Raw genomic sequence first — 57671 nt, 5'->3', positions numbered from 1 at the left:
TGGCGGAGGCGAGCGCCGGCGGCACCCTGTTCGGCTCGATGGCCCACGGCCATGCGGCGCCGGCCGCGGTCAAGAACGCTGTCTACGACGTCGTCACCAAGGCCTTCAACGGTGGCTACAAGGACGGTGCGGAAGCGGCAAAGGCGCTCGCCGACGCGGTTGCGGCGACCAAGTAACCGCAGATGCCGGGCGGCTGCTGCCGCCGCCCGGTCATTCGCCGGCGACGCAGAGAGGGCTCGCCCGGCATGATCGACAGGGACAGGGAGGAGACCCATGACAAGCTCAACGCGGGCCGATATGCGCACGCGCCTACAGGACTGGCTGCCGAAGGTGGTGCTCGCACCCTCCCTCGCGGTGACGCTGGTCTTCGTTTACGGCTTCATCCTGTTCACCATCTTCCTCTCCTTCACCGGATCGAAGATGCTGCCGCTCTATACCTTCGTGGGTCTCAGCAACTACACGCGGCTCTGGGCGCTCGAAAACTGGCACATCGCGATCGTCAACATTGCGATCTTCGCGAGCCTCTACATCGTCATCTGCACGGTGCTCGGCCTCGGTCTTGCAATCTTCCTCGACCAGAAGATCCGCGGCGAGGGGTTCCTGCGTCCGATCTACCTCTACCCGATGGCGCTCTCCTTCATCGTCACCGGCACGGCATGGAAATGGTTTCTCGATCCCGGCATCGGGCTCGAGCGGATCATGCGGCTCTGGGGCTGGGAGAGCTTCACCTTCACCTGGATCAAGGACAATGACATGGCGATCTACACGATCGTGATCGCGGCGGTCTGGCAGACCAGCGGCTTCGTCATGGCCATGTTCCTCGCCGGGCTTCGCGGGATCGACAACGAAATCCTGAAGGCCGCCCAGATCGACGGCGCCTCCAGTCTGCAGCTCTATCGCCGCATCGTGATCCCGCTCCTGAGGCCCGCCTTCCTTTCGGCCTTCGTCATCCTCAGCCATCTGGCGATCAAGTCTTACGACCTCGTGATCGCGCTGACCGGCGGCGGTCCCGGCCGGGCGACCGAAATGCCCGCGACCTTCATGTATTCCTACACGTTCACCCGCAACCAGATGGGCGTCGGTGCGGCCTCCGCGGTCATCATGCTGATGACGATTGCCGCGATCATGGTCCCCTATCTCTATGCCGAGCTGAAGGAGAAGCACTGATGTCTGCCGTCAGCCAGGACACTGCGGTCAGGACCGGCCGCGTCGCCCGTACCTTCATCTACCTCGTGCTGCTTCTCTTTGCGCTCTTCTACCTGTTGCCGCTCTATGTCATGGGCATCAACTCGCTGAAGCCGCTCCCGGAGATCACCGGCGGCAACATGATGGCGCTGCCTCGGACCTGGACGCTGGAGGCCTGGAAATCCGCCTGGTCGACCGCGCAGATCGGCGTCTCTCCGACCGGCCTCAAGCCCTATTTCCTGAATTCCATCCTGATGGTGGTCCCCGCCGTCGCGATCTCCACCATCGTCGGTGCGGTGAACGGCTACGTGCTCACCAAGTGGCGCTTCAGATACGACACGATCATCTTCGGGCTGATGCTGTTTTCCTGCTTTATCCCGTTCCAGATCGTGCTGATTCCGATGGCGCTCGTGCTCGGCAAGCTGGGGCTCGCCGGCTCGGTGCCGGGCCTCATTCTCGTCCATGTGGTCTACGGCATCGGGTTCACGACGCTCTACTACCGCAACTACTACGCCACCTTCCCGACGGAACTCGTCAAGGCGGCCCAGATCGACGGCGCGGGCTTCTTCCGTATCTTCTGGCGCATCCTGCTTCCGGTTTCCGGGCCGATCACCGTGGTTTCCGTGATCTGGCAGTTCACCAACATCTGGAACGACTTCCTGTTCGGCGTTTCCTTCGGCGGCACCAGCCAGCCGATGACGGCGGCGCTCAACAATTTGGTGCAGTCGTCGACCGGCGTGAAGGAATACAACGTCCACTTCGCCGGTGCGATCCTCGCCGCTCTCCCCACCCTCTTCGTCTACATCGTCGCCGGCCGCTATTTCGTGCGCGGGCTGATGGCGGGCTCAGTCAAAGGATAAGAACATGGGCTTTCTCGACATCAAGAACGTCACCAAGTCCTACGGACAGCTCGAGGTGCTCCATCGCGTCGACATCTCCGTCGAAGAAGGCGAATTCCTCGTGCTGGTCGGACCGTCCGGCTGCGGCAAGTCCACGCTTCTCGGCATGATCGCCGGCCTCGAGAACATCTCCTCGGGCGAGATCGCCATCAGGGGCCGGGTGGTCAACGGCGTGCATCCTTCGAAGCGCAACATCGCGATGGTGTTCCAGTCCTACGCGCTCTATCCCAACATGACGGTAGGCCAGAACATCACCTTCGGGCTGGAAATGCACGGCGTGCCGAAGCCCGAGCGGGAGAAGGCGCTCACCGAGGTCGCCAGGCTCCTGCAGATCGACCATCTGGTTGACCGCAAGCCGGGCCAGCTCTCCGGCGGGCAGAGGCAGCGCGTCGCCATGGGACGTGCGCTGGTGCGCGACCCCGACGTCTTCCTGTTCGACGAGCCGCTTTCCAACCTCGACGCCAAGCTGCGCGTCGACATGCGTACCGAGATCAAGAAGCTGCACGAGAAGCTGAAGACGACGATTGTCTACGTCACCCACGACCAGATCGAGGCGATGACGCTTTCGACCCGGATCGCGGTGATGAACAAGGGCTATATCCAGCAGCTCGGAACGCCGAAGGAGATCTACGACACGCCGGCCAACGTCTTCGTCGCGACCTTCATGGGCAGCCCGGCGATGAACGTGATGCCGGCCCGCGTCGTCGTCCGTGACGGCGTGCCCCACGCAGCCGTGAGGGACGGTGAGGGCGGCGAACAGCTCCTGCGCTTCAGCCAGCAGAACCTCGTCTCCTGGGACGGCAGGGAAATCCTTCTCGGCATCCGGCCGGAAGCAATTACCGATCCGGAGGGGGCAGACCGCAAGTCGAAGAATATCGTCGGGCTCAAAAACCGGGTCGTCGTCACCGAGCCGGCCGGCTCCGACACCTTCGTCACCATGACGCTCGGGGCCAAGGACGTGATTGGCCGCATGCGCGCCGATACCGACGTCCATGCCGGCCAGGTCTTCGACTTCGCCGTCAACATGGAAAAGGCCGTCGCCTTCGATCCGAAGACGGAAGAACGCATCCGGCCATGAACGCTCGCAACACCATCCCCGACATCGCCCCGGATATCGTCATCGTCGGCTCGGGCATGGGCGGCGCGACACTTGCCGCCGCCCTGGCGCCGAGCGGCCGGCGGATCCTCATCATCGAGAAGGGGGAACGGCTGACGCCGTCTGCGGCCGATCGCGACCCGGAGGAAATCTTCGCGAGGGCGCGGTTCCGGCCGAAGGAAGAGTGGCTGGACGGGGAGGGGCGTCCCTTCAATCCGGGCAACTACTATTACGTTGGCGGCAATTCCAAGTTCTACGGCGCCGTTCTCATCCGATATCGTCGCGAGGATTTCTCGCCCCTGCGCCACATGGGTGGAACGACGCCGGGCTGGCCGATCGGCTACGACGAACTCGAACCCTTCTACCAGCAGGCGGAGACGATCTTTCAGGTGCGGGGCACGCTCGGTGAGGATCCGACGGAACCTACACATTCCGGCGGCTACGCCTATCCGCCGGTTCCCGACGAACCGGTGATTGCCGACCTTCGCCGGCGGCTCGGCCGGGTCGGCCTGCATCCGGCCTCGCTGCCGCTCGGGGTCGACATCGAGCGCTGGCTTGCCGGCGGGCGCACGACCTGGGATGCCTTCCCCGACACCTGCGGTGGCAAGATGGACGCCGAGACGGCCTGCCTCTCGGCGGCGTTGCAGCACCCGAACGTCACGCTTCTGACAGGTTGCGAGGCAAGACGCCTGCTCGCGTCCGAAGACGGCCGCATCACCGGCGTCGAGGTCGAGACGCGCGGCGAACGCAGGGTGATTACGGCGCCGCTCGTGGTTCTTTCGGCCGGCGCGGTCCGCTCGGCGGCGCTGCTGCTGGCATCCGCCGACAGCCGCCATCCGAACGGGCTTGCGAACTCTTCCGATCAGGTCGGGCGCAACTTCATGAACCATAATTGCTCGGCGGTGCTGGCGCTCAATCCCCTCCGCCGCAACCCCTCGGTCTACCAGAAGACGCTGCTGGTCAACGATTTCTATCTCACGGGAGGCCCGCAGGGCGAGCCGCTCGGCAACATCCAGTTGCTCGGCAAGATCACCGGTCCGATCCTTACCGCGAGTTCGCCCCTGCCACGGCCGCTCGCACACTGGATCGCCGGCCGGTCGATCGATCTCTATGCGATGTCGGAGGATCTGCCCAATCCCGAAAGCCGGGTGAGCCTGAGGGACGGGCAAATCGTGCTCGACTGGAAGCGCTCGAACTGGGAGGCGCATCTGGCGCTCGTCGCCCGGCTCAAGGCGCTGCTGCGAAAGGCCGGCTATCCGGTGGTGCTGTCGCGCGCCTTCGACCGGCGCACGCCGTCCCACCAGTGCGGCACGGCGCGGATGGGGATAAACCCGCGCAACAGCGTCGTCGACAGCTACGGTCGCAGCCACGATCACAGGAACCTCTTCGTCGTTGATGCCTCGATCCTGCCGACCTCGGCCGCCGTCAATCCGGCGCTCACCATCGCCGCCCTTGCGCTGAGGGCTGCAAGGCACATCACCGAAACGGAGTTCCACCAGTGACACGGCTCGCACTCATCACCGGCGGACAGCAGGGCATCGGCTTCGGCATTGCCGAGGCCCTGGTCGGCGTCGGCTTTCGCGTGGCCCTCGTCGCCCGCTCGAAGACCGACACGCCCGAGGTCGGTGCCGCGCTCGAGAAGCTCGGGGCCAGGGCGCGCTATTTCCGGCACGACCTGCAGGAGATCGACAGGGTCGGCACCGTGCTCGACGCGATCGAAAGCGAGATGGGGCCGGTGACGACGCTCGTCTCGAATGCCGGTGTGCCGGCGAAGGTGCGCGGCGACATGCTCAATCTCTCCCCGGAGAGCTTCGATTTCGTTCTCGGCGTCAATCTGCGCGGCGCCTTCTTCTTCGCCCAGGAAGTGGCCCGCCGCATGGTCGACAGGCCCTCCGACGTTTACCGGTCGCTGATCTTCGTCACCTCGGTCAGTGCCACCATGGCGTCGATCGAGCGGGCCGAATACTGCATCTCGAAGGCCGGCGCGGCGATGATGGCGGAACTCTTCGCCGTTCGCCTGGCGCCGCACGGCATCGGCGTGTTCGAGCTTCGGCCCGGCATCATCGCAACCGAGATGACCGCCGGCGTGAAGGACAAGTACACCGCCCGGATCGAAGGGGGCCTTGTGCCGGCGCAGCGCTGGGGACAGCCCGAGGATATCGGCCGGGTGGTGGTTCCGATGGCCGAGGGAAACCTCGCCTTCGCCAGCGGTGCCGTCGTTCCCGTCGACGGCGGCCTCTCGATCCCGCGCCTGTAGGAGCATCGCATGAAGACGTCCTATGATTTCATCGTCGTCGGGGGAGGCTCGGCCGGTTCGGTGCTCGCGGCGCGGCTCTCGGAGAACCCGGACACGCGCGTCCTCTTGCTTGAGGCCGGCGGGCGTGACTGGCATCCCTTCTATCACCTGCCCGCAGGCTTTGCCAAAATGACCAAGGGCATCGGCAGCTGGGGCTGGCAGACGGTGCCGCAGCGGCACATGAAGGACATGGTGATCCGCTATACGCAGGCGAAGGTGCTCGGCGGCGGGTCGACCATCAACGCCCAGATCTACACCCGCGGCAATGCGCTCGACTATGACGGCTGGCGGCAGGCGGGTTGCGAGGGGTGGGCCTACGAGGACGTGCTTCCCTATTTCCGCAAGGCCGAGGACAACGACACCTACGACAACCGCTATCACGGCAAGGGCGGGCCATTGGGCGTGAGCAAACCGGCGGCGCCGTTGCCGATCTGCGAGGCCTATTTCAAGGCAGCCGGCGAACTCGGCATTCCCTTCAACCCCGACATGACCGGGGAAAAGCAGGACGGCGTCGGCTACTATCAACTCACCCAGCGAAACGTCCGCCGTTCGTCCGCATCGATCGCCTACCTCAATCCGGCGCGCGGCCGCAAGAACCTGACGATCCGGACCGGCGCACAGGTTCTGAAGATTGTCGTCGAGAGGGGGCGTGCCGTCGGTGTAGAACTCGCAGGCGAGGGCGTCGTTCGCGCCGAGCGCGAACTCATCCTCTCCTCCGGTGCGATCGGCAGTCCGCGGCTGCTGATGCTGTCCGGAATCGGGCCGGCGGATCACCTCAAATCCGCGGGCGTAGCCGTCGTCTTCGACCAGCCCGGCGTCGGGTCCAATCTCCAGGATCACCTCGATCTCTTCGTAATCGCCGAATGCACCGGGCCGCACACATACGACCGTTACGCCAAGCCGCATCTCTCGGTGCTGGCCGGGCTTCAGTATATCCTTTCGAAGACCGGGCCGGTGGCGTCCAGCCTCTTCGAGACCGGCGGTTTCTGGTATGCCGATCCCGAGGCACGATCGCCGGACATTCAATTCCATCTCGGCCTCGGCTCCGGCATCGAGGCGGGGGTGGCGGCGATGGAGAACGGCGGAGTCACGCTCAACTCCGCCTATCTGCGGCCGCGCTCCCGCGGGACGGTGCGGCTTGCCTCGGCCGATCCGCTCGCTGCACCGCTCATCGATCCGAACTATTGGGAAGACCCTTACGACCGCGAGATGTCGATCCGCGGCCTGAAGCTCGCGCGCGAAATCATGCGGCAGGACGCCCTGAAGCCTTTCGTCAAGGCGGAGCGGCTGCCGGGCCCGGGGGTTTCGACCGACGAGGATTATTTCAACTACGCCTGCGCCCACGCCAAGACCGACCATCATCCGGCGGGCACCTGCCGCATGGGCTCCGATCCTGCCGCCGTCGTCGATCCGCGCCTCAGGTTCAACGGCATCGAGGGCCTGCGTGTCGTCGACGCCTCGATCATGCCGACAGTCGTCTCTTCGAACACCAACGCGCCGACGATCATGATCGCCGAGAAGGCCGCCGACATGATCCGCGCCGACCATGGAGCGTAAGATGATCCGCCATATCGTGCTCGTGCGGTTCCGCGCGGATGTCGACGAACCAACGATCGACGCCCTCTTCGAGGAGCTTCACGCCATCGAAGGCAAGATTGACGGCCTGCTCTCCATCACCTCCGGACGCAGCGAAAGCCCGGAGAAGATCGAGCGGGGTTACATGCACGGCTTTGTCGCCGATTTTGCCGACTGGCAGGCGCTCGAAGCCTATCAGGCCCATCCCGATCATCAGCGCTTCGGCGCCCGGCTGGTTGCCCATGCGGAGGGCGGTCTCGACGGGATTCTCGTCTTCGACCTGCCGGTTCAAAACTGAAGGACATCGCCATGATACGTTTGCCCACCGAGGATTGCCGGATAGAGGACTACACGCTCACCGGCACGCCGCTCACGCCACGCGCGCCTTCCCGCCCGTTGACTCGCACCGCCTTCGCCGCGGCGCATGTCGTGTCGGACCCGCTTCGCGAGCGCAATCCATGGGACACGAGGCCCGCGGTCGATTGGGAGGCGACGCTCGCCTTTCGTCAGGGGCTCTGGAACCAGGGGCTCGGCCTTGCCGAGGCGATGGATACCGCCCAGCGCGGCATGGGCGTTGACTGGCAGACGGCGCGCGAACTGATCGAGCGCACCATGGCCTCGGCACGCTCGCATCCCATGAAGCCGCGGGTCGCCTGCGGCGCGGGCACTGATCACGCGGCGCCACAGGATCTGCGCGACGCGGGCGCGATCCTCGCAGCCTACGAACATCAGTCGGAGGCAATCGAAGCCGTCGGGGGACAGCTGATCCTGATGGCCTCGCGCGCCTTCCCGGCAATGGGGGCCGGACCGGAGGTCTACCGCTCGGTCTATCGCGAGCTGATCGACGGGGCGGCGAAACCCGTCATTCTGCACTGGCTGGGCGACATGTTCGACCCGGCGCTCAAGGGATACTGGGGCAGCGAGGATGTCGCGGTTGCGAGCGATTTCGTCCTGGCGCTGATCGCCGAAAACCCGGCCAAGGTCGACGGCATCAAGATCTCCTTGCTCGACCAGGCGCACGAGGAGGCCTTCCGCGCCCGCCTGCCCGAGGGTGTGCGGCTCTATACCGGCGACGACTTCAACTATGCCGACCTGATTGCCGGCGACGGCAAGCATTACTCCCATGCGCTGCTCGGCATTTTTGCGGCGATCGCGCCGGCGGCCTCGCAGGCCCTCGATGCGCTGGCCGGTGGCGATCTTCAAACCTACCATCGCCTGCTCGCGCCGACCGTGCCTCTGAGCCGCGAGATCTTTCGCGCGCCGACGCGCTTCTACAAGGCCGGCATCGCCTTCCTCGCCTGGCTCAACGGCTACCAGAAGCACTTCGTCATGCCGGCCGGCTTCCAGTCGAGCCGCGACATTGTCCACTACAGCGCGGTCTTCCGGTTGGCTGATCAGGCAAACCTGCTTGCCGACCCCGAGCTTGCCGTGAGAAGGATGCGTCTCCTGCTGGAAATCAACGGAGTCGAATGAGCGGCAATGGAGCGTAGGCCGACAATCGTGGATGTGGCGCGCGTTGCGGGCGTGTCGAAGTCGACCGTCAGCCTCGTGCTGCAGAACAGCCCGCTGGTCAAGGAGGAAACGCGCCTCGCGGTGCGCGAGGCCATGGACCGGATCGGCTATGTCTATAATCGCGCCGCCGCCAACCTGCGCACCTCGAATGTCGGCCTGATCGGTGTCGTCATCAACGATCTCCGCAACCCCTTCTTCACCGAGTTCGCGACCTCGCTGCAGATGGCGCTATCGGCCCGCGGTTATGCAACCGTGCTCGCCAATACGGACGAGGACCCGCGCATCCAGGCGCAGGTGGTCGCGGCGATGATCGAGCACGGCGTGTCGGCTCTCGTCGTCTCGCCGGCCTATGACGACGACGCCTCGACCTTCGAGGCGATCGCGCGGGCGGGTATCCCGACCATGCAGGTGCTGCGCAAGGTCAATCCGCAGGTCGACCGCTTTCCGTTCGCAGCGCCGGACTACCGGAACGGAAGCCTGCTCGCGACGCGGCACCTGCTCGGCTTTGCTCCGCACCAAATCGCCTTCGTCGGCGGTCTTTCCGACCGGACGGTGACACAGGAGCGCATGGCCGGCTATTTGCAGGCGCTGGATGAAGCCGGCATGGAACCCTTCGTCGTCTCGGGACGCGCGAGCCGCGCCTTCGGGCGCGAGGCCGCCGGCACGCTGACGCGCGACCACCCGGAAGTCGACGCGGCGATCTGCTTCAACGACCTCGTCGCGCTCGGCATGCTGTCGGGCTTCGCCCAGATCGGCAGGGACGTCGGGCGTTCGTTTCGTATCGTCGGCTTCGACGATATCGAGGAAGCCAGCCAGGTTTACCCGACGCTGTCGACTGTCCGTTGCGGGATCGCCGATTTCGGCCGGCAGATCGCCGAAACGGTCCTCGCATGGCTGGAGGAGAACCGTGCCCCTCAGCCGGAGCGCCTGACCGCAGTCGAGCTCGTCATCCGCGAAACCAGCGGAAGGGAATGACGCCCTTTCGGTCTACTGGTTGATTTCGGGCTCGACGAGTTTGGCGAGCTTGCGCAGGCATTCCTGCCAGCCGAGATAGCAGGCTTCGGGCGGGATCAGATCCGGAATGCCCCGTTGCTCGATACGCATTTCCGTTCCGACGGAAACGCCCCTGAAGACGATGGTGGTGGTCATCTCGCCCGGCAGGTTGGGATCGTCGAAGCTGTCCGTATAGACGAGACGTTCGCTGGGCACGACCTCCTTGTAGGTGCCGCCGAAGGAATGGCTGCCGCCGGTCGTGAAATTGCGGAACGACATCCGATGCTTGCCACCTTCCCTCGCGTCGAGTTCATGGACGGTGCAGGTGAAACCGTTGGGCGGGAGCCAGCTTGCCACTGCATCGGGTTCGACGAAGGCCCTGAAGACCTTCTCTGGCGAGGCGGTGAGCACTCGGTGCAGATTGATGGTGGCAGGCATGATCGTTTCCTTTCTGGTCAAACGGATGGAGACGGTTCGGGCTCGCGAGCGCGCGGCCGGCGAGCGAGTGCATTTGGGGCTGCGCTTCAGGCTCGCAGCGGGCCGACCGGGCGATAGGTGTTGATCAGCACGCCCGAGGAGGCGGGTTTCGAGCTGACGAGCGCAAGCGAGCGCGGGTCCGCCCCGGCAGGGGCGATGCGCTTGCCGCGGCCGAGCAGGATCGGAAAGACGAACAACAGGACTTCGTCGACCAGGTCGTTCTCGAGCAGCACGGACGGCAGCGTCGAGCTCCCCCAGAGGATCAGGTCCGGGCCGTCTCTCGTCTTGGCTCGCCGAACGCCCTCGGCGATATCCGCACCGAGATCCTCGACCGGTCCCCATGTGAGGCTGTCCGGCCTGTGGGTCGCGACGTACTTGGTCGCAGCGTTCAGGCCGTCTGCCAATGGTCCTGTCTGCTTCGGCCAAAAGGGGGCCCAGATGTCATAGGTCCGGCGTCCGAGAAGCAGATCGAAGGGCCGCCCGTGGAGGGCGGAAATGGTTTCCCTGACTTCCGGAGAGGAATAGAGCATCGCCCATCCGCCATGCTCGAAATCGCCATCCCGGTCTTCGTCGGGTCCACCGGGGGCCTGAACGACCCCGTCGATCGATATCTGTTCGAGGATTCTCAGCTTTCTCATGGACTTCCCTCCCTTGCTTTTCGCCTTGGTTGCTTGAGGGCGAGTTTCTCGGGGGCGTTTGCGAACGGCAAAGCCCGTCGATCAGGAATGCCGGAGGCGAAGACGCCTGCCGTCGAGACGCCAGCCCAGAACGAGCCGCGTCCCTGGGCCGTGAACGGCGGCAACCAGCAGGCCGGCGATGAACGTGAAGTGGTTGACGAAGAAGCCGAACTCCATCGGATTGCCGTCCCAACGCGACGGCCCATGAAAGGCAAACGTCAGGAACAGCACGTAGATCACCGCCAGCGTGGCGGCTTCGGAATAGAAAGCGCCGGTGAAGAAGGCCAGCGCGAGCCCCAGTTCGAAGAATGCAGCCACCCATGCGAAGACGAGCGGGAGCGGAAAACTGATCGAGGCGATATAGCCTGCCGTTGCGCCCATGTCGGCGAACTTCATGAAGGCCGCGAGGAGGAAGGCGCCGCCGAAGAGCAGGCGCGCGACGAGAATTGCGATTGTCTTTGTCATCTCATCCGATCCCTCTGTTGTTTGCAGGAATGCGTTGTAGACGTCAGTGTGGTCGTGGATATTCGAGCTGCATCGCCACCACGTCGGTAGTGGGTTCGCCATAGCGCGTCGCGATGGCCTCCAGCGTCCGGTCCAGCACGACGGCAGGCCGCTGGTCGGGGAAGGTCGTGACGGAACGCCCGTCCGGCCAATTGGTCATCGCACGGTCCGGCACGATGCGAATGCCGTTGGTCGTCACCACCGCCTGCGCCGAGGCCGCGAAGGTGGCGACCGTCGACCGATACGTCCGGGACCAGGCATCTGCCACGAGCGCAAGCGAAACTTCGTCCATGCCGGGCATGAGTTGGATGCCGAGCTCTTCGCTCTTCCAGAAGGCCATCCGGTTCGCCAGCACCGTTTTCGCGAAGGGACGTGTAACCTTGAAAGCGTCGCTTGCGTGTCGCAGGTCCCACTGGCCAAGCGCAAGATCCCTGGCCACCGTATCCGCCTTCGGCCGTCCGGCAATCGCTTCGATCAGCGTCAGTGTCATCGGCATCGAGGCACTGATCCCGGTCGTCGTCGTGATATTTCCATCCGTGACCACGCGACGGTTCGCAACGTATTTCGTCGTCGGGCTGCGTTTCAGCATCTCCGGCAGGTAGTACCAATGGGTGGTGGCACGCTTGCCGTCGAGCAGTCCGGCGGCGGCGACCACTTTGGCGCCGGCGCAGACGCCGATGATTTTGGCGCCCTTTTCTGACTGACTCCTGATCCACGTAATCGCCGTGGGATCGTCGTCGCGGCTCATCGCCGGCACGATGACGTAGTCGGCACCCTCGGGATGCGCGGCATCGAATTCGGCAATGGTCGCCTCCGGCTCGACCTTGAGTGCCGGATAGAGCTGCACCGGACCGGGGCCGGTCGCCAGCAGGACGACATCGGCGACGTCGGCTCGCCGCAATATGCCCGCCGGCATGAGATAGTCGGTCGTCTCGGTAGCGTCGTTGATGCCGATCACCGCGATGAGCGGGCGCTCGCGCCCGGTTGGCCTCAGCGATGCGACCACGGCGTCGGTTTCCGCCTGCGGCACAGGGGGAGCCTTCGCCGCTGTCGCAGAAGGCAGGCTGAACAACCATCCACCGAAACCCGCTGCGGCCAGAACGACAAGAATAACCCCGCCCCAAAGCAAGATGGTTCTAGACATGGCGGTCTGCTCCAACACCAGAATGCACTGCCTCGATGCCGCCGGCAAGCTTGATGCTTCGATGACCTCCGAACGGTAGCAAGGAACGCCTGTGGCAGAAATGACAAAAGAATGCTAATTTCCGCCAATGCATCATGTGGCTTTCATCGTGTACCCGGGCTTTGAATTGCTCGACGTCTCCGGACCGGCCTCGGCCTTGAACAGCGCCAATCGCGCGCTGGGACAGCAGGGCAGGCCGGAGTTGTACAAGGTCGTCCCGGTCTCGGTCGCGGGCGGTCCGGTCGAAAGCAGCAGCGGCATCGGCATGGAAACGATCGCGATCGGGAGGCTTCAGCCCGGGGATGTCCAGACGGTTCTCATCGCGGGCGCGGAGCGCGACCCGCTTCTCGAGGCTATGAGAGATCCCGTTCTGAGAGCGGCCATTCCCGATCTCGTCGGACGCGCCGAGCGTTTCGGTTCGGTTTGCACCGGGGGCTTCGTGCTGGCAGCTCTCGGGCTCCTCGATGGTCGCAGGGTTGCAACCCATTGGGACTCTTGCAAGCCGTTCGCCGAAGTCTTTCCGGAGGTGATCGTTGATGCCGATGCGCTCTATGTGGTCGATGGCCACCTCTGGACCTCGGCCGGGGTCACCACCGGCATCGACATGGCGCTGGCGATGATCGCGCACGATCTCGATGCGACGATTGCCGGGGAGGTGGCAAAACGGCTGGTCCTCTACGCCCGCCGTCCCGGCTACCAGTCCCAGTTCAGTCCGGTGCTGCAGGCGCAGGTCAAGGGCGACAGCCCCTTTTCCGACCTGATCGGATGGATCCAGGCAAATCTCGCCGAGTCGCTGGACGTCCCTTCGCTCGCCGCACGCGCCGGCCTCACGGAGCGCACCTTCCATCGCAAGTTTGTGGCCACGACCGGCGAGACGCCCGCTCGCTTCGTCGAGACCGCGCGGCTCGACGCGGCGCGCATGTTGCTGTCGCGCGGGCTTTCGCTGAAATCGGTAGCGGTGCAGGTCGGCCTCTTTCCGACCGCGCGTCTGACGGAGGCCTTCGAGCGGCGTTTCGGCATTGCGCCGCGGCTTTTTCGCGACATGCACGAAGAGCTGTAGGCCGCGGCCCGTGTGGCCATTGCGACGACCCAAATGACAGAAGGTGCCGGGTTCCTGCCAACGGCCATCGCGCTTCGGCAGTCGCCGTAACTGAACCTCTGCCGCCGGTGTTCGCGGGCGATAGGATTGGCGGCGAATGCACAGCATTCGGGAATGGTCGCAGGTCGCCCGGGCCGTTCTCCTCACACTTCGCTTCGCTGGCACTCATGCGCCAGGGCTCCAGCAGTCTGAAACTGTGATTTCTGTCCAGCCGCGGGCCGATAGCACTTGTACGTATGCTTATTTTCATGGAGAAATTCAGACGCTTAACATGGACACGAACATCGGGTGGGACTGAGTGCATGACCAATGATCCGGACCGCTTCCTGCGGCAGCTTTTCGACAGAGCGGTCGAGGTCGCAGACCCTATGCGCTCGCTCAAGGCCTTCCTGCCGCCGAAACCCGAAGGGCGGGTGATCGTCGTCGGCGCCGGCAAGGCGAGCGCGCGAATGGCGGAGGCCGTCGAGGCGGAATGGGGCCCGTGCGAGGGTCTCGTCATCACGCGTTACGGTTATGCGCGGCCCTGCCGGGGGATCGAGATCGTCGAGGCCGCCCATCCGGTGCCGGACGAAGCGGGGCTCGTGGCGACCCGCCGCATGCTGGATTTGCTGGCGACGGCAAAGGAGGGTGATTTTGTTCTGGCGCTGATTTCCGGCGGGGCGTCGGCGCTTCTGGTGCAGCCAGTCGAGGGGGTCTCGCTTGCCGACAAGCAGGCGGTCAACGCGGCGCTTCTTGCCTCCGGCGCGCCGATCGACCGGATGAACACGGTGCGCAAGCACCTGAGCCGGGTAAAGGGTGGCCAGCTCGCCGCCACCGCCTATCCCGCGCGAATGCTGGCGCTGATGATCTCCGACGTGCCCGGCGACGATCCGGCGTTCATCGGCTCGGGTCCGACGGTCGGAGAACGCTCGACCCGTGAGGACGCGCTCGACGTCCTGCGACGATGGAAGATCGAGGTTCCGGCGAGCGTGCGGGAGGCCCTCGATCGTCCGAGCGGCGTCATTGCGCCGGGCGACCCGAGGCTCTCAAGGGTGGAGAACATCATCTACGCGGCGCCGCGGCAGTCGCTGAATGCGGCGGCGGCGCTCGCCGAGCAGGCCGGCTGTGCCGTCCACATGCTGGGTGACAGCCTCGAAGGCGAGGCGCGCGCGGTGGCGGCCGCCCAGGCTGAACAGGCTCTTGCTATAAAGGCGAAGATGAAGCCCGGGGACACCCCGGCACTGTTGCTTTCCGGCGGCGAACTCACCGTGACGCGGCGAGGCAAGGGTGTCGGCGGCCCGAATGCCGAATTCTGCCTGGCGCTGGCACTGGCGCTGAAAGGCGCCGAGGACATTCACGCGATCGCCTGCGATACCGATGGCGTCGACGGCGCGGCGGAGGTGGCGGGCGCCGTCATCGGTCCCGATACGCTTGGCCGCGCACAGTCTCTCGGTCTCGATCCTGAAAAGGCGCTGGCGGAGAACGACGCTCACAGCTTCTTCGGGGCGATCGACCGCCAGGTGGTGACCGGGCCGACGCTGACCAATGTGAACGATTTCCGCGCGATCCTGATCCGCGGCGACTGATACGCGGTCCTAGCCGCGCACGGCCTTCGGCGGGACGCCGAATTGACGCCTGAAGGCAGTCGAGAAATTCGCCGGGCTTGAATAGCCGGCAAGATGGGCCGCGCGGGCGATCTGCATGCCGTTGTTCTCGATGGCGTGCCGCGCCTGCCTGAGCTTCGCCGTGCGCACGAAGCTGGCCGTCCCGGTGCCGCGTCCGAGCCGGACGAGGCGGTGCAACGTGTTGACGCTGACCGACAGATGCGTCGCGATTTCGTCGGCGGCCGGCATGCGGCCCGTGCAGTCGCAAATATAGTCCTCCGCTTCTGCGAGCTTCCCTTCTTCCGATGCTCTCAGCGCCGCGGCCGGCGTTCCGGCGCCTGCATTGCCGCCGGCGATGAGCTTGAAGCACTCGTGAATGACGGCGAGGGTCTGGGCTTCAAGGAAGAGATGGCGGAGGCACGCCTCTTCCTCGGGGGGTGACATGATCCGGTTCGCCAGCTTCAGGAGGGCGGGTGTCGGTTGCCATGACAAGAGCTCGAACTCGGACCGGGCAAAGCGCTCGATCGCGCCGGCGGTGCCGTCGGCGAACATGTCGCCGGCCGCCAGCCATTCCGGTTCGATCCTGATCTTCAGCTTGCGGATGTGATTGCCGGCACTGGTGTGATTGCGGAAGCGTTCCTCCTGGCGATTGGCGAGCATGCAGGCTGCCGGGATCCAGCGCGAGGAGGACGGGATCTGCTGCGGGGAGGGCAAGCGCCGGTTGCCGATCTCGGCATCGACCTTTCCCTCGAAGAAGAACTTGATCGACATGTGGGGCCTTATCTCGGTTTCGGCGGTCAAGTCGCAAAGACTGACGACGTCCGAGACGTGCACGCTCAGCCCCCGTCGGAGTTCGATGTCGCAGAACCGGCCGCGCATCATTGAGGAATCGCTTCCGGGGTCGTTCTCGACCAGCGAGACCGTCCTGTTCTGCTGCTGCAGGCGATCGATGAAGTCACCGGTCCGGATGATGTCGCCCATGGCGCCCTCTAGGAAGGATGGGTTTCGAATTCGCAAAAGAAATTTCGCGGTGCGCAAAAGACCTCGGCATTGGTCCAAGCAGGACCTTGCTATATAGAAAACATGAGTAAAGCAATCATATTAATTTGACGTTGCGGGGGCCTTGTGAAAGTTCGGGTTTTGCGTTGGGGGTACAGGGGATCGGTGAGCCTGCTGGCGGTTCTGGGTGCGTTTGCCGCAGCGGCTCAGGACTCGACCGTTCTCGAAGAGATCGTGATCACCCAGCAGGGCGATCTGGCCGACAGGACAGGCGACACCTTCGTCGCCAAGAGTGCGCGCAGTGCGACGAAGACGGGGACGCCGCTCATCAAGACGCCTCAGGCGGTCTCCGTGGTGACGAAGACGCAGTTCGAGCAACAGGGTGCTGTGACCGCGGCGCAGGCGCTGCGCTACACGCCGGGCGTCACGCCGGACATTCGCAGCAACGACCGCTACGACATCGTCCCCGTGCGAGGCATGGGCATGGCCAACTACCAGAATTTCATCGGCTATCTCGACGGCCTGCGCATGCAGCGCGGCCTTTCCTTCTCCCAGCCGACCGTCGAGCTCTTCGACGTCGAGCGCATCGACGTCGTGCGGGGCCCATCCTCGGTGCTCTACGGGCAGATGGCCCCGGGTGGCTTCGTCAACCTCGTCTCGAAGCACCCGACGGAGGAACCTTACCACGAGGCCGGGATGACGGTCGGGACGGACCGATATGTCAAGGGAACACTCGACCTCGGCGGTCCCATCGCGGGCAGCGATATCCTCTTTTACCGGCTGGCGACCTCCGGCCGCTACAACGAGACCAATCTCGACGACGTGACCTCGAAGCGGTTCTCGGTGTCTCCCTCTCTGCTGATCAGGCCGGAGGAAGGCACCAGCCTCACTTTTCTGTTCAACTATACCGACGATCCGGCCAGCGCCTATCCGGCCGGCCTGCCGGCGGCCGGCACCGCCTATGCGAACGGCAGCTATCCGGACATTCCCTACGACTTCAACGTCGGCGATCCGGATTTCGACAGCTTCGAGCGCCGCACGACCCGCCTCGGCTACGAGTTCGAGCATGAACTCAACGACTACCTGACCTTCCGGCAGAACCTGCGTTACATGCATGTCGAGAGCGAGCATATCGGTCTCAGCGGGCGTTCGATGACCGGGACGACGATCACCCGGCTCGCCTCGCATCTTCAGGAAGAGGTCGATGCCTTCGTCGTCGACAATCAGTTCCAGGCCGATTTCGACACCGGACCGCTGGCCCACACGCTGCTTTTCGGCCTCGACTATCAATATGCCGACGCCGACCGCCTGATGGGGACGGGGCCGGCGCCGTCGATCGACTACCTCAATCCGGTCTATGGCACCGCAATCACCGTGCCGGCCTTCACCTCCGACACCCGGCAGCTGACGAGCCAGACCGGCCTCTACGCGCAGGACCAGATCGAGTTCGGCAAGCTCAACGTGACGCTCGGCGGACGCTACGACAGCTACGACATAGAGACCGACACGACCACGCTCGCCACCGATGTCACCACCTCGACGGAGCAGGACGACCACGCCTTCACCGGCAGGGTCGGAGCGGCCTATCTCTTCGATTCCGGCATCGCACCCTATGTGAGCTACGCAACCTCGTTCGAGCCGCCGACCGGGCTCGGCTACAGCGCGGCCGGCGGCGTTGCCCTCGATCCCGTGGAGGGCCAGCAGATCGAAGCTGGTATCAAATACCAGCCGGAAGGCTCGGACAGCTACCTTGCGGCCTCGGTCTACCACCTTGTCCAGTCCAACATGACGACCTCGGATGCCGCCCATCCCGGCTATTACCTGCAGGTCGCAGAGGTGACGACGACAGGCGTTGAACTCGAAGCCAAGCTGGCCTTCGACGCCGGCTGGGATGTCACCGCAGCCTATACCCACATGGACGCCGAGATGACCGAGAACGCGACCGCGGCCTATGTCGGCAACCGGCCCTATGCCGTGCCGGAGGATGCTGCCTCGCTATGGGTCCATTACAGCGTCCAGGACGGAGCGTTCGAAGGTCTCGGGCTCGGCGCGGGCGTGCGTTATGTTGGATCGACCTACGGCGACGAGGCCAACAGCTTCAAGGTCTCGGCCTTCACGCTGTTCGACGCGGCGCTCGACTACGATTTCGGCCGCCACAATCCCGATCTTGCCGGGCTGAGCCTGAACGTGAGCGCAAGCAACATCTTCAACAAGGAATACGTGTCGAGCTGCAGTTCGACCACCGCCTGCTTCTACGGCAGCACCCGCACCGTCTACGCCACGCTGAAATACAAGTGGTGAGCGGCGAGCAAGAACGAGAATGGAGAGCAGAATGCCGAAGATCTCGGACCAGCAGATCCGCCAGTACGTCATCGATTGCGGCACGCGCCAGACGCCGCTCCTCAGACGGTTGCGGGAGCAGACGCTGGCCCTTGCCGAGGGGCACATGATGACCACTCCCGCCGCAGGACAGCTGCTGGCGCTCCTGGCACGGAGCATAGGCGCACGGCGCGTGCTCGAAATCGGCACCTTCACCGGCTACAGCGCCCTGTGCGTCGCGGACGTCTTGCCGGAGGACGGCATCCTCGTCGCTTGTGACGCCAGTGAGGAATGGACGGCGATCGCGAGATCTTACTGGCAGGAGGCCGGTGTCGACGATCGGATCGACCTGCGTCTCGGGGATGCCGCGCAGACCCTTAAGGGGATACTGGCGGACGAGGGTGGTGCCGGCTTCGACTTCGCCTTCATCGACGCCGACAAGGAAAGCTACGACGCCTACTACGAACTCTGCCTGAAGCTCGTACGCCCCGGCGGCCTGATCTGCTTCGACAACATGTTCTGGGGACGCTCGGTGGCGGACCCCGAGGATATGCGCGCGGAAACGGTGGCGCTTCGCAACCTCAACCTCAAGATCCAGTCCGACGATCGGGTGGACATGTCGCTCGTGCCGCTCGGTGACGGCATGACCTTCATCCGTCCGCGGGCCCGCGCCGGCGAACCGGTGGCGGTCGCCGGCGTCGCCGCATGAGGATTTCCGTGATGTCCTCGCAGAGACATGCCGCAGGGTGGAGGGGAGCGATGCGCCTGCCGGGGGCACTTGCCGCGGTGCTGCTGACGCTGCTGTCAGCCTTCGCCGCGGAGGCTGAGATCGTCACGACCGACCTCAAGGGTCGTGAAGTCCACCTGCGGGCGCCCGCACGCCGATTGGCCGTCGACGATGCGCGCACCATCATCGCCCTCTCGTTCGTGGGCGAGAAGGCTCCGGCGCTTGTCGCCGCCTGGCCACATGACGTGGCCCGGATCGGCGAAGATCTCTACCAGACTTATCGCGCGCGCTTTCCGCAGATCGACGGTCTGCCGCAGATTGCGAGCAACCAGCAGAACCTCGCGGTGGAGGAAATCGTCGCGGCGAACCCGGATCTGGTCGTGCTCTCGCTGTACTCACACGTTGCCCCCGAGGAGATCGCACAAATCGAAGCGCTCGGAATTCCCGTCGCCTATGTGGATTTCACGCTCGATCCGCTCGCCCATACCGGGGAGAGTATTCGACTGCTCGGCCGGGTGACGGGAAACGAGGCGGCGGCCGATGCCTTTGCCGACTTCCGCGACGGGGAGATTTCCAGGCTGGTGGCCCGTGTCGATGAGGTTGCCGCACCGGGATCGCCGAGCGTCTTCATGGAAACACATGCCTCGACGACAGAGGCATGCTGCAACTCGCCGGGAACCGAGAACTTCGGCCGGATACTCGCGCTCCTCAAGGTGCGGAATGTCGGAGAGATCTTGAAGGGGCGTCCCTTCGGGCAGGTGAGCGTGGAGCACGTGATCTCCTCCGGCCCGGAGGTCTATGTCGCGACCGGCGGCCCTTACATGGCACAGCGCAACGGCCTGCTGATCGGGCACTCCTATGACGCCGAGACGACCGAGGCCTCGCTCGTGCGGCTCCTCTCACGCCCCGGCTTTTCAAGCCTGCCGGCGGTCGCCGCCGGACGGGTCCACGGCATGTCGTCGCAACTGCTGGCGCCCGGCTTCGACCTCCTGGCGATGCAACTGATGGCGGCGTGGTGTTACCCGCACGCCTTTGCCGATTTCGACGCGGGACAGGCTCTCGCGGAGCTGAATGCCCGCACCGCCGTGCCGCTAGAGGGCACCTACTGGACGAAGTGAGCCGCCGGGCGCCACGGCGTTCGTCGACAGAAAACCGAGCTACAGGAGTCCCCATGGTCCATCCGTCGACCTTGAATGACATACTGCCCGAAGATCGGGCCTTCCCGGCGAACCGGCCGTCTTACGTGCTCCGGTCCGGCGACGAAACCCTGCTTGCCTATGGCGTCGCCCGGGAGCTGCCGGGCGGTACCATTTCCGACCTCGCCAGCCGCGTCCGACGCCATTTCGAAGAGTACCCGACCGGTCCCGACATCCTGGTGGGCGCGATCCCCTATGCCCGCGAGGCCTCCGCCTATCTTCTCCGTCCGGAAAAAGCGCTCCGGGTCATGGGGCGCCACGAACTCGGCGTGCCGGGTGGTCACCTCGCGCCCCAAGGTTTCGCCATGCAGGTGACGGCGGACCCTTCGGCAGACGCCTTCTCGGCGGCTGTCGCTCGCGGGCTCGCGCGGCTCTGCGAGGATGGAGGCAGCCTGCGCAAGATCGTCCTGTCGCGCAGCGTCAGGCTCGCCGTCGGAAACGACATTTCCATTCCGGCCCTCATCGCGAGGCTCGCGGTGGACGATGCCGTCGTGACATTCGCGACGCCGCTGCCGCCGCGGGAGGGAAGCCCGCGCTTCCTCGTGGGCGCGACGCCGGAACTCCTGGTGGAACGACGGGGACCACGCGTCTTCTCCCATCCGCTCGCGGGCTCGGCACGGCGGAGCCCTGACAGCGTGCACGACCGCGAGGCGGCCGAGGCGCTGCTTCGCTCGGAGAAGGATCGCCGCGAGCACGCGCTGGTGGTCGAGCAGATCATGGACGTGCTGTCGCCGCTCTGCACGGACCTTGCCGCACCGGACGGCGTGATGCTGAAGGCGACGCGGAGCATGTGGCATCTCGGCACGCGGATCAAAGGAACACTCAAGGATATCGGAACGTCGAGCATCGAGCTTGCGGCGCTCCTGCACCCGACGCCGGCGGTTTGCGGCATGCCGCGCAGCGAAGCCGACGCGGCCATCCGCGATCTCGAGGGCTATGACCGCGGCTTCTATGCCGGTGCCGTCGGCTGGTGCGATTCCTCCGGCGACGGCCGCTGGTATGTCTCGATCCGCTGCGCCGAGATCGAGGGCCGGAACGCCCGCCTCTATGCCGGTGCTGGGATCGTGCCGGGCTCGACGCCGGAGGGCGAGCTTGCCGAGACCGCCCACAAGTTCTCCGCCATGCTCGAAGCGTTCGGCCTTTCCGTCGCCCAGATCGGGGAGGCCTGAGATGCAGCCGCTTCGACAGACCTGGCCGCAGCATCTTGCCGTGCTCTATCGGGAAAAAGGCTACTGGCGTGGCGAAACCATGTTCGGCGTGCTTAGAACGGCTGCGGCCGCCGCTCCGGACAAGCTCGCCGTCGTCGGAACCGACGGCCGCTGGACTTACCGCGAACTGCACGAGCGGGCTGAACGGATCGCCCGTGGACTGATCGCAGCCGGGCTCACGCCCGGCGACCGCGTGGTGGTGCAACTGCCGAACTGCGCGGCCTTTCTCTCCGTCGTCTTTGGCCTCTTCCGCGCCGGCCTGATCCCCGTATTTTCGCTGTCGGCGCACCGGGAGACCGAGATCGCCCATTTCCTTCGCGGCGCCGAGGCGGTCGGCTACATCGTGCCGGATCGGCATGGCGGCTTCGACTACCGAGAGCTCGCACGCAAGGTGAAACAGCAGGTGACGACACTCCGGCACGTCTTCGTGGTCGGGGAGGCAGAGGAATTTATCGGGCTCGACGATCTGCCCGCGGGTGAGGTGGCGCTTCCGGTCGACCCCTCTCCCGAAAGCGTCGCCTTCCTGCAGATCTCGGGCGGCAGCACCGGGCTCTCCAAGCTCATTCCGCGCACGCACGACGACTATATCTACAGTTTCCGGGCGAGCGCGGAGATCTGCGGGATGACGCCCGACACCGTCTTCATGGCCAGCCTGCCGGTCGCCCATAATTTTCCCATGAGCTCGCCGGGCATCTTCGGCGCGATCTATGTCGGCGCTCGTGTCGTCATGTGCCCTTCGCCGAATCCGGAGACCGCCTTTCATTGGATCGAGAAGGAGCGGGTGACGATGACCGGACTGGTGCCGCCTCTGGCGCTCCTCTGGATGCAGGCAGCAGGGCGGACGACCTTTGACATCTCGAGCCTCGACGTTCTGCAGGTCGGCGGCGCCAAATTCGCGCCCGAGGCCGCGCGGCGTGTCTCCTCGACGCTTCGATGCAGGCTGCAGCAGGTCTTCGGCATGGCCGAGGGTCTCGTCAATTATACCCGGCTCGACGATCCGGAGGATCTGGTGACGGAAACCCAGGGGCGGCCCATCAGCCCCGACGACGAGATCCTGATCGTCGACGACATGGGGCAGCCGGTGCCGGCGGGGGAGCGGGGTCTGCTTCTCACCCGCGGACCCTATACGATCCGCGCCTATCACAACGATCCCTCCGCCAATCAGCGGGCCTTCACCGCCGACGGCTACTACAGGACCGGCGACATCGTGCGCATGACGCCCGAGGGATACCTGGTCGTCGAAGGCCGCGCCGGCGACCACATCAACCGCGCCGGCGAGAAGATCTCAGCCGAGGAGATCGAGGATCATCTGCTCGCCCACCCGGGGGTGTTCGATGCGGCGGTGGTGGCGATTCCCGATCCCTATCTCGGCGAGCGCAGCTGCGCCTTCGTCATTCCGGATGGTCCGAAGCCCGCCACCGCCGATCTCAAGGCCTTCATCCGGGGCCGCGGGCTCGCGGAGTTCAAGGTACCCGACCAGATCGTCTTTGCCGAGAGCTTCGAGACCACGGCGGTCGGAAAGGTGAGCCGCAAGGTGCTACGCCAGCGGCTGCGGGAAGCGCTCCTGAGCCGAGAGCAGGAGGAGGTGTAATATGGGACTGCCGAGGATTGCGCCTTATGACCTTCCCCGCGACGACGAGCTTCCGGCCGCGCGCGCGCCGTGGCAGCTCGAGCCGCAGCGCACCGCGCTGCTGATCCACGACATGCAGAACTACTTCATCGGCGCTTTTGCCGCCGATGCTGCACCGATCGCGCCGGTGGTCGAGAACATCCGGGCTCTCGGGCGCGCCTGCCGTGCCAAGGGCATTCCGGTCTTCTACACGGCACAGAACGGTAACCAGGACCGGCGTGACCGCGGCCTTCAGGCCGATCTCTGGGGACCCGGCATGACGAGCGCGCCGGAGCACCAGCACATCGACGCGCGCCTCGCCCCCGAGGAGGGGGATGCTGTGCTGGTCAAGCACCGCTACAGTGCCTTCCAGCACAGCAATCTCGCCCATCTGATGCGCGTCCGGGGCAGGGACCAGTTGCTCGTCTGCGGTGTCTACGCCCATATCGGCTGCACGCTGACCGCTGCCGATGCCTTCCAGCAGGACATCGAACCCTTCCTCGTCGCCGATTGCCTGGCGGACTTCTCTCGCGAGAAGCACGACATGGCGCTCGCCTATGCCGCGAGCACCTTCGCCGTACCGCTCGGGCTCACCCGCGCCCTTCAAGAGATCGGGGGAGCGTGAGCGATGGCGGACTTCACGATCGAGACGCTCCGCCGGGACATCGCCCGGATGATCCATGTCGACCCCTCCGAGATCGGCGCCGACGACAATCTGATGGATCTCGGGCTCGACTCCATGAGGGCGATGACGCTCGTCCTCTCCTGGGAGCAGCAGGGCCTGAGGCTCGACTTCTCCGAACTCGCGCGTGACGTCACGCTTGCCGGCTGGTGGGCCGTCGTCGCGCGGCAGCAAAACACGGAAAGGACCTGACCCATGGCATCCTTGGCAGGCACCGTGCGTTCCGACAGCTCCGACCTCCCGGAGGTCCACCCGCTCGGCGAGGCCCAACGCGGATTGTGGTTTGCCCAGGCCCTCGATCCGGAAAATCCCGTCTTCAATACCGGCCAGGTGATGGAGATCTGCGACGCGCTCGACGTCGAGCGGTTCACCCGTGCTGTCGGGAAGGTCCATGCGGAAGCCGGGAGCCTGTCGTTACGCATCCTTGACGACAACAGGCAGATCATCGATCCCGGCACGGAGCCGCCGCTCTCGATCCTCGACCTGTCGCAAGAGTCCGATCCCGCCGCCATCGCCCGCAGCGACATCCGGCGCGACATGGAAACGCCGCTTGATCTCGCCCGCTGCAGCCCGGCTCTCTTCCGGCTCTACCGGCTTAGCAAGAACCGCTTCTGGTGGTATGTGCGGCTTCACCACGTCATCGCCGACGGCTTTGCGACCCACCTCATCCTGTCGCGGACGGCAGAACTCTATAATCGCGGCGCGGCGGACACCGGGCCGGCGCTTTCTCCATTCAAGATCGCGCTCGAACAGGACCAACTCTACCGGAATTCGCCGCAATATACCGAGGACCGCACCTTCTGGAACGATGCGCTGAAGGACATGCCGGACGTGGCGGGCATAAAGCCGGGGCCGGCGCTGACCGCCCGCAGCTATCATCATGAGGTCCAGGTTGTTCCGGTGGCGCTGGCCGAACGGCTTCGCGATCTCTCGATCGCGTTGAAAACGGGCTGGAGCGACATCGTGACCGCCTTGGTCGCAGCCTATTACGCCCGCTTCGTCGGGCAGCAGGACGTGACCGTCGGCGTCGCCTTCATGGGACGTTTCGGCTCGCCGGCGGCGCGCGTGCCGCTGATGCTGATGAACATCCTGCCGGTGCGCCTGAGGGTCGACGAGGACCGACGCCTCGCTGACTGGCTTGCCGCGGCAGCGGCGACGCTTGCGGCGGCGCGTCGCCACGGACGCTATCGTCATGAGCACATCCGTCGCGATCTCGGTCTCGGCGGTGGACAGCGGCGGCTGTTCGGTCCGCTGGTCAACGTGCTGCCCTACGAGGAGGATCTGAGGCTCGACGGCGCCACGGTCACCACGGAGCGGCTCGGAACCGGCCCCGTCGACGACATCACCTTCTCCTTCCGTGGCGACCCTATGCGGGCGAACCTGTCGGTCGAGATCGACGCCAATCCGGACCTCTACGGCATGGCGGAGGTCCGTGCGCATGCGGAACGCTTCCTGCACTTTCTCGACCGGGCGGTCGAAACCGCACTCGCCGACGGTACGCTTGCCGATGTCCCGACGGTGACGGACGCCGAAGCCGCATGGCTGATCGGAACGCTGAACGACACCGGCCATGCGGTGGAGCCCTTAACGCTTGTGGAGGTGATCGAAAGAGCCTTCACCCGGCATGCCGGGCGTGAGGCGCTTCGTTTCGACGGCGAAAGCCTGAGCTACGCCGAACTGGACCGCCGCTCGGCGGCACTCGCCCGGCAATTGATCGCAGCCGGAGCCGGTCCCGACCGTCGGGTCGCCATGGCACTGCCGCGCTCATCGGAACTCCTGATCGGGCTCGTCGCCATCCTGCGGAGCGGCGCCGCCTACATGCCCGTCGATCTTTCCCATCCGGCCGAGCGGATCGAACGCATGCTCGCCCGCGGCATGCCGGTCCTCGCGCTCGCGCCCGAGGGCGCAGTGCTGGGAGATGTGCAGGTGCTTGCCCCTTCCGCCTGGACAAGCGAGCCATCCAGCGACCTGTTGCCGACCGTCGATCCCCGTGATGCGGCCTATGTGATCTTCACCTCGGGCTCGACCGGCGAGCCGAAAGGGGTGCTTGTCGAACACCGCGCGATCGTCAACCGGCTGGAATGGATGAAGGAGCATTATGGATTTTCGACCGATGACGTCATCCTGCAGAAGACGCCGATGACCTTCGACGTTTCGGTCTGGGAATTCTTCCTCTCCTTCTTTGCGGGCGGGACCCTGGTGATGGCGCCGCCGGAGGCGCACAAGGACCCCGAATGGCTTGCGCGCCTCATCCGGGAGAACGGCGTGACGACCGCGCATTTCGTGCCGTCGATGCTTTCGGCCTTCCTCTCGGAACCCAAGGCGCAGGGCCTTTCGCTGCGGCGCGTCTTCGCAAGCGGCGAGGAACTGACGGCCGATCTGCGGGACCGCTTTCATCGGGAGATTTCCGCCGAACTCCACAATCTCTACGGTCCGACCGAGGCCGCGGTCGACGTCAGCTACTGGGCGGCGTCTGCCGACGATCGCTCCAATCCCGTCCCGATCGGCCTGCCCGTCTGGAACACCCGTCTCTACGTCCTCGACGCCCGCCTGCGGCCGGTGCCGCCGGGTGTCGCAGGACGGCTCTATATCGCCGGAGTGCAGCTTGCCCGTGAATATGTCGGGCGGGCAGACCTCACGGCCGAACGTTTCGTGCCGGACCCCTTCCATGCTGGCGAGCGGATGTATGACACGGGCGACATGGCGCGGCTGCGACCGGACGGCGCCATCGATTATCTCGGCAGGCTCGACAACCAGATCAAGCTGCGCGGCCTCAGGATCGAACTCGGCGAGATCGAGGCTGCCATTCTCTCGTATCCGCACGTCACCCAGTCCGTCGCGATCCTGCATCAGACGGGCTCGGACAAGCGGATCGTCGGCTACTACGTTGCCTCGCCCGCAGTTGAGGAGCCGTCGCTGCGGCGGCACCTTGAGCGCCATCTGCCTGACTACATGGTCCCGTCGCTGCTCGTCTGCCTTCCAGCTATGCCGCTGTCTTCCAACGGCAAGCTCGACCGCAATGCCCTGCCGGCACCCCGGTTTTCGGCCGGGCGGGGCGAGCCACCCCTTCCGGGAACCGAGCAGATCGTCGCTGATCTCTTCGCCAGCCTATTGGAACCCGGTGAACCCATCAGGCGCGACGACGACTTCTTCGCCCTCGGCGGCCACTCCTTGCTGGCGGTGCGCCTCGTGCAACAGCTCGCCCGCGTTTTCGGACGCGATGTCGGGCTCGGTAACTTGTTCCGGTATCCGACGGTGAAGCGGCTTGCCGCGCATCTCGACGGCGAGGCGAGGGTGGACGACAACGGATTGCAGCCGGTGATCAGGCTCAATGCCACCGACAATGATGCGCCGCCGCTCTTCATGATCCACCCGGCCGGGGGCATTGGCTGGTGCTACGGCGGTTACGCACGCGCGCTCGCCGGCGAGCGTGCGGTCTGGGGTATCCAGGCCGACGGGCTCGATCCCAGCCGTGCCCAACCCGAGAGCCTGGAGGTCATGGCACTCCAATATGCCCGACGGATAGGCGAGATAGCCGGCGCTCGGCCGGTGCATCTCTGCGGCTGGTCGGTGGGAGGCATCATCGCCCATGCGGTCGCAAACGCGCTTGTCCGCTCGGGCCATACCGTCGGCTGCCTCGCCATGCTCGATTCCTATCCGGCGGATTGCTGGCGCAACGAGCCGGACCCGGGTCCTGACGCCGGACTGAAGGCGCTTCTCGCCATCGCAGGCCATGATCCCGACCGGCTTCTCGACCTGCCCATGACACGGGATGCGGTCAGGGATTTCCTCCGTCGCACGGAAAGCCCACTCGCGGCGCTGCCCGAGGCGGCCTTCGAGGGCATCATGCGGGTGGTGTGCGGCAACAACCGCCTCGTGCGCGCACATGTTCACGAAACCTATCCCGGCACAATTCTGCATGTGGCCGCAGCGCCCTCCGGGAAAAGGCTGCTCTCGCCGGCGGATTGGCGAGCTTATGCGGGTGCTGTGAGGGAGCACCGGGTGCCGTTCATCCATGCGGAGCTGACGGCGGCGCCGGCGGTGGAGGCGGTCGCACCGCTTCTTGCGGCGGAAATGGCGGCGCGGGAGGATCGCGGATGCAATTGACGGGACTGGCAGGCAAGGCGGCCTTCGTGACCGGCGCGGCCGGGGGCATCGGCCGTGCCGTGGTCGATGGACTGGTCGCATCGGGGGTAAGGGTTTTCGCGACGGACAGGCAAATCGATCCCGCGTGGAGCGCTGCGGAGGGGCCGGTGCAGGGGGCAGCACTCGACATCAGCGACGAGGGTGCCGTGCAGCGCGTGATTGCCGAGGCGGACACGGAGATGGGCGGCTTCGACTTCGGCGTGAACGTCGCCGGCATCCTGGATACGACGCCCGTCGCCGATCTTAAGGGTGACGTCTGGCGCCGGGTTTTCGACGTCAACTGCCACGGCGCCTTTTTCGTATGCCGGGCGCTCGCCGCCCGCATGGCGGAACGCAGGCAGGGTTCCATTGTCGTCGTCGGGTCGAATGCGGCCGGCATTCCGCGGAAGAACATGGCGGCCTATGCCGCCTCGAAGGCGGCGGCCACCATGTTCGTCCGGTGCCTCGGTCTGGAAGTGGCCGAGCATGGCGTCCGCTGCAACGTCGTTGCACCCGGTTCGACGCTGACGCCGATGCAGACCGGCATGTGGACCACGCCGGCCTCGCAGGAGCGGGTCATCGAGGGCGATCTCGCAAGCTATCGGACCGGCATTCCGCTGAAGAAACTCGCCATGCCCGAGGATATCGCAAACGCGGTGCTGTTTCTTCTTTCCGACCAGGCCGGGCACATCACCATGGCCGATCTCTATGTGGATGGAGGCGCGACGCTGCGTGGCTGAAAACAAGAAAAACATGCGCTTCCCGGCGCTCGAAAATGGCGCGCTTGCCGCGAGAAGCCTCTTCGTTCCGGATTGCGAGCATTTTCCGTTGCCGGGCGCCGATGGCCGGAACCATGAGATCTATGTCCATGTGCCGGCGGTGGAGCCTCCGCCCGGCGGCTTTCCTGTCCTCTACCTGCTGGATGCGAACGCCGATTTCCTTCTTGTCGTGGAGACATTGCGGCGCTTGTCGCGCCGGCCGAGGGCGAGCGGCATCCATCCGGTGGTGGTCGTCGGCATCGGCTATCCCGATGGCCCGGACTACGACCTCGACCGTCGCTACGAGGACTTCACCCGCGGTCCTCCCGAAATCTCCGATGCCGGATGGCAGGCGAGTACCTGTTATGGCGGTCAGGCGGCCTTCATCGATTTCGTCGAAAACCGGCTGAAGCCTTTCATCCGGGCGACTTTTCCGGTCTGTGAGCGCCGGTCCGCTCTGCTCGGCCATTCGCTCGCCGGATATCTCGTGCTCGACTGGCTCTGTCAGCGGCCGCAATCTTTCCGGGCATTCCTGGCGGTCAGTCCCTCCATCTGGTGGGGGCGTGAGGCGATGCTTGCCCGGCTCGCCAAGCCGAAGGCTGCTTTCGACGGCCGCTTTCGGGCCTATCTGACAGTCGGCCAATGGGAAGAGGAACCGGCCCCCTGGCAGTCCGACCTCTCGGCGAACGTCTCTTATACGTCTCTTCGCCGCCGGCGGGCGATGATCGGCAATGTACGGGCCTTTTCCGAGCACATCGGGGAGGTCTATGGCGACGGCGTGACCGTGCGCTGCGATATCGAGGACGGCGGCGAGCATTCGAGCTCGCTCATCACCTGCCTGCCGCGCGCCCTGCGCTTTGCCTTCCATGACGGCGATTGAACTGCCGTTTGCACAACGGGCGCCCGCAATGCCGGCGGCGGAAACGGAGGCGGGTGGCTTGCGCCGAACGGCAGGACACATCGTCAAAGACAGCCCGGCTTCGGCGGCCTCGCTTGCTCCGGAAAACGTGCGGCTCCGGTGGCTGCGGATCGAGGATTTGGAAACGCAGTCGGTCGAAAGGTGGACCGGGCTCCTGAGCGCTTCCGAACAGACCCGGGCAGCGCACTTTCGCAATTGCGCGGACAGGGCCGCCTACATTGCCGCCCATGCGCTGCTCCGCCATATGCTGAGTGAGATGCTCGGTGGCGACCCGCGGGGCTGGGCATTCGAGACCGGCCCCTTCGGCAAGCCGGCGCTTGCGGCCGTTCATCGTCGACCTCGGCGCCAGTTCAATATCTCGCACACCTGCGGTCTGGTCGCCTGCGCGATAGCGGGCGGGCCCGTCGGCGTCGATGTCGAGGCGAGCGACGGCGACGTGCCGTCGGCAGTGGCCGCACGCTTCGCGCCGGACGAACGTGCGATGCTTGCGAAGGCTGCAGACGCCGAATACCGCACGATGTTCTTCAGGCTCTGGACGCTGAAGGAAGCCTATCTCAAGGCGACCGGCGAGGGCCTCTCCGGACGTCTCGACTCTCCCGCCTTCCAGCTCGATCCTTTGCGCGTGACGTTCTTGCCACGGGAAGGTGCTCCTGCCGCGCCGGACAATCCCGCCGCCTGGCAATTCTTCGAATGCCTGCCTGGCGACGGGCATCGGCTCGCGCTCGCGGCGCTGCGCCGGGATCAGGCGCCCCTCGACGTTGTCGCGGGCGCGATCGATCCCGCCGACCTTGGATGAGCCGACGGGAAATCGTCGTGTGCAAGCGCGACCTCGCTTCCGCGCGGCCTCATGCAGGAATGGTCAGCCCCTTCTGGCTTGCGGGTTTGGCCATGCAGCGCTCGAACCATGCCATCACCGCAGGGAAGCGGTCGTATTCCAGCACCTCGCGGCCGCCGTAGTAGAAATCGGCGCACCAGATCCAGGGGAACGTGGCGATGTCGGCGATCGTGTAATCGTCGCCCATCAGATATTGCCGGTCCTCAAGGCGGCCCTCCAGCACGCCGAGCAGCCGCTTGCTCTCGTCACGGTAGCGTTCGACGGGGTAGGAGTTGTTCGTGACCTTGTCGGCGGCGAACTTGTGGAAATGTCCGAACTGGCCGAACATCGGACCGACGCCACCCATCTGGAACATCACCCAGCAGAGCGTCTCGTAGCGCTCGCGCGCCGTCGCCGGGATCAGCCGGCCCGTCTTCTCGGCGAGATAGATGAGCATGGCGCCCGACTCGAAGAGGCCGATCGGTTTTCCGTCCGGTCCGTCGGGATCGATCATTGCCGGAATGCGCCCGTTCGGGTTCAGCGAGGTAAATTCCGGGCTCTTCTGCTCGTTAGCGGCGAAGCTCACCTTATGCACCTCGTAAGGGAGCCCCAGCTCTTCGAGAGCAATCGAGACCTTCACGCCGTTTGGAGTCGCGACCGAATAGAGCTGGATGACGTCGGGGTTCGCCGGCGGCCATTTACGCGTGATGGGGAAGCTGGAAAGATCTGCCATGTGATACGCCTCTTCTTTCGAATCCTGGGAAGGTCCCGGCTGCCGGGCGGACGACGATCCCCTGGAGAACCTCGCTGCGAGGTCGGGGATGTCTGCATTCGTCTAGCAGACGGATCAGTTCACGCGATAGGGCAATGGAGCCACAGCAGAGGGAGAACTTCTTCTCCCGTCATGAGGCGAGCTGTCCGTCGAACCGAGGTCCGGAGGGCGGCTCTGGTCGATAGTCTCTCTCGTCATCGGTGACGGATTATGCGAGTTTCTGATAAGAGTCTGTCTTTCCCGGAGGGGTATTGGTGAAACGACCGACAATCGCGGATGTCGCACAGGCGGCGGGGGTCAGCGTCGCGACGGTCGACCGCGTTCTCAATGCGCGGCTTCCGGTGCGGGAGGAGACCTCGAAAAGGGTGTTCGCCGCTGCCGAGAAGATCGGCTTTCACGCCACCAACATCATCCGCCAGCGCATGTTGGCGGATCTTCCATCCTACAATCTCGGCTTCATTCTCCGGAAGGAACGGCACGCCTTCTACCAGGCGTTCGCGGGAAAGCTGGAGGCGGCGGCGCTCGCCGTAAGGGATCGGCGGCTTAACGTTCAGGTACAGTACGCAAGGTCGGGAGAGCCGGCGGAGCTTGCCGGCCTGCTGCTCGGAATGAAGGGAAAGGTCCACGCCATAGGCGCCACGGGGCCGGATCATCACGACGTCACGTCGGCCGTCAGTCTGTTGCGATCGAGCGGAATTCCGACCTTTTCGTTGCTCTCCGATTTCGCCCAGGGGGTGAGGGAGGCCTATCTCGGCGCCAACAACATGAAGGTCGGCCGGACCGCGGCCTGGATGATCTCCAAGCTTTCGCATTCGCCCGGCAAGGTGCTGCTGCTGCTGGGCGGACACCGCTTCCACGGTCACTCGCTGCGCGAGACCGGCTTCCGCGCCTATATGCGGGAATATGCGCCGGACTTCGAAGTCATGGACGCTCTGATTACGCTCGAAACGAGGCGCCTCACCTATGAACTGGTGATGGACACCATAGCGAAGCATCAGGATCTCGTCGGCATCTACTGCATCGGTGGCGGCATGGAGGGCGTGATCGAGGCTCTGCGGGAGGGGAACAGAAGCGAGAAGATCGTCTGCCTGGTGAATGAGCTGACGCCGGAATCGCGGCAGGCGCTTCTGGAGCGGCGCATCTCCGGCATCTTCCAGACGCCGTTGCCGGAGCTTTGCACCGATCTCATCGCGACGATGGTCCACACAATAGAGCACGGAATGGCGGAGACACCCGGTCAGCGTTTCCTGCCGGCCCATCTCTGGGTTCCTGAGAGTCTTTGATGGAATGATGGATTCTATCAGACTGACGTGATTTCTTTCTATCACGGTTGATGGTTTCCCGACGCCGCGCCGCGTTGACGGGCGGCCCGAGGTGAGAAATTGTCCTCACCGGTGGAGATGGGAAGGCATCCTGCCGGGATAAACGACATCCTGACATCGTCGGCGACGGAGGTTCCATGGACCTCTGCCGGTGGATACGCGCGCCTTCTCGAAACGTGGACTGAGGACAAGGAGGCAATCATGCGCATCGCGCTCGACCCATTCATGCATCGACATCTGAGTCTCGAGGCGCTTCCGGCCAAAGTCCGGGAGCTCGGCTACGAATGGATCGAACTCAGCCCGCGGGCGGATTTTCTCGAATGGTTCAAGGCGCCGCGGGTGTTTCCGGAGCGGATCCGTTCGTTCAAGAAGGCGCTCGCCGCCGAGAACGTGAAGATCGCCTCGCTGCTGCCGATGTACCGCTGGGCCTCGAATGACGAGACCGAGCGCAAGGCGGCGGTGAAGCACTGGAAGCGGGCGATCGAGATCGCCGTCGAGATGGAAGTGGACACGATGAACTCGGAGTTCGGCCGTGGCCCGCACCCCGACAAGGGCTCGTGCTACTGCTGCCATACCGGCTCGATGATCGAGGCCTGCGAGGATGCCTGGTGGCGCTCGATGGAAGAACTCGTCCCGATCTTCGAGCGCGAGGGCATCAACCTGCATGTGGAGCCGCATCCGGAGGACTGGTGCGAAACGTTGCAGCCGGCGCTCGACATCATCCGCACGGTCAATTCGAAGAACGTGAAGTTCCTCTACTGCGCGCCGCACACCTTCTATTTCGGCGACGACACGAAGGCGATGCTGCGCGAGGCGAAGGACGTGCTGGCCCATGTCCATGTCGGCGACACGTTCAATCACAAGGCCAGTTCCGGGCTGCGCTACATTCTCAATCCGCCCGGCACCCAGGCGCGTGTGCACCAGCACCTGAACATCGGCCAGGGCGAGGTACCGTGGGACGACTTCTTCGGCACGCTCGCCGAGATCGGCTTCGACGGCATCATGACCTCCTGCGTCTTCGCCTGGGAGGACAGGGCCGACGAGTCCGGCCGCTTCATGTGCACCGAAATGAACAACTACATCGCCAAATACAAGAAGTGAGGCTTCCTTCATGACAGTCAGAATTGGTGTCATCGGCACCGGCGCCATCGGCCGCGACCATGCCCGCCGGATAAATCAGGTGCTGGGTGGCGCAGAGATCGTCGCGCTCAGCGACGTCAACAGGGCATCGGCGGAAGCCGTGAAGAAGGACATCGCTCCCGAAGCGATGGTCTTCGAGACCGGCGAAGCGCTGATCGCCTCGCCCGACGTGGACGCCGTCCTCGTCACCTCCTGGGGCGCCACCCACGAGCAGTATGTGCTGGCCGCGATCGCCGCCGGCAAACCGTGTTTCTGCGAGAAGCCGCTCGCCACGACGGCGGAGGGAGCAAGGCGGATCGTGGAGGCCGAGGTGACCCACGGCAAGCGCCTCGTGCAGGTCGGCTTCATGCGGCGTTACGACGCCGGTTACATTGCGCTCAAAAAGGTCGTCGGGACATCGATCGGCGCGCCGATCATGGTGCATGCCGCCCATCGCAACCCGTCGGTTCCGGAACAGTACGTCACCCCGATGGCGATCCACGACACGATGATCCACGAGATCGATGTGCTGCGCTGGTTGCTCGATGACGACTATGTCTCGGCGCGCGTCATCTTCCCCCGCTCGGCCGCCCGAAGCCACGCCAAGCTTCGCGATCCGCAGATCGTCATTCTCGAAACGGCAAAGGGCATGGTCATCGACGTCGAGATCTTCGTGAATTGCCACTATGGTTACGACATCCGGTGCGAAGTCGTCGGCGAGGATGGTGCTGCCAGTCTGCCGGAACCGATGGCCGTCCAGATGCGTCTCGACGCCAGGCTGCAGAACAGGATCCTGACTGACTGGAAGGACCGCTTCATCGAAAGCTATGATGTCGAGCTCCAGGACTTCATCCACGCCGCCGCCAGGGGCACGGCCGCCGGCCCGAACTCCTGGGACGGCTATGTGGCGGCGATCACCTCCGATGCCTGCGTTGCCGCGCAGGAAAAGGAAGGCGAAATCGTGCCGATCAATCTGCCCGCGCGTCCGGCGCTCTACAACTGAGGTCTTTCATGCGTTTTGCCATCAACCACATTACCGCGCAGAAGCTGTCGCTCGAACAGTTCTTCGCCGCCGCCCGGTCGCTTGGCCTCACCGAGGTCGAGATCCGCAACGACCTGCCCGACGTCGTCGGCACCATCCGGCCCGAGGACGTGAAGGCCGCTGCGGAAAAGGCCGGTGTTGCGATCATCTCGATCAACGCGCTCTATCCCTTCAACGTCTGGTCCGGCGACCTGCCGAAGCGGGCGGTCGCGCTTGCCGATTATGCCGCGGCGTCAGGCGCGAAGGCGCTCGTCATGTGCCCGCTCAATGACGGAACCAAGGTCGCCTTCGACGATCTGGTGGCGGCACTGAAGGCGATGAAGCCCATTCTCGCGGAGCGGCACCTGACCGGTCTCGTAGAGCCTCTCGGCTTCCCCGTCTCGTCGCTGCGCACGAAGAAGGAGGCGCTGCGCGCCATCGATGCGGCGGCAGGCGGAGACGTCTACAAGCTCGTCCATGACACGTTCCACCATCATCTCGCCGGCGAAACCGAGCTCTTTGCCGACAGGACCGGCCTGGTGCACATTTCCGGTGTGGTCGACCCAACCGTTGCCGTCGCCGACATGCTCGATGCGCACCGTGTTCTCGTCGACGGTGCCGACCGTCTCGGGAATATCGCGCAGATCAGGGCGCTGAACGCCGCCGGCTACAGCGGCCCCTACAGCTTCGAGCCCTTCGCCAGTGAGATCCACGATCTCGCCGATCCCGTTTCGGCGGTGAAGGAGAGCATTGCGCATATCGCGGCTGCCGTCTGAGACCCGATCGATTTCAACGGCAACCTGCGGGTGACTGCGGGTTGTCGTTTGCCGGTCTGTCGACGCTCAGGCGTAGCCGGCGCCCTCCGGCTTGACGGTTCGGCCCTGGCCATAGTCGCGGAGGAAGGCGGAGCGGGCGATCTCGCCCCGGCTACCCTTCGGGTCGAGCGTCTGCAGGGGCAGGGCACCATCGGCATAGGTGCCGGTGTCCGGGGTGCAGATCTCGGGAGCAGAGGCCCAGGCGTCGGGTGCTTCCGCCAGGTGTTCGCGGATAGCCTTCAGAATCGCAAGCATGATCGAGCCTCCCGTATTTTTCTCGCCGGTAACGGCGAAGCGGTGATTCCGTTTTCATCGTAGTCAGCGAAACGTTGACCGATCGTTAACCATGATTGGGGGCAGAACGTGGCGGCGGGCGGGCGAGCCTTGCCCCGGCGAGTGTTCATTCCGTCACCGGCGGCAGCGTGCCGTACTGCCGATCATTGCCCTATGCGGTTAACGCTTTGTTAACCATGCGAGGCTAGGCAAGGATAACCAATCATTAACGCAGATGACCAAAGTGCTAACAGACGCCCGCTCGATCCGCATCAAGGGCCGCTCCTTCCTGGCGGTCGTGCTCTCGCCCGATCTGCCGCTCCACGACTGGCTGAGAAGGCTTGACGACCTCGCCGCGCGCTCGGCCGGCTTCTTCCTCGGACGGCCGGTCGTTCTGGACGTCACCGAACTGGCCATCAATCGTGCAGAACTGAAGGAGCTCATTGCCGAGCTCGCTCAACGGAATGTCAGCATCATGGGCATCGAGGGCGGGCGTCCGTCGCTGGTCGAGGCTGGAATGCCGCCGATCCTGAAGGGTGGCCGGCCCGCCTCCGATTTCGAGGTCGCGGTCAGCGAGACGGCGACGGAAAAGCGCGGGGAAGCCCCGCCGCCCGAGCCCGCCGCGACCCATCAGGCGCTGCAGTCGCTGATCATTCGCGAGCCCGTGCGTTCCGGCCAGTCGGTGATCTTCGCCGAGGGCGACGTGACGGTCATCGGTTCGGTCGCATCCGGCGCCGAGGTGATCGCCGGAGGTTCGATCCACATCTACGGCGCCTTGCGCGGACGAGCGCTCGCGGGCTCCGTCGGCAACGCGTCCGCCCGCATCTTCTGCCGCAAGCTCGAGGCGGAGCTGGTGGCGATCGACGGCGTCTACAAGATGGCGGAAGACATGCCGGCCAGCCTGCGCGGACAGGCCGCCCAGTGGTGGCTGGAAGGCGACACGATCATGGCAGAGAAACTTAGCTGAGCCGTAACCGGCCGAAAACAGGAGAGCAAGATGGGGAAGGTAGTCGTCGTCACATCAGGCAAGGGCGGGGTCGGCAAGACCACCTCGACGGCCGCACTGGGCGCTGCGCTCGCACAGCGCAACGAAAAGGTCGTGGTCGTCGATTTCGACGTCGGCCTTCGCAATCTCGATCTCGTCATGGGCGCCGAACGTCGCGTCGTCTACGACCTGATCAACGTCATCCAGGGCGACGCCAAGCTGCCGCAGGCGCTGATCCGCGACAAGCGGCTGGAGACGCTCTACCTGCTGCCCGCCTCCCAGACCCGCGACAAGGACAACCTGACGGCAGAAGGCGTCGAACAGGTGATCGGCGAACTGAAGCGCTATTTCGACTGGGTCATCTGCGACAGTCCGGCCGGCATCGAGCGCGGCGCGACGCTTGCGATGCGCCATGCCGACATGGCGGTGGTCGTCACCAATCCGGAAGTCTCCTCCGTGCGCGATTCCGATCGCATCATCGGCCTTCTCGACGCCAAGACGGCGAAGGCCGAACGCGGCGAGCGGATCGAGAAGCACCTTTTGCTCACCCGCTATGACGGCGCCCGCGCCCAGCGCGGCGACATGCTGAAGGTGGACGACGTGCTGGAAATCCTCTCGATCCCGCTTCTCGGCATCATTCCGGAGAGCATGGATGTCCTGCGGGCCTCCAACATAGGCGCGCCGGTCACGCTGGCGGATACCCGCAGCGGCGCGGCGCAGGCCTACTTCGCTGCGGCCCGCCGGCTTGCCGGCGAGGTTCTGCCGGTCGAAATCCCCGGCGAGAAGCGCGGCATCCTCGGCAAGATCTTCGCACGGAGGGCTGCATGAGCATCTTCAGTCTTTTCCGCAAGCAGAAATCGGCGCCGATGGCGCGCGAGCGACTGCAGGTCCTGCTCGCCCATGAGCGTGCCTCGATGGGATCCGATCTGGTCGCCGTTCTCCGCGAGGAAATCCTCGCGGTGATCGCCAGGCACGTTCAGGTCGACGGCGACAAGGTGCAGGTCAAGATGGACCGTGACGAGCACGTTTCCATTCTCGAAATCGAGGTGGAAATCCCGCTGGACGCGACGCGGTTGGCGGCGTAACCAGAATGACGAGGGGGCGGGCCTGTCGGCCCGCCGGCCCTTGTTGCTCTGCGTATTACCCGCCCGCGATGATGGCCATGAACTTTTCGCCGTAGCGGGCGAATTTCGTCGCTCCGACACCCGAGATCGAGAGCATCTCTTGCTCCGTTTTCGGACGGACGGTGGCGAAGGAAACAAGCGTCGTATCCGGAAAGACGACATAAGGAGCGACACCCAAGGTTTTGGAGATCGCCAGCCGTTCGGCGCGCAACGCCTGGAACAGCTTCTCGTCCTCGTCCGTCAATCTGGCTCTCGTTGCCGCCACGACGGGTTTCCCCCGTTCCCGTTTGCGGACGGTATCAACGGCGTCACGGCGAAGGATCACCGCCACTTCCTTCTTGAAGACACGATGAGCAGCCGGCTCCAGCTTCAGTGCGCCATATTCGTCATGGGCAACCCGGACGTAGCCGAGAGCGAGGAGCTGTCTGAAAATCGATTGCCATGCGTGGGCAGGAAGCTCTTTGCCAACGCCGAAGACGGCCAATTGGTCATGCCCGAACTTCCTTGTCCGTTCCGTGTCCTTTCCAAGAAGGACGTCGATCACGTGTGCGGTCCCGAAGCGTTCTCCTGTGCGATAGACGGCGGCCAGTGCCTTGATTGACGATTCGCTGCCATCCCAGGTCTCGACGGGATTGTTACATGTGTCGCAGTTGCCACACCGGTCAGGGGCCGCTTCGCCAAAATGGGAAAGGATCGCCTTCCGCCGGCACCCGGCGGTCTCGCAGATTCCGAGGAGCGCGCTCAGTTTCGCCCGTTCGATGCGCTTTATCTCGTCGGTCGCGTCGCCCTCGTCGATCATCCGCTGACGCTGGACGATGTCCTGCATCCCATAGATCATGAAGGCTTCCGAGGGGAGGCCGTCACGACCGGCGCGCCCGGTTTCCTGATAATAACCCTCGACGGACGATGGCAGGTCCAGGTGGGCGACGTACCGGACGTTCGGCTTGTTGATACCCATCCCGAATGCGACCGTTGCGACCAGGCAAAGGTCCTCTTCCATCCGGAAGGCGTCCTGGTTCTCCGCCTTGACGGCCGGGTCCATGCCCGCATGGTACGGCCTCGCCTTGATGCCATGGTCGTTGAGCCAGGCGGCGGTTTCCTCGACCTTGCGCCGCGAAAGGCAATAGACGATGCCGCTGGAGCCTTCGTGGCGCTGCAGGAAACGAATGAGTTGCGACCTGGCGTTGTCCCGCTCTGCAATATGGTAGGTGATATTGGGCCGATCGAAGCTGTCACCGAAGACGGCGGCGTCGTCGAGTTCGAGCTGGCGGATGATATCGTCACGCGTGTGGGGGTCGGCCGTGGCCGTGAGGGCGATGCGCGGAACACCCGGATAAAGCTCCTTCAGCTTCCCGAGCCCGAGATAGTCCTTGCGGAAGTTATGGCCCCAGCTGCTGACGCAGTGGCATTCGTCGATCGCGATCAGGGAGATCGGCACGTCCCCGAAAAGGCCCGCGAAGCCGGGAAGGACCACCCGCTCCGGCGTAACATAGATCAGCTTGATCTGCCCGGCGCGGAGTCTCGCCCTGACGTCGCGCGATTCCTCTTCGGACTGCTGAGACCAGAGGCACTCGGCTGCAATCCCGAGTGCCTTCAGTTCTTCGACCTGATCCCTCATCAGCGCCACCAGCGGCGAGATGACGACGGTCACGCCGGGCAGGCAAGCGCCCGGCAGTTGGAAACAGAGCGACTTGCCCTTGCCGGTCGGGAAGAGCACGAGTGCGTCCTTCCCTGCCATGACATGGCGGATGACATCTGCCTGCTTTCCACGAAACGCCGGATAACCCCAGACCCGGCGAAGGACGTCGACAGGGCTTTCAGTCGGGGCAGCGTCGAAAAGGGCCGTTGTGGCTGAACGTTGGTTCGATGCGTGCATGGTGTGCTGCTTGTCCATCCGGCTTGTTGTCGCCCTTTTGATGCCCCGCGCTCCGTGGCGGAGGTCGTGGCTGGACGGAACCCGTTGCGGGAAGTCTATCACGATTCGTGTTGATGCCGTACCGACCGGGTCGGTCGGTGGGGACGCCGGCCTGTCCGCGGCCGCAGTGAAGCCGCGCTCCGAACATATTGCACGATGCCCACGCGCGCGACGTCTTGAAATCCTGTAGAGAAGGGGATGAGGTGGGTGAAACCAGGTCGAGGGCGCCGATGGCGAGCGAGATGCGGGCAGTTGATGGTGGAAAACGAGGATGCGTGAGGTCCATCTGACGTCGTTCGTCAGTGCGAAGATGGTTGCCGAGCGTGCGGGGGTGTCGCGCTCCGCGGTCTCGCGCACATTCACCGATGGGGCCAGCGTCTCGGAGGAGACGCGCCGGAAGGTGCTCGAAGCTGCCGATGCGCTCGGTTATCACGTCAACCATCTGGCGCGGCAGCTGCGGGAACGCAGCAATATTGTCTGTCTCATCGTCTCCGACGTCACGACCCCCATTCGCGCCGGCATGCTGGACATTCTCACCCGCAAGCTTCAGGCGGTGGGCAAGATCACGGTGGTTCTCAATACCGAGGGTGACGAGGAGAGTGTCGGGCGGGCCATGAAGCTGACGCTCCACTATCGTGCGGACGCTACCGTCGTCCTCTCCGGAACGCCCTCATCCTCGCTGGTGAAAACGGCGCTTGCCAACGGACAGGAAGTGATCCTGATCAACCGCGACGACCGTCTGAGCGGCAGCGAGAATGTCGCGGTCGACAATGCCATGGCGGCACGAGAGGCACTGTTTCTCCTGCGCCGCGCCGGCTGTGAGCGCATCGCGCTCGTCACGTCGAGTGCCAGGACTCCGAGCCTGGTCGCGCGAGAACGTCAGTTTGTTGACGCGGGCCTCAGGGATGGCGTCGCCGTCAGCGTCGTCGAGGCGGGGCCCACCGCCTATCGCTCCGGCTTCGACGTCGCCCGGCGCCTGTTTGCCCGCTCCAATCCGCCGGACGGCGTCTTCTGCGTCACCGACCTTCTCGCACTCGGCTTCATGGACGCGGCACGGCACGAGTTCGGCCTGAGGATACCACAGGACCTCTGTGTGGTCGGGTTCGACAACATCGAACAGGCCGGCTGGGAGTCCTACCAGCTGACCACCTTCGAGCAGCCGCTCGAACGCATGGCCGGTCACGTGGTCGACCTTCTGACCCGTTCCGAACCCGTCGAGGGAGGGAATGACGGCGATGCCGCCGTTTTCGAGCCTGTTCCCGTGTGGAGGAAATCAGTCAGGCCCTTGCCCGGCATCTGATTGGCGTTTGCACATGTGTGCAACGAACTTCTGTCATCAAAGCTTTGCGTTCGCCATATAGGCATCTGTTGCCTCGGGCGGGTATTGTTGCAATAGTGTGCAACAAGCCCTCCGGCCACGTCGCCGTATACGATCGGGCTGGTGATGCTTGCGGTGTTTCCGCTCCTCCACTGGAGGTTAGGGAAGCGTTCTGGGAGGTGGCGGACGGTAGCCGGTCCATGTTCGCCAGTCGACAGCCGGTCGTCTCCCATACCCGTGGCCGGCGCCAAGCGCCGCGTGCCCTTGCCCGGCCGAACACTAGGGAGATGATGATGAAGCGTCGCGTCTTTTTGATCTCTACAGCCGGTTCCGTCGCCGGCATGATGCTCCTGCCGCGTATGTCGTTTGCGGCCGAGGGCCAGATCGACTGGTACACCGGTTCGGACAACAACATCCTCGATTTCTGGACGAACACCGTAAAGCCGGCTTTCGAAGCGGCGTATGCGGGCACCAAGCTCAATCTGGTCGACGCGGGCGACAATGCCGGCATTCAGTCCATTGCCGAGCGCGCGATTGCGGCGATGCAGACGAACACGGATCCCCAGGCCGACTACTTCGAACATGCCGATCCGCGTCTGCCCAAAGGCGCGATCGAAGCCGGCCTCTATGTGAACATGAAGGATGCCGGCCTTTCCAATTACTCCAAGGTCAACCCGCTCGCCATCGACAGCGAGTACAGCCTGCCTTATCGCGGTTCGCAGGTTCTGCTGGCCTATGATACGACGAAGCTGTCACCCGCCGACGTGCCGAAGACCTGGGACGATCTGGTAACGTGGATCAAGGCCAATCCCGGCCAGTTCGTTTACAACCGCCCGGACAAGGGCGGCTCCGGCGGCAATTTCGTGCGCCGCGCTATCCATCAGGTCAATGGTCTCGATCCGAAGGCCTTCACCGTCGACAACTATACGGAAGCCTTCGCCAACGAGGCGCTCGGCAAGGCGTGGGATCTCCTGAAAGACATCGCGCCGGCTCTCTATGACGGCGGTGCGTATTCCTCCGGAAACACCCAGTCGATCCAGCTCCTGGCGCAGGGCGTCGTGACGATGACTCCCGTCTGGTCGGACCAGGTCCTTCAGGCAATCAGCCAGGGCGTCCTGCCGGAAACGACCGGGATGGTTCAGCTCCGGGACCTCGCCTTGTGCGGCGGCTTCTCCCGTGCCGTCGTGCTCAGCAACGGCAAGAACCGTGATGCGGCACTCAAGCTCGCCGACTTTGTCCTGACCGAAGAAATCCAGAGTGCGATCCTGACCGAACTCGGCGGCTTCCCCGGCGTGAGCTGGGACTACGTCTCGGCCGAACTGCGCGAAAAGTTCGCCGACATCATTCCCACCACAATCCCGACCTTCCCTGCGGGCGCCTGGGAAGCCGCCGTCAACGACGGCTGGTATCGCAACGTCGCACCGAATATCGACCGGAAGTCGTGAGCGCGGCCGTGTCCTCATCGATGCCGATCGAGGCGGGCGAGGGCAGGAGGCCGGTCGGTCTCCTGCTCGTCGCCGTCCCCGTCTTCCTCGTTTGCTGGCTGGTCATTTGGCCGATCGTGAGCGCCATCCTGCGTACGATCTGGCGGCCGCGAAGCGATGGCGGGATGGGGGTCGACCTGTCGACCTACGCCTTCTTCTTCAGTGATGCCTACAGCCTCAACAATCTATATCTGACGCTGTGGACCACCGGCGTCTGTGCCATCCTGCTGCTGATCGTCTGCCTTCCGATCGCGCTTTACCTCCGCTTCGCCGACGGGAAGATCGCTGTCTACGTACAGGCGCTCGCGATCCTGCCGATGTTCGTGCCGTCGATCATTCTCGCCTATGCCTTCATTCGCGTCCTCGGTCCGAACGGCATGGTCGATCTGCTGCTCAACGGCGTCGGGCTGCCGAAGATTCGAACGCCCTATCTCACGCCCTGGGGGCCGGTGATCGGTCTCGTATGGGACAACATTCCGCTGACCGTCCTCATCCTTCTCGCCGGCCTCGGCTCCGTCAGCAACATGGCCGTCGAGGCCGCGCGCGACGTCGGTGCCAATCGGTTGCAGGTGTTCTGGCATATCGTTCTGCCGCAGATCTCCAATTCCATCCTCGTGGCATTGTCGTTCTCCGTCCTCGGCATCTTCTCGGCCTTCACGTTGCCGTACCTGCTCGGTCCGGCCTCCCCGGAGATGATGGGACCGTTCATGCAAAGGACGTTCCGCGACGTCAACGATCCGATCGCAGCCATCACCCAGGCCGTCGTTACCTTTTGCTTCTGTATCGCCTTCGGGCTGTTTTACGTGCGGTCTGTTGCCCGCAACCGGGGAAGGTGAGCGCCACATGCCGAGGTCTTCTTCCATCTGGCGCCCAAGGGACGTAACCGGCCTCCTGCTGGCCTTCCTTCTCACGATCGCCGTGGTGATGCCGCTTCTCGTCGTCGGGGTCTGGGCCTTCACCGAGGTCTGGCGCTACCCGAGCATCGTTCCGCAGCAGTTTGGGTTGCGGTTCTGGGAGCAGACGCTCAGCCGCTCCGACGTCTGGAGTGCCCTCAGACTGAGCCTCGGGCTGTCGACGTTCGTCACCCTCGTCTCGGCGGTGATCTGCCTGCCCGCAGCCTACGCCTTCGCGCGGCTGCGTTTTCCGGGGCGCGACCTGCTCTTCTTTTCGTTCTTGGCCGGCCATGCGTTTCCGAAGTTCGGCTTGCTGGTCGCGATTGCCGCCATCTTCCTGCAACTCGGCCTGATCGGCACGTTCTGGGGCGTGGCCCTGATCCAACTGGTGAGCACGCTGATGTTCATGATCTGGATCCCCGTGGCGGCCTTTCAGGCGGTGGACAGACGCATGGAGGAGGCCGCCCGCGACGTCGGCGCCGGACCGCTGCGGGTCTTCTGGTCGATCACCTTGCCGCAGGCGGCTCCTACGATTGCGGCGGCGCTTCTTTTGACGTTCGTCAGTACCTTCTACGAGACCGAAGGCGCCTGGTTGATCGGGGCTCCCGGCATCCGCACCATGCCGGTCCTGATGATCAGCTTCATCAACAATCAGATGGTGATCCAGTACGGCGCTGTGCTTTCGGTCATGCTCTGGGTCCCGTCCTTCGTCGCTCTCACATTCGCTCGCCGGGTCATCGGGGGTGCGTCCTTTGCCCGCGGCTTCGGCGGCTGACAGATCGAATTTCAGGAAGCCAGCACATGTCTCTTCTCAGTATTCGCGGCATATCGAAGGTGTTTCCGGGCGGGACGGTCGCCGTCGACGACTTCTCTCTCGACGTGGCGTCCGGCGAACTCGTTTGTCTTCTCGGGCCATCCGGGTCGGGCAAGTCGACGGTCCTCCGCATGATCGGAGGGTTCGAGCGCCCCACGGCGGGCGTGGTCTCGATCGACGATGAAGAGGTCACGCACGTTCCGCCGAACCGTCGTCCGACCGGCATGGTCTTCCAGAGCCACGCGCTGTGGACCCATATGAACGTCTACAAGAACCTCGCCTTCGGCCTGAGACTGCGTGGCCTGCCCGCGAATGAGATCAGGGACAAGGTCGAGGCCGTGCTCGAACTTGTGGGACTTGCCGGCTACGGTCGCCGGATGACGAACCAACTCTCCGGCGGACAACAGCAGCGCGTCGCGCTTGCGCGATCGCTCGTGCTGGAGCCGAAGATACTCTTGCTCGACGAACCTTTCGCCAGCCTCGACCAGCATCTGCGTGAGCGTCTGCGGGAGGAGGTACGCGATATCCAGCAGCGACTGAAGATCACGACGCTTTTCGTTACCCACGGGCAGGACGAGGCTCTTTCCATGGCCGACAGGATCGTCGTGATGCGAAACGGCCGCACCGAACAGGCCGATCGACCGGAGGTCATCTACCGCGACCCGCAGACCCCGTTCGTCGCCGGCTTCATCGGCACGATGAATTTCGTCGAGGGCGTCGTCGAGAAGGGGCGGTTCATGCATGACAATCTCAGCGTTCCGGTTCCGGTGAGCGACGGACGGGCTACGCTCGCCATACGCCCGGAGGCACTCGGTCTCATTGCCTGTGATCCGGGCCCGGCAACCGTCCATCGTGTCACCGATTTCGGTACGCATGGCCTGGTCGACCTCCAGCTTGCCGATGGTACGCGCCTCAAGGCCATGGTGCCGGAGCCGGACCATTTCGGGGCGGGGCAGAGCGTGGATCTTCGGCCCCGCGCCTTCGCTCTCTTCCGTGACGATCGCCAACTCTACCGGACATCCGCCGATGCGTGATCCCCTCTATCTGGAGTCCGCTGGCCACCGCACATGGCTGAAATGGCATCGCGCGCGGCGCACGGTTTCGGACCCGGAGTTCACCGCGACACGTATTCTCGAAGCCATGCGCCTCGGTGCGAGTGTCGAGGTCGACCTGGTTGTCCACGCCGACCACGGATGCGCGATCCTGCATGACCTGCATCTCGATCGCAGCACCACCGGCAGCGGGCCCGTCGGAGAAACCTCCGCCGATGAACTGCGCGGACTGCGCCTGCGGGGAAACGATGGTGCGCCGATCAACGACCGGGTGATGTTGCTCGAGGACCTGTGCCGTCTGCTCGCCGAGAATCCGGCCCATCCCGATGCTCTCCTGCAACTCGACTTCAAGGAGGACTTCTCCCGCCTCGACGGGCGCACCATCGCCAATTTCGGGCGCGCTGTCGGACCTGTCGCGGGTCACATGATTCTCTCGGGTGGCGATGCCGCGGCCATTTCCGCACTTGCTGCGCAGACGCCGTCGCTCGGCACCGGCTACGACCCCACTTACCCGGGCGTTCTGGACACCTTGAAGACCGCAGAGGATTTCGCGGAGTTTGTTGCGAGGGCACTGCGGACCGCGCCGACGGCGGCAATCATTTACCTCGACTACGAGCTCATTCTCGCCGCGGACGGTCGAGGCGTCGACATCGTCGGTGCGATCCATGCCGACGGCCGGCGGGTGGATGCCTGGACCATCCGGAACGTCTGTGACGACACCATTGCCGCCACCCGCCGTCTTCTGGCGCTCCGGGTCGATCAGATCACCACGGATGATCCTGAAGGATTGGCAGGAGCGATGACATGACCAGCGTCAGCATCAATACCGTTCTCGACGACATGGTAGACGCCGCCCGTCGCGCCGGCGAGCTCACTCTCGACTATTTCAACCGGCGCGAAACGCTCGAGATCGGCGTCAAGGGCCCCGGCGACTTCGTCAGCGAGGCGGATGAGCAATCGGAGACGCTGATCCGGCAGCATCTCCTGTCGCGCTATCCCGACTGGAGCCTGAGCGGAGAAGAGTTCCCGCCTGTCGAGGGTATCGACTTGACGTATCGGTTCCTGGTCGATCCCATCGACGGAACGACGAACTTTCTCAGCGGATTGGACTATACGATCACGATCGCGCTTCGGCAGGGCGACAGGACCGTCTGCGGTCTTGTCTACAACCCCGTCACGAACGAGATGTTTACGGCGGTCGCGGGTGGCGGTGCGTATCTCAATGGCCGGCAGTTGCGCATGCGCGACGATCCGGATGTCGCACAGATGGTCGTGGGGACCGGCTTGCCGACGCCGAACCTGTCATTGCATCCGGGCGCCTATAGCCGCCTCGACGCGATCCGCGCGCCCATCGGGGCGGTGCGGGTGGTCGGCAGTGCCGCCAATTCCTGCGCCTACGTCGCCTGTGGCAGGCTGACCGGGTATTTCGAGCAGACCGGCTTTACCGACACGGCGGCCGGCATCCTGTTGGTTCAGGAGGCAGGCGGAGTGGTGACGGACTGGTGGGGGAGGGGGCCAGAGCATTACGAACGATCGGGCATACTGATCGTCGCGAATTCCTCTACCCACGCCTATCTTCTTCAACACCTGCGGAAGGTGGCACAGCCGGCGGCCTGACCTCTCCGGTGGAGGCCGCGGCCGGATCGAATGCGCTTGCCGATGAAGGCCCACCCCGCGTCCGCCGCCGGGGCGGAGGGCTCGTGCTCGCCGTTGCTCGTTTCTGCCGAATTCTTGCCTGATACTCCGGGAAACGAATTAATCCGACAGTACCGGCGATCCCTTTGATATAGCTGTAGCCGGCTGTGGCGTTCGATGGAGGGAATTTTGCTGGAGAGCGAGACCATTCAGGCCCGGACGGCTGCAACGCGCCTGCGGATACTCGACGTCCTGTCACGCTTGCCGTGGGACGGCGTAACCTTCCGGCATGAGATACCGGGGCTTACGCTCTATCGGATCGTCGAGACCACCGGGCCCTTTTCGACCGTCTATGAACCCAGTCTCTCCCTCATCATCAAGGGGAGCAAACGCCTCAGCGTCGGCGATGAGAGGCTCGTATACGATGAGTCGTGCTTCTTTCTCACCACGATCGGCCTGCCGATGACCGGCCAGATCTGCGAGGTGAGCAAGGCGGAGCCTTATGTCGCCGCCAAGCTGCGCCTGGACCTCGAGGCGCTGCGGCGTCTGATTACCACCCATGACCTCTATCCGACGAACTCCTCCGAACGCGACCGTGGCATCGTGGTGGGTAGGGCGACGCCGGAGCTTTTCGATGCGCTGTGGCGACTGATCTTGCTGGTCGACTCCCCAAGCGACATACCGTTCATGGCGAACCACATTCAAAACGAGATCCTCTACCGCCTCCTCACGGGCGAGCAGGGGGGACGGCTCCGGCGCTTTGCGCTGGCGGGAACGAACAGCAACCGTGTGGCAAAGGCGGTGGCCTGGCTGAAGGAAAACTACGCCATGCCGCTTCGCGTCGAGGCGCTGGCCGAAATGGCGAACATGGGCGTTTCCACGCTGCATCATCATTTCCGCGCGGTGACTGCCATGAGCCCACTGCAGTTCCAGAAACACTTGCGGCTGCACCATGCGCGCGAACTGATGCTGTCCGGTTCGCTCGATGCGGCGAGTGCGGCACTCAGGGTCGGCTATGAGAGCCCGACACAGTTCAGCCGGGAGTATCGCCGCATGTTTGGCCATCCGCCGCTGCGCGATGTCAAAGCGATCCTCAATTCCGACGGCGCGAGCCGGCGCGGCGCAGTCGGATAGAGCAACTCGGACGGGATGCGGCCGATGGCGGTTCGCGGAACGGTTTCGCGGGTGTGTGGGTGTGGTCGCGCGTGAGCGACAGGATCAGGCAATAATCGGGCAGGATCCTGCCTACCGAAGATCAGCATCGTCTTATAGGCTTGCCGAGATGACAAACGTCAAGGAGTGTCCGCCCGGCGAGGCCGTGGCCAATGCTTCGTGACTGAGTCACAACGCGAGGAGAACACCATGGTGACTTTGACGATCAACGGCAACGAGCATGACCTCGATGCCGAACCGGACATGCCGCTTCTGTGGGCGATCCGCGACCTCGTCGGACTGACGGGAACGAAATTCGGCTGCGGCATGGCGCAATGCGGCGCCTGCACGGTGCTCATGGACGGCGCACCCGTGCGCTCCTGCCAGACGGCGATTGGCGACGTCGGCACTGCGAAGATAACGACGATCGAGGGGCTCTCGGGCAAAGTGGCGACGACGGTGCAGGCAGTGTGGGCCGATCTCGATGTCCCGCAATGCGGCTACTGCCAGTCGGGCCAGATCATGTCCGCCACCGATCTTCTGACCAGCAATCCGAAGCCCACCGATGACGACATCGACGCTGCCATGACCGGCAATCTCTGTCGCTGCGCCACCTACCACCGAATCCGTGCCGGCATTCACGAAGCCGCCAAGCGTCTGGAGGCCTGAACGATGATCCCGAAACTGATGCAGAACCTCACGCTTCCCGTCGCAAAGATGCAGGCATCGCGTCGGCAGTTCATGCTGGGAGCCCTGGCGGCGGGCGGCGGTCTTGCCGTCGGCTATCAACTCGTCGCAGCGTCGTCCGCCATTGCCGGCGAGGCCGCCACGGATGGCGGCAATGCGGCCGCCTTCACCCCGTATCTGACGATCGACAGCGACGGCAAGGTCGTCGTGCTCTCGTCCCAGTTCGAGATGGGGCAGGGCTCGTATAACGGGCTTGCGACGCTCGTCGCGGAGGAACTCGACGCAGACTGGTCGTCGATCGACGTCCGCGGCGTGGCAGGCAATGTGAAGGCTTACGGCAACATCGCCTTCGGCGGCGCGATTCAGGGAACGGGCGGCTCCACATCCATGGCTACCTCGTGGGAGCGCTACCGCAAGGCGGGCGCGACGGCGCGTGCCATGCTGACGGCTGCTGCAGCGTCCGAATGGGGTGTTCCAGCCGAGGAGATCACGGTCGCAAACGGCGTGCTCGCGCATCCCTCCGGCAAGTCCGCCGGCTTCGGCGCCTTTGCCGCCAAGGCGGCAGCCATGCCGGTGCCGACCGACGTGAAACTCAAGCAGCCGGGTGACTGGAAGCTGATCGGCAATGCCGAGCTGAAACGCTTCGACAGTGCCCGGAAGGCGAACGGAACCGAACAATACACGATCGACGTCAAGCTGCCGGGCATGTTGACGGCCGTGATGATCCACCCGCCAATGTTCGGGGCCAAGGTGAAGTCCTTTGATGCGGCCTCAGCGCGTTCCGTGAAGGGTGTCGTGGACGTCGTCGAGACGCCGCGCGGCGTCGCCGTCGTCGGCGAACACATGTGGGCGGCGATCAAGGGCCGGGAAGCCGTCAAGGTGGTGTGGGACGACACGGCGGCCGAAAAGCGCAGCAGCTCCGAGATCATGGCGATGTACAGGGACCTCGCGGACAAGGCGCCAGTGGCGGTCGCGCGCAAGGACGGTGACGCGGAGGCGGGCTTTGCCGGCGCGGCCAAGGTCATCGAAGCGACCTTCGAGTTTCCCTATCTGGCCCATGCCGCGATGGAACCGCTGAACGCTGTGGCGCGCCGGAACGAGGACGGGACGCTGGAGATATGGGGCGGGCACCAGTTCCCCGATGTCTACCAGATGCTTGCCAGCCAGATCGTCGGGACGACACCGGACAAGGTGAAACTGCACGTCATGAAGAGCGGTGGCAGTTTTGGCCGGCGCGCGGTCTTCGACGGCGACGTGGTCGTCGAGTCCGTCTATGTCGCCAAGGCGCTCGGCTTCCGGGCTCCCGTCAAGGTCCAGTGGACCCGAGAGGACGACATGCGGGCCGGCCGCTATCGCCCGGCCTATGTGCACAAGCTCAAGGCCGGGATCGATGGTGACGGCAAGCTCGTCGCCTGGAGCGACCATGTGGTCGGGCAATCGATCATGGCCAAGACCGCGTTCGAGGGCATGGTTCAGAACGGGGTCGATCCCACCTCGGTCGAAGGGGCGAGCAACCTGCCCTATGCCATTCCCAGCCAGACGGTCGGCCTGACGACGACAGAGGTCGGCGTGCCCGTCCTCTGGTGGCGTTCCGTGGGCTCGACCCACACCGCGTTTGCGGCGGAAGCCTTCATCGACGAAGTCGCCGAGGCGGCGGGCCGCGATCCGGTCGAGTATCGCCTCTCGATGCTCGATCCGCAGTCGCGTCACGCGGTTGTCCTGAAGCTCGCGGCTGAAAAGGCAGAATGGACCAAGCCGCTTGCGGAAGGTCGCTTCCGCGGTGTCGCGGTGGCCGAAAGCTTCGGATCCGTCGTTGCGCAGATCGCGGAAGTCTCGACCGATGGCAACGGCAGCATCAAGGTCGAACGCGTCGTCGCCGCCGTCGATTGCGGCCTGGCGGTCAATCCGGATCAGGTCCGCGCCCAGGTCGAGGGCGGGATAGGGTTCGGCCTCGGCGCCATTCTCGGCGAGGAGATTACCCTGACGTCCGGCAAGGTCGACCAGGGCAACTTCGACATGTACACGCCGCTCAGGATCGACGCGATGCCGGTGGTGGAGGTCCATATCCTCGCCTCCGCCAATCCTCCGTCCGGGATCGGTGAGCCGGGTGTTCCGCCGATCGGTCCGGCGGTCGCCAATGCCGTCTACAAGGCGCTCGGCAAGCGGATCCGTCTCATGCCCTTTGCCAGGACGCTCAATGCATGATCCCTGTCTCCCCGGCCGTGCGAGCGGCCGGGGAGATCGGGTTCGGGACCTCGGACGCAGGCGAAGGCGGTATTGTCGCGGCTGCCTTGCGAGGATGACGCTCAATCCACCCGATTGCCCTCGGCGTCGAAGATATGCAGGCGGTCTTTCGGAAAGTCGGCGCGGACCTTCGAACCGCTGCCGAGGACCGAGCGGTCGGTGGTGAAGATCTTGAACGGCAGGCCATGCAGCGAGAGATGCATGATGATGCCGAAGCCCGTCGGTTCGACAAGATCGAGATCGGCCTCGATGGCGCCCATTGCGGAGATTGCCACATGCTCCGGGCGGATGCCGAGGGTTACTTCGGTGCCGTTTTCAAGCCCGCCTCTCGGCTCGACCGCGACGGGAGAGCCGTCGGCGAGCAGCACGGCGGTGGTGTTGCCGCCGCTCATGTAGCGGCCTTTCATGAAGTTCATCCCCGGCGAACCGATGAATCCTGCGACGAAGAGATTGGCCGGGCGGTCGTATAGATCGAGCGGGGAGCCCACCTGCTGGACGACGCCGCCATGCATGGCGACGATGCGGTCGGCAAGCGTCATGGCCTCGATCTGGTCGTGGGTCACGTAGATCGAGGTGGCGCCGAGTTCGCCATGCAGCTTCTTGATTTCGGCACGCATCTGTTCGCGCAGACGCGCGTCGAGGTTGGAGAGAGGCTCGTCGAAGAGAAAAGCCTTCGGCTGGCGGACGATCGCCCGGCCCATGGCGACACGCTGGCGCTGGCCGCCGGAAAGCGCCTTCGGGCGGCGCGCGAGCAGGGGGTCGAGACCGAGCTTGGCTGCCGCATCCGCGACCACGCGCGTGATCTTGTCCTTTGCGGTCTTCCGAAGCCTCAGGCTGTAGCTCATGTTCTCGGCGACCGACATGTGGGGATAGAGCGCATAGGACTGGAACACCATGGCGATGTCGCGGTCCTTCGGCGCCAGCTCGTTTACCCGCTTCTCCGCGATGCGGATTTCCCCCGAGGTTACCTCTTCCAGCCCGGCGATCATGCGCAGGAGCGTGGACTTTCCGCAGCCGGAGGGACCGACCAGAACGATGAACTCGCCATTCCGGATCGAGAGGTCCACACCGTGCAGGACCGGAAAGTGGCCGTAGCTCTTCTTGACGCCGGATATATCGATGGAAGCCATGGGTAACCCTTTCAGCCTTTGACCGCGCCGGCCGTCAGGCCCTGCACGAGATAGCGCTGGATGAGGAGGAAGAAGAGGCAGGCCGGGATGAGAGCGAGCACGCCCGCCGCCATCATCTGCCCGAAATCCACCGAGAACTTGGAGACGAAGGACAGGAGCCCGACCGGAAACGTCGCCGCGTCATTGCCGGAGATCAGCATCAGCGCGAAGAGCAGCTCGCTCCAGGCGGCGGTGAAGACGAAGCCGAGGGTGGCGGCGATGCCGGGCAGGGTGAGCGGCAGGATGATCTGCCGGAAAGCGACGAACTGGGTGGCGCCGTCGATCATGGCGGCTTCTTCCAGATCCTTCGGGATGCCGTCGAAGAAGGACTGCATCAGGAAGGTCGCGAAGGGGACGTTGAAGGCGGAGTAGACAATGACGAGACCGGTGAGGCTGTTGGTCAGGCCGAGCGGCGACAGCATCTTGAAGATCGGCGCGACCAGCATGACCAATGGAAACATCTGGGTGAGGAGCATCAGCGCGACGATCCAGTACTTCGCCCGGAAGGAAAAACGGGACAGCGCGTAGCCGGAGAGGGAGGCGAGCACGGTGACGACGAGCGCGGTAGCGCCGGAGACGACGAGGCTGTTCTTGAAGAAGGTCGGAAAGGCGCTGTGGGCGATCACGAAGGTGAAATGTTCGAGGGTCATCTCGGACGGCCACATGCGCACGCCCTCACTGTAGAGCAGGCGGTTGGGTGTCACTGACACCTTCAGGAGCCAGAACAGCGGAAAGAGCGCGACGGCGACATAGCAGAGAATCGCGAGACGATGGGCGACGGTCAGGAGAATGCGGGATGGCCTCATGGTCTCAGCCCTTGTTCAGGAGCGACTGGCGAAGCAGCACGATCAGCATGGAATAGGCGAGCAGCAGCACGAGCAGCACCAGCGCAATCGCCGAGGCATAGCCGAAGTCGAGCCGCTTGAAGGCCTGGGTGAAGATGTAGGAGGCGACGATCTGGGTCCGGTCGGCCGGCCCGCCATTGGTCATGACGATGATGAGGTCGGCGAAGTTCGAGACCCATACGGTGCGCAGCAGGACCGTGATGGCGATGGTCGGTGCGAGGAACGGCAGTGTAATCGACAGGAAGCGCTGGACCGGTCCGGCACCGTCGATGGCGGCGGCCTCGTAAAGATCGCGCGGAATAGCCTGCAGCGCGGCAAGAAGCGTGATGGCGAAGAAGGGGATCCCCCACCATACATTGGCGGCGATCGGTCCCCACATCGCGAGCGTCGGGTCGGCGAGGATATTGTTGGGTTCGGCAAGAATGCCGAGCGCATAAAGCCAGTGGGGCAGGGGGCCTATCACCGGATTGAACAGCCACGCCCAGTTGAGACCGGCGAGAAAGCTGGGCACTGCCCAGGGCAGGAAGACGAGCGCCTGCGCCAGCCCGCGACCGTAGAAGGGCTTGTCGAGGAGGAGGGCGAGGATCAGGCCGAAGACGAATTGCAGGGCGACGGACGCGCCGGTCCACCAGAGCGTGTTTTCCAGCGCCCGGTAGAAATCCTGGTCCTGGCCGAGCGCGCGGAAGTGGTCGAGCCCGATGAAGCCGCCCGAAAACGGATTGAGCAGCTGGATGTCGCGGAAGGCATAGGAAATGCCGAGCACCAGCGGCACCAGCATGACGGCGACGATCAGGACGAGCGCCGGCGCGCTGTAGAGATAGGGTTCTGACGCATCGGCCATTCGCTTGGTCAGCGATCTCCGGTCATCGGCGCGGGCAGGCGGGGTCATCGGCGGCGTTCCGTTCGGGGTAGCTGATCACAGGGAACAGGCAAAGCCCTGCCTGATCGGTTCTGCTTGGTGTTCACTCATCTCGGGAGGCGGAGCAGGAGAATTCCCCCTCTGCCTGCCGGCATCTCCCCCACAAGGGGGAGAGGTAGTGGCACGACCTCCACCCGGACATCGGGACGCGACGGTCTCGCGACCAAACCCCTCCCCCTTGTGGGGAGGGGTTGGGGAGAGGAGGCTGTCCAACCACTACTTCGACTTCGCCAAGTGCTTCTGCTGCGCCTTGGTCAGGTAGTCGGCCCACTGGTCCGCCAGTTCCTGCGGGGTGATGTCACCGAGGAGTGCCTGCTGCGAGGTCTTGATCACCAGCGAGTCCTTGAAGAAGGCGAACTCTTCCAGATGCGTCGGCATGACGGTCGGGACCGCGTCCTTGTCGGAAAGCTCCTCGAACCACCCCTTGAACTGCGGGCTCGAATAGAAGGGGTCTTTCTCGGCGGACTTGAGCGCCGGCAGGGCACCGGTCCGCTTGTTCCACTCGATATTGCCCTCCCTGCCTTCGAGCGTCGCGATCAGCTTCCAGGCGAGATCCTTGTTTTCGCTCGCCGACATCATCGACCAGCCAGCGTAGCCGATAGTCGGGAAGGTCTTGCCGTCCGGTCCCTTCGGCATCGTCATGACGCCGTAGTCGTCGGCATTCATGTGCTGGGCGATCGCGATGAGGGCGTCCGGATCCTGGTCCAGGAAGGCACAGGTGCCGCTGTAGAAGCCGGCGACGATCTCGTTGAAACCCCAGTTGACGCTGTCCTTCGGTGCGTAGCCGTTTTTGTAGAGGTCGATGAGCCAGGTGAGACCCTTTACCCAGCCTTCGGAGTTGAAGGTCGAGGTGCCGTCCTCGGTGAAGAAGGTGTTGTCGCCGGCCATGGAGGCGCCGAACATCACCCAGCCGTTCAAGCCGCCCGGCCCGCCGCGAAGGCAGTAGCCGTACTTGCCGGGAAGGGCAGAGACCTTCTTTGCCGCTTCGGCGAACTCGTCCATCGTCTTCGGCGGTTCGGAGACGCCCGCCTCCGCAAGCAGCTTCTTGTTGTAGAACATGGCGCGCAGATAGAAGCCGTAGGGCAGCATGTAGGCCGTGTCGTTGACGTCGCGGCCGAGCTCCAGGGCGCGGTCGGAGAGGTCGGCGGTCTGGTCCCATTCCTTCAGGTAGGGTTCGAGACTCTCGATCATGCCGTTGTTGGCATAGAGCGAGAGCCAGGTGTCCGGCATTTCCATGACGTCCGGGATTTCGCCGGCCGAAACCATGGTGGCGAACTTCTGGAAGGCCTCGCCCCAGGGCAGCGAGATGATCTCGACCTTGGTGCCGGGATTGGCGGATTCGAATTTCGAAACGATGGATTGCAGGGTGTCGGTACGTTCTGGACTGGTAATGACCTCCACGAGCTTCAGCGTGGTGTCGGCAAGTGCCGTACCCGCCATCAGGGCGCTCATCAGGGCAGCTGTCAGAAGTGTCTTCATGGTCATTCCCCCTTTTTGTTTTTGGGTTGATCGGCAAGTCAGGTCTTGCGAGCGGCGTTGATCGCCGTCTCCAGGTCACTCCACAGGGCCTCTGTTCCTTCGAGGCCGACATGGAGACGCACGGACCGCGGGTTCATGCCGAAGGCATGCGCGGAATTCGGTTGGGCCTTCTGCTGCAGCACGACCTCGCCCGGGACGATCAAGCTTTCGTGTCCGCCCCAGCTCACGCCGAGCTTGAAGAGTTCGAGACGGTCGGCGAAGGCGCGGATGTCGACACCTTCACGAAAGACGAAGGAGAAGAGGCCCGAGGTGCCGGAGAGCCCCGGCGGCAGCTGGTTGGCAAGGCCCGGATGATTGACCTGCTCGACCTCGGGAAGCGCCTTCAATCGCCGTGCGATCTCGAGGCCTGCCGCCTCGTGCGCCTTCATGCGGATCGGCAGCGTCCGGAGCCCGCGGATCAGCAGCCACGCGTCGAAGGGAGACATCTTGCCGCCGAGATAGGGGAGGCTCTCGCTGCGGATGCGGTCGACGAGCGCCTTCGGACCGGTGACGACGCCGGCGACGACATCGCTGTGGCCGCCCAGATATTTGGAGGCCGAGTGCAGCACGAGATCGACGCCGAGCGAGAGCGGGCGCTGGAAGACGGGGCTCGCCCAGCTGTTGTCGATGACGGTCAGGACGCCGTGTCTCCTCGCGATCGCCGCGAGTGCGGCGACGTCATGGGTTTCCATGATCCAGCTGGTAGGGCTCTCCATGTAGAAGAGCTTCGCCCCCGGCATCGCCTTCTCGACGGCCTCCTCGTCGGTGCCGTTGACATAGGTCACTTCGATCTTCATGCGCTTCAGGAGCGTTCCGAAGAGACGGAATGCGTCCGGGTAGAGATGTTTCACCGCGACGATGCGGTCGCCCGGCTCCACGAAGGTGAGCACTGTGGAGGAGATCGCTGCCATGCCGCTTCCGAAACCGAGCGCGTCCTCGCCGCCTTCGAGCTTCGCCAGCATTTCCTCGAAATGGCGGACCGTCGGGTTGAGCCCGCGCGAATAGACCGGGCGGTTCTTCTCGCCGCGATAGGTCGCGACCATCTCGTCGACGGTCTCGAAGGTGAAGAGGGAGGTCTGGACGATCGGTGGCACGACGGCTTCGAAAGCGTTGCTGTCATCGTGGGCGACGATCAGGGAGGCGTGGTCGAACGGATCCGGGCCGTTGATCATTTGGACATTTCCTTGATGTCTTCCTCGACGACGTCGAGGATCTTCAGGGTCTCGCGTCGTGCGGCCTCGGTGTCCTGAGCGACGATCGCGTTGAACAGCGTGCGGTGGTATGGAAAGGATCGCCGGGCGAAGTCCGGACGGTCGAAGGGCTTTTCCCAGAAGCGCTCGAAGGCTTCGCGCATCTGTTCGAGCAATTGGCGGAACAGCGGATTGTGGGTGGCGTCGTAGATCGCCAGATGAAAGGCGAGGTCCTCCTCGCCGGCGGTTCCCTTGAGAAGATGGACCCGTTCCATCTCATCGAGCTTGGCTTCCATGTTGACGATGTCTTCTGCCGTCCGGCGCCGGGCCGCCACCATGCAGGCCTCGCATTCGATGCCGCGTCGTACTTCGAGCGTCTGCAGCAGGGCGTCGCGCACGCTCGCGGTTTCGACCGAGAGCGGCATGTGGATCGTGGCAGATGTGATCGGCTTCAGAAGGTAGGTGCCGCTGCCCTTGCGGGTCTCCATGACGCCGAGCGCCTGGAAATGGCGGATCACCTCGCGGATCGTCGAGCGGCCGACGCCAAGCGCCGCCATGAGCTCCCGTTCAGCGGGCAGCCTGTCACCGGCGGCAAGGCGCGCCTGATCGATGTAGCGGGCGAGCGATTCCGTCACCTGCCGGGCGCGGTCCATCGGCGGAAGGGGAGCGATCAGTGGTTTGGCATTCGGCATGGTCATTGATGTCGGCTTCAAATTGGTCTGACATCATAGCATTTCGCGTTCACGCCGATGAGTCAACCGGCAAGATGAAAGACCAGACAAGAGGCAGCCTAATGCGTTCGTCAAGCGGCAACTTTGAAGCTGGCCTGGAAGGTGGAGCGAGTTTGCAGCATGGCCCACAGAACGTTGATGCGACGTCTGGCCAGAGCGATGACGGCCTGATGATGGCGTTTGCCCTCGCGGCGTTTACGGGCGTAGAAGGCGCGGCTGTCTGGCTGGGCGAGCGAACA

The 57671-nt window shown here is 64.4% G+C and carries 54 protein-coding genes and 1 pseudogene (1 of these 55 running past the window's edge); 40 read left to right on the top strand and 15 right to left on the bottom strand.

Features of this window, described 5'->3' with window-relative positions:
- From EUU22_RS02500 to EUU22_RS02455, 10 genes are all read left to right on the top strand, one after another.
- Positions 1-176, top strand: partial view of an ABC transporter substrate-binding protein gene (locus tag EUU22_RS02500; protein ID WP_129330527.1) — the final stretch only. Its footprint begins 1069 nt before the window's first position; the window shows 176 of its 1245 coding nt (coding positions 1070-1245); its start codon lies beyond the left edge, outside the window; the stop codon is at positions 174-176.
- A gap of 97 nt (positions 177-273) precedes the next feature.
- Positions 274-1167, top strand: coding sequence for a carbohydrate ABC transporter permease (locus tag EUU22_RS02495; protein ID WP_129330526.1), 894 nt, complete (start codon positions 274-276; stop codon positions 1165-1167).
- Positions 1167-2045: a carbohydrate ABC transporter permease gene (locus EUU22_RS02490; RefSeq protein ID WP_129330525.1), complete on the top strand. Its 879-nt coding sequence runs from the start codon at positions 1167-1169 to the stop codon at positions 2043-2045. The genes EUU22_RS02495 and EUU22_RS02490 overlap by 1 nt, the downstream gene beginning before the upstream one ends.
- 4 nt (positions 2046-2049) lie before the next feature.
- A complete protein-coding gene (locus EUU22_RS02485; RefSeq protein WP_129330524.1) occupies positions 2050-3162 on the top strand; it encodes an ABC transporter ATP-binding protein in 1113 nt (370 codons plus the stop codon).
- The gene (locus tag EUU22_RS02480; RefSeq protein ID WP_129330523.1) at positions 3159-4682 is read left to right on the top strand and encodes an FAD-dependent oxidoreductase; all 1524 of its coding nucleotides are present in this window, start codon (positions 3159-3161) and stop codon (positions 4680-4682) included. The genes EUU22_RS02485 and EUU22_RS02480 overlap by 4 nt, the downstream gene beginning before the upstream one ends.
- Positions 4679-5437: a 3-ketoacyl-ACP reductase gene (locus tag EUU22_RS02475; RefSeq protein WP_129330522.1), complete on the top strand. Its 759-nt coding sequence runs from the start codon at positions 4679-4681 to the stop codon at positions 5435-5437. The genes EUU22_RS02480 and EUU22_RS02475 overlap by 4 nt, the downstream gene beginning before the upstream one ends.
- Positions 5438-5446: 9 nt before the next feature.
- Positions 5447-7033 (top strand): GMC family oxidoreductase, encoded by a 1587-nt coding sequence (locus tag EUU22_RS02470; RefSeq protein ID WP_129330521.1) that lies wholly within the window; start codon positions 5447-5449, stop codon positions 7031-7033.
- 1 nt (position 7034) lies between these two features.
- Positions 7035-7349: a Dabb family protein gene (locus tag EUU22_RS02465; RefSeq protein WP_129330520.1), complete on the top strand. Its 315-nt coding sequence runs from the start codon at positions 7035-7037 to the stop codon at positions 7347-7349.
- A gap of 5 nt (positions 7350-7354) precedes the next feature.
- Positions 7355-8524 carry a dihydrodipicolinate synthase family protein gene (locus EUU22_RS02460; protein ID WP_165351055.1) on the top strand — a complete coding sequence of 390 codons (1170 nt, stop codon included), beginning with the start codon at positions 7355-7357 and terminating at the stop codon, positions 8522-8524.
- A gap of 6 nt (positions 8525-8530) precedes the next feature.
- Positions 8531-9538 carry a LacI family DNA-binding transcriptional regulator gene (locus EUU22_RS02455; protein WP_129330518.1) on the top strand — a complete coding sequence of 336 codons (1008 nt, stop codon included), beginning with the start codon at positions 8531-8533 and terminating at the stop codon, positions 9536-9538.
- A gap of 12 nt (positions 9539-9550) precedes the next feature.
- On the opposite strand, the gene EUU22_RS02450 is transcribed toward EUU22_RS02455, so the two are convergent.
- The 4 genes from EUU22_RS02450 to EUU22_RS02435 all read right to left on the bottom strand — a co-directional run bounded on the left by EUU22_RS02450 (position 9551) and on the right by EUU22_RS02435 (position 12358).
- Positions 9551-9994, bottom strand: coding sequence for an SRPBCC family protein (locus EUU22_RS02450; protein ID WP_129330517.1), 444 nt, complete (start codon positions 9992-9994; stop codon positions 9551-9553).
- A gap of 86 nt (positions 9995-10080) precedes the next feature.
- On the bottom strand, positions 10081-10671 hold the full coding sequence (locus EUU22_RS02445) for a dihydrofolate reductase family protein (RefSeq protein WP_129330516.1): 591 nt from the start codon (positions 10669-10671) through the stop codon (positions 10081-10083).
- 81 nt (positions 10672-10752) lie between these two features.
- Positions 10753-11175, bottom strand: coding sequence for a DoxX family protein (locus EUU22_RS02440; protein ID WP_129330515.1), 423 nt, complete (start codon positions 11173-11175; stop codon positions 10753-10755).
- Between the two features lie 43 nt (positions 11176-11218).
- On the bottom strand, positions 11219-12358 hold the full coding sequence (locus EUU22_RS02435) for a DJ-1/PfpI family protein (protein ID WP_129330514.1): 1140 nt from the start codon (positions 12356-12358) through the stop codon (positions 11219-11221).
- Between the two features lie 127 nt (positions 12359-12485).
- Between EUU22_RS02435 and EUU22_RS02430 the strand changes: the two genes are divergently transcribed.
- Complete coding sequence (locus EUU22_RS02430; protein WP_129330513.1) at positions 12486-13457, top strand: GlxA family transcriptional regulator; 972 nt, start codon at positions 12486-12488, stop codon at positions 13455-13457.
- Between the two features lie 341 nt (positions 13458-13798).
- A complete protein-coding gene (locus EUU22_RS02425; protein WP_129330512.1) occupies positions 13799-15061 on the top strand; it encodes a glycerate kinase type-2 family protein in 1263 nt (420 codons plus the stop codon).
- A gap of 9 nt (positions 15062-15070) precedes the next feature.
- On the opposite strand, the gene EUU22_RS02420 is transcribed toward EUU22_RS02425, so the two are convergent.
- Positions 15071-16060, bottom strand: coding sequence for a helix-turn-helix transcriptional regulator (locus tag EUU22_RS02420; RefSeq protein WP_129330511.1), 990 nt, complete (start codon positions 16058-16060; stop codon positions 15071-15073).
- Positions 16061-16243: 183 nt separating this feature from the next.
- Here EUU22_RS02420 and EUU22_RS02415 point away from each other — a divergent pair, with 183 nt between their 5' ends.
- Genes EUU22_RS02415 through EUU22_RS02365 form a run of 11 tightly spaced genes read left to right on the top strand, consistent with a single transcriptional unit; the run spans position 16244 to position 30417 of the window.
- Positions 16244-18379, top strand: a complete 2136-nt coding sequence (locus EUU22_RS02415; RefSeq protein WP_165351054.1) for a TonB-dependent siderophore receptor — start codon at positions 16244-16246, stop codon at positions 18377-18379.
- A gap of 31 nt (positions 18380-18410) precedes the next feature.
- On the top strand, positions 18411-19106 hold the full coding sequence (locus tag EUU22_RS02410; RefSeq protein ID WP_205687828.1) for an O-methyltransferase: 696 nt from the start codon (positions 18411-18413) through the stop codon (positions 19104-19106).
- Positions 19107-19117: 11 nt separating this feature from the next.
- On the top strand, positions 19118-20242 hold the full coding sequence (locus tag EUU22_RS02405; protein WP_165351053.1) for an ABC transporter substrate-binding protein: 1125 nt from the start codon (positions 19118-19120) through the stop codon (positions 20240-20242).
- 53 nt (positions 20243-20295) lie between these two features.
- Positions 20296-21489 (top strand): isochorismate synthase, encoded by a 1194-nt coding sequence (locus EUU22_RS02400; RefSeq protein ID WP_129330507.1) that lies wholly within the window; start codon positions 20296-20298, stop codon positions 21487-21489.
- A gap of 1 nt (position 21490) precedes the next feature.
- Positions 21491-23119 (top strand): (2,3-dihydroxybenzoyl)adenylate synthase, encoded by a 1629-nt coding sequence (locus EUU22_RS02395; RefSeq protein ID WP_129330506.1) that lies wholly within the window; start codon positions 21491-21493, stop codon positions 23117-23119.
- A 1-nt stretch (position 23120) separates the two neighbouring features.
- Positions 23121-23762, top strand: coding sequence for an isochorismatase family protein (locus EUU22_RS02390; protein WP_129330505.1), 642 nt, complete (start codon positions 23121-23123; stop codon positions 23760-23762).
- 3 nt (positions 23763-23765) lie between these two features.
- Complete coding sequence (locus EUU22_RS02385; protein WP_129330504.1) at positions 23766-24011, top strand: phosphopantetheine-binding protein; 246 nt, start codon at positions 23766-23768, stop codon at positions 24009-24011.
- A gap of 3 nt (positions 24012-24014) precedes the next feature.
- On the top strand, positions 24015-27926 hold the full coding sequence (locus EUU22_RS02380) for a non-ribosomal peptide synthetase (RefSeq protein ID WP_129330503.1): 3912 nt from the start codon (positions 24015-24017) through the stop codon (positions 27924-27926).
- Positions 27917-28684 (top strand): 2,3-dihydro-2,3-dihydroxybenzoate dehydrogenase, encoded by a 768-nt coding sequence (locus EUU22_RS02375; RefSeq protein ID WP_129330502.1) that lies wholly within the window; start codon positions 27917-27919, stop codon positions 28682-28684. The genes EUU22_RS02380 and EUU22_RS02375 overlap by 10 nt, the downstream gene beginning before the upstream one ends.
- Complete coding sequence (locus EUU22_RS02370) at positions 28677-29582, top strand: alpha/beta hydrolase (protein WP_165351052.1); 906 nt, start codon at positions 28677-28679, stop codon at positions 29580-29582. The genes EUU22_RS02375 and EUU22_RS02370 overlap by 8 nt, the downstream gene beginning before the upstream one ends.
- A 58-nt stretch (positions 29583-29640) precedes the next feature.
- Positions 29641-30417, top strand: a complete 777-nt coding sequence (locus tag EUU22_RS02365; protein ID WP_165351051.1) for a 4'-phosphopantetheinyl transferase family protein — start codon at positions 29641-29643, stop codon at positions 30415-30417.
- 49 nt (positions 30418-30466) lie between these two features.
- On the opposite strand, the gene EUU22_RS02360 is transcribed toward EUU22_RS02365, so the two are convergent.
- Positions 30467-31168 (bottom strand): glutathione S-transferase family protein, encoded by a 702-nt coding sequence (locus EUU22_RS02360; protein WP_129330499.1) that lies wholly within the window; start codon positions 31166-31168, stop codon positions 30467-30469.
- Positions 31169-31461: 293 nt separating this feature from the next.
- On the opposite strand from EUU22_RS02360, the gene EUU22_RS02355 reads away from it, so the two are divergent.
- The 4 genes from EUU22_RS02355 to EUU22_RS02340 all read left to right on the top strand — a co-directional run bounded on the left by EUU22_RS02355 (position 31462) and on the right by EUU22_RS02340 (position 35445).
- The gene (locus EUU22_RS02355; protein WP_129330498.1) at positions 31462-32490 is read left to right on the top strand and encodes a LacI family DNA-binding transcriptional regulator; all 1029 of its coding nucleotides are present in this window, start codon (positions 31462-31464) and stop codon (positions 32488-32490) included.
- Between the two features lie 240 nt (positions 32491-32730).
- Positions 32731-33630, top strand: a complete 900-nt coding sequence (locus EUU22_RS02350) for a sugar phosphate isomerase/epimerase family protein (RefSeq protein ID WP_129330497.1) — start codon at positions 32731-32733, stop codon at positions 33628-33630.
- A gap of 10 nt (positions 33631-33640) precedes the next feature.
- Positions 33641-34651 carry a Gfo/Idh/MocA family protein gene (locus EUU22_RS02345; protein ID WP_129330496.1) on the top strand — a complete coding sequence of 337 codons (1011 nt, stop codon included), beginning with the start codon at positions 33641-33643 and terminating at the stop codon, positions 34649-34651.
- 8 nt (positions 34652-34659) lie between these two features.
- The gene (locus tag EUU22_RS02340) at positions 34660-35445 is read left to right on the top strand and encodes a TIM barrel protein (RefSeq protein WP_129330495.1); all 786 of its coding nucleotides are present in this window, start codon (positions 34660-34662) and stop codon (positions 35443-35445) included.
- Between the two features lie 66 nt (positions 35446-35511).
- On the opposite strand, the gene EUU22_RS02335 is transcribed toward EUU22_RS02340, so the two are convergent.
- Positions 35512-35739: a hypothetical protein gene (locus EUU22_RS02335; protein ID WP_129330494.1), complete on the bottom strand. Its 228-nt coding sequence runs from the start codon at positions 35737-35739 to the stop codon at positions 35512-35514.
- Positions 35740-35992: 253 nt separating this feature from the next.
- Between EUU22_RS02335 and minC the strand changes: the two genes are divergently transcribed.
- The 3 genes from minC to minE are packed head-to-tail and all read left to right on the top strand — an operon-like array spanning position 35993 to position 37827.
- Complete coding sequence (gene minC, locus EUU22_RS02330) at positions 35993-36724, top strand: septum site-determining protein MinC (protein WP_129330493.1); 732 nt, start codon at positions 35993-35995, stop codon at positions 36722-36724.
- Positions 36725-36754: 30 nt separating this feature from the next.
- Positions 36755-37570: a septum site-determining protein MinD gene (minD, locus tag EUU22_RS02325; RefSeq protein WP_112690328.1), complete on the top strand. Its 816-nt coding sequence runs from the start codon at positions 36755-36757 to the stop codon at positions 37568-37570.
- Positions 37567-37827, top strand: a complete 261-nt coding sequence (gene minE / locus EUU22_RS02320) for a cell division topological specificity factor MinE (protein ID WP_129330492.1) — start codon at positions 37567-37569, stop codon at positions 37825-37827. The genes minD and minE overlap by 4 nt, the downstream gene beginning before the upstream one ends.
- A gap of 55 nt (positions 37828-37882) precedes the next feature.
- On the opposite strand, the gene recQ is transcribed toward minE, so the two are convergent.
- The gene (recQ, locus tag EUU22_RS02315; protein WP_129330600.1) at positions 37883-39742 is read right to left on the bottom strand and encodes a DNA helicase RecQ; all 1860 of its coding nucleotides are present in this window, start codon (positions 39740-39742) and stop codon (positions 37883-37885) included.
- Between the two features lie 310 nt (positions 39743-40052).
- Between recQ and EUU22_RS02310 the strand changes: the two genes are divergently transcribed.
- From EUU22_RS02310 to EUU22_RS02265, 10 genes are all read left to right on the top strand, one after another.
- Positions 40053-41081, top strand: coding sequence for a LacI family DNA-binding transcriptional regulator (locus EUU22_RS02310; protein WP_129330491.1), 1029 nt, complete (start codon positions 40053-40055; stop codon positions 41079-41081).
- Between the two features lie 311 nt (positions 41082-41392).
- Positions 41393-42544: an extracellular solute-binding protein gene (locus EUU22_RS02305; RefSeq protein WP_129330490.1), complete on the top strand. Its 1152-nt coding sequence runs from the start codon at positions 41393-41395 to the stop codon at positions 42542-42544.
- 20 nt (positions 42545-42564) lie between these two features.
- Positions 42565-43419, top strand: coding sequence for an ABC transporter permease (locus EUU22_RS02300; protein WP_129330599.1), 855 nt, complete (start codon positions 42565-42567; stop codon positions 43417-43419).
- A 7-nt stretch (positions 43420-43426) separates the two neighbouring features.
- On the top strand, positions 43427-44251 hold the full coding sequence (locus EUU22_RS02295) for an ABC transporter permease (protein WP_129330489.1): 825 nt from the start codon (positions 43427-43429) through the stop codon (positions 44249-44251).
- A gap of 26 nt (positions 44252-44277) precedes the next feature.
- A complete protein-coding gene (locus EUU22_RS02290; protein ID WP_129330488.1) occupies positions 44278-45324 on the top strand; it encodes an ABC transporter ATP-binding protein in 1047 nt (348 codons plus the stop codon).
- Positions 45317-46150, top strand: a complete 834-nt coding sequence (locus EUU22_RS02285) for a glycerophosphodiester phosphodiesterase (RefSeq protein WP_129330487.1) — start codon at positions 45317-45319, stop codon at positions 46148-46150. Before EUU22_RS02290 ends, EUU22_RS02285 begins: the two co-directional genes overlap by 8 nt.
- Positions 46147-46959: an inositol monophosphatase family protein gene (locus EUU22_RS02280; protein WP_129330486.1), complete on the top strand. Its 813-nt coding sequence runs from the start codon at positions 46147-46149 to the stop codon at positions 46957-46959. Before EUU22_RS02285 ends, EUU22_RS02280 begins: the two co-directional genes overlap by 4 nt.
- A gap of 207 nt (positions 46960-47166) precedes the next feature.
- On the top strand, positions 47167-48111 hold the full coding sequence (locus tag EUU22_RS02275; protein ID WP_245484885.1) for an AraC family transcriptional regulator: 945 nt from the start codon (positions 47167-47169) through the stop codon (positions 48109-48111).
- Positions 48112-48339: 228 nt separating this feature from the next.
- Positions 48340-48798, top strand: coding sequence for a (2Fe-2S)-binding protein (locus EUU22_RS02270; RefSeq protein WP_129330484.1), 459 nt, complete (start codon positions 48340-48342; stop codon positions 48796-48798).
- 3 nt (positions 48799-48801) lie between these two features.
- A complete protein-coding gene (locus EUU22_RS02265; protein WP_129330483.1) occupies positions 48802-51021 on the top strand; it encodes a xanthine dehydrogenase family protein molybdopterin-binding subunit in 2220 nt (739 codons plus the stop codon).
- Between the two features lie 101 nt (positions 51022-51122).
- Here EUU22_RS02265 and EUU22_RS02260 read toward each other — a convergent pair whose 3' ends face one another.
- From EUU22_RS02260 to EUU22_RS02230, 7 genes and pseudogenes are all read right to left on the bottom strand, one after another.
- Complete coding sequence (locus EUU22_RS02260) at positions 51123-52190, bottom strand: ABC transporter ATP-binding protein (RefSeq protein WP_129330482.1); 1068 nt, start codon at positions 52188-52190, stop codon at positions 51123-51125.
- Positions 52191-52201: 11 nt separating this feature from the next.
- Entirely contained in the window at positions 52202-53035 is an 834-nt protein-coding gene (locus EUU22_RS02255; protein ID WP_129330481.1) for a carbohydrate ABC transporter permease, read from the bottom strand.
- A 4-nt stretch (positions 53036-53039) separates the two neighbouring features.
- Positions 53040-53963, bottom strand: coding sequence for a carbohydrate ABC transporter permease (locus tag EUU22_RS02250; RefSeq protein ID WP_129330480.1), 924 nt, complete (start codon positions 53961-53963; stop codon positions 53040-53042).
- Between the two features lie 246 nt (positions 53964-54209).
- The gene (locus EUU22_RS02245; protein ID WP_129330598.1) at positions 54210-55472 is read right to left on the bottom strand and encodes an ABC transporter substrate-binding protein; all 1263 of its coding nucleotides are present in this window, start codon (positions 55470-55472) and stop codon (positions 54210-54212) included.
- 38 nt (positions 55473-55510) lie between these two features.
- Positions 55511-56683, bottom strand: a complete 1173-nt coding sequence (locus tag EUU22_RS02240; protein WP_129330479.1) for a PLP-dependent transferase — start codon at positions 56681-56683, stop codon at positions 55511-55513.
- Complete coding sequence (locus EUU22_RS02235) at positions 56680-57399, bottom strand: FadR/GntR family transcriptional regulator (RefSeq protein ID WP_205687827.1); 720 nt, start codon at positions 57397-57399, stop codon at positions 56680-56682. Before EUU22_RS02235 ends, EUU22_RS02240 begins: the two co-directional genes overlap by 4 nt.
- A gap of 104 nt (positions 57400-57503) precedes the next feature.
- Positions 57504-57671: pseudogene (locus tag EUU22_RS02230) on the bottom strand (IS110 family RNA-guided transposase); the annotation flags it as partial.

The organism is Ciceribacter ferrooxidans, assembly GCF_004137355.1.
GTDB lineage: Bacteria > Pseudomonadota > Alphaproteobacteria > Rhizobiales > Rhizobiaceae > Allorhizobium > Allorhizobium ferrooxidans.
The sequence above is the reverse complement of the archived record's forward strand: the minus strand, read 5'-3'. Positions and strand labels throughout refer to the sequence as shown.

Coding starts and splice junctions, on each gene's coding strand:
- EUU22_RS02485 (WP_129330524.1), top strand. CDS start 2,050: ATGGGCTTTCTCGACATCAAGAACGTCACCAAGTCCTACGGACAGCTC.
- EUU22_RS02270 (WP_129330484.1), top strand. CDS start 48,340: ATGGTGACTTTGACGATCAACGGCAACGAGCATGACCTCGATGCCGAA.
- EUU22_RS02300 (WP_129330599.1), top strand. CDS start 42,565: ATGCCGATCGAGGCGGGCGAGGGCAGGAGGCCGGTCGGTCTCCTGCTC.
- EUU22_RS02445 (WP_129330516.1), bottom strand. CDS start 10,671: ATGAGAAAGCTGAGAATCCTCGAACAGATATCGATCGACGGGGTCGTT.
- EUU22_RS02375 (WP_129330502.1), top strand. CDS start 27,917: ATGCAATTGACGGGACTGGCAGGCAAGGCGGCCTTCGTGACCGGCGCG.
- EUU22_RS02450 (WP_129330517.1), bottom strand. CDS start 9,994: ATGCCTGCCACCATCAATCTGCACCGAGTGCTCACCGCCTCGCCAGAG.
- EUU22_RS02290 (WP_129330488.1), top strand. CDS start 44,278: ATGTCTCTTCTCAGTATTCGCGGCATATCGAAGGTGTTTCCGGGCGGG.
- EUU22_RS02305 (WP_129330490.1), top strand. CDS start 41,393: ATGAAGCGTCGCGTCTTTTTGATCTCTACAGCCGGTTCCGTCGCCGGC.
- EUU22_RS02260 (WP_129330482.1), bottom strand. CDS start 52,190: ATGGCTTCCATCGATATATCCGGCGTCAAGAAGAGCTACGGCCACTTT.
- EUU22_RS02430 (WP_129330513.1), top strand. CDS start 12,486: ATGCATCATGTGGCTTTCATCGTGTACCCGGGCTTTGAATTGCTCGAC.
- EUU22_RS02410 (WP_205687828.1), top strand. CDS start 18,411: ATGCCGAAGATCTCGGACCAGCAGATCCGCCAGTACGTCATCGATTGC.
- EUU22_RS02420 (WP_129330511.1), bottom strand. CDS start 16,060: ATGGGCGACATCATCCGGACCGGTGACTTCATCGATCGCCTGCAGCAG.
- minE (WP_129330492.1), top strand. CDS start 37,567: ATGAGCATCTTCAGTCTTTTCCGCAAGCAGAAATCGGCGCCGATGGCG.
- EUU22_RS02400 (WP_129330507.1), top strand. CDS start 20,296: ATGGTCCATCCGTCGACCTTGAATGACATACTGCCCGAAGATCGGGCC.
- EUU22_RS02390 (WP_129330505.1), top strand. CDS start 23,121: ATGGGACTGCCGAGGATTGCGCCTTATGACCTTCCCCGCGACGACGAG.
- EUU22_RS02490 (WP_129330525.1), top strand. CDS start 1,167: ATGTCTGCCGTCAGCCAGGACACTGCGGTCAGGACCGGCCGCGTCGCC.
- EUU22_RS02250 (WP_129330480.1), bottom strand. CDS start 53,963: ATGACCCCGCCTGCCCGCGCCGATGACCGGAGATCGCTGACCAAGCGA.
- EUU22_RS02310 (WP_129330491.1), top strand. CDS start 40,053: ATGCGTGAGGTCCATCTGACGTCGTTCGTCAGTGCGAAGATGGTTGCC.
- EUU22_RS02455 (WP_129330518.1), top strand. CDS start 8,531: ATGGAGCGTAGGCCGACAATCGTGGATGTGGCGCGCGTTGCGGGCGTG.
- minD (WP_112690328.1), top strand. CDS start 36,755: ATGGGGAAGGTAGTCGTCGTCACATCAGGCAAGGGCGGGGTCGGCAAG.
- EUU22_RS02440 (WP_129330515.1), bottom strand. CDS start 11,175: ATGACAAAGACAATCGCAATTCTCGTCGCGCGCCTGCTCTTCGGCGGC.
- EUU22_RS02295 (WP_129330489.1), top strand. CDS start 43,427: ATGCCGAGGTCTTCTTCCATCTGGCGCCCAAGGGACGTAACCGGCCTC.
- EUU22_RS02385 (WP_129330504.1), top strand. CDS start 23,766: ATGGCGGACTTCACGATCGAGACGCTCCGCCGGGACATCGCCCGGATG.
- EUU22_RS02340 (WP_129330495.1), top strand. CDS start 34,660: ATGCGTTTTGCCATCAACCACATTACCGCGCAGAAGCTGTCGCTCGAA.
- EUU22_RS02350 (WP_129330497.1), top strand. CDS start 32,731: ATGCGCATCGCGCTCGACCCATTCATGCATCGACATCTGAGTCTCGAG.
- recQ (WP_129330600.1), bottom strand. CDS start 39,742: ATGCACGCATCGAACCAACGTTCAGCCACAACGGCCCTTTTCGACGCT.
- EUU22_RS02405 (WP_165351053.1), top strand. CDS start 19,118: ATGTCCTCGCAGAGACATGCCGCAGGGTGGAGGGGAGCGATGCGCCTG.
- EUU22_RS02470 (WP_129330521.1), top strand. CDS start 5,447: ATGAAGACGTCCTATGATTTCATCGTCGTCGGGGGAGGCTCGGCCGGT.
- EUU22_RS02395 (WP_129330506.1), top strand. CDS start 21,491: ATGCAGCCGCTTCGACAGACCTGGCCGCAGCATCTTGCCGTGCTCTAT.
- EUU22_RS02245 (WP_129330598.1), bottom strand. CDS start 55,472: ATGAAGACACTTCTGACAGCTGCCCTGATGAGCGCCCTGATGGCGGGT.
- EUU22_RS02360 (WP_129330499.1), bottom strand. CDS start 31,168: ATGGCAGATCTTTCCAGCTTCCCCATCACGCGTAAATGGCCGCCGGCG.
- EUU22_RS02335 (WP_129330494.1), bottom strand. CDS start 35,739: ATGCTTGCGATTCTGAAGGCTATCCGCGAACACCTGGCGGAAGCACCC.
- EUU22_RS02380 (WP_129330503.1), top strand. CDS start 24,015: ATGGCATCCTTGGCAGGCACCGTGCGTTCCGACAGCTCCGACCTCCCG.
- EUU22_RS02425 (WP_129330512.1), top strand. CDS start 13,799: ATGACCAATGATCCGGACCGCTTCCTGCGGCAGCTTTTCGACAGAGCG.
- EUU22_RS02255 (WP_129330481.1), bottom strand. CDS start 53,035: ATGAGGCCATCCCGCATTCTCCTGACCGTCGCCCATCGTCTCGCGATT.
- EUU22_RS02240 (WP_129330479.1), bottom strand. CDS start 56,683: ATGATCAACGGCCCGGATCCGTTCGACCACGCCTCCCTGATCGTCGCC.
- EUU22_RS02345 (WP_129330496.1), top strand. CDS start 33,641: ATGACAGTCAGAATTGGTGTCATCGGCACCGGCGCCATCGGCCGCGAC.
- EUU22_RS02435 (WP_129330514.1), bottom strand. CDS start 12,358: ATGTCTAGAACCATCTTGCTTTGGGGCGGGGTTATTCTTGTCGTTCTG.
- EUU22_RS02285 (WP_129330487.1), top strand. CDS start 45,317: ATGCGTGATCCCCTCTATCTGGAGTCCGCTGGCCACCGCACATGGCTG.
- EUU22_RS02265 (WP_129330483.1), top strand. CDS start 48,802: ATGATCCCGAAACTGATGCAGAACCTCACGCTTCCCGTCGCAAAGATG.
- EUU22_RS02280 (WP_129330486.1), top strand. CDS start 46,147: ATGACCAGCGTCAGCATCAATACCGTTCTCGACGACATGGTAGACGCC.
- minC (WP_129330493.1), top strand. CDS start 35,993: ATGACCAAAGTGCTAACAGACGCCCGCTCGATCCGCATCAAGGGCCGC.
- EUU22_RS02495 (WP_129330526.1), top strand. CDS start 274: ATGACAAGCTCAACGCGGGCCGATATGCGCACGCGCCTACAGGACTGG.
- EUU22_RS02235 (WP_205687827.1), bottom strand. CDS start 57,399: ATGACCATGCCGAATGCCAAACCACTGATCGCTCCCCTTCCGCCGATG.
- EUU22_RS02465 (WP_129330520.1), top strand. CDS start 7,035: ATGATCCGCCATATCGTGCTCGTGCGGTTCCGCGCGGATGTCGACGAA.
- EUU22_RS02480 (WP_129330523.1), top strand. CDS start 3,159: ATGAACGCTCGCAACACCATCCCCGACATCGCCCCGGATATCGTCATC.